The following is a 48,771-nucleotide window of genomic DNA, read 5'->3' as shown; positions in this document are numbered from 1 at the left end:
GTCATCCCAGTGGAATTGGGCTTTGCGGGGCGAATCGGAACGGCTCATGCACGGGGCTCCTGTCTCGAAGGATCTTGTTGGGCGTGGACGGTCTGGGCCGTCCGAGTTTAGGCATTATAGAAATGCTGTTCCTTGGCGGCTTTTCAAATGGCGACAGTTATTTTCACTTTCGTCACTGGGATTTCCCTGTAGAGCCGAACTGGCCGCCGTGGAAGATCAGCGCCGGCTGCGGGTGTACCGCGCATTCTTCGACTTCGCCGACGAAGATCACGTGGTCGCCTTCCGGGTAGCGGCTGCGGTTGTGGCATTCGAACCAGGCGGTCACGCCTTTCAGGATGGGCTGGCCGGTGCGCGAGAGTTCGTAGTCGGTGCTGGCGAAGGGATCGAGGCCGCGGCGGGAGAACAGGCGCGCCAGTTCTTCCTGGCCGGCGGACAGCACGTTGATCACGTAATGCGAGTTGCCGCTGAAGATGGGCAGGCTGTTGGCCTTGTCGGACAGGCTCCACAGCACCAGCGGCGGTTCCAGCGAAACGGAATTGAAGGAGCTGGCGGTCAACCCGCGGAAAGTGCCGTCGGCCAGGCGGGTGGTGATGACGGTAACGCCCGTCGCAAACTGAGACAGGGCCTGGCGGAAATGCGCGGAATCGAAACCGCGCTCGGAGGAGCGGGGAGAGCTGGTGTTCATCGTCGCCATTATGCCACCAACAGCCCGGCTCCCCCGGCCTCGCTTCAGTGGGGAAATGCACGGGCGTATGCTTTCGGTTAGAGTGAAGCCATGGACAACTTATCTGCCAAGGACAAGGTATGAGTCAGCAACCGGCAACCGAAGTGGCAATCCTGGGCGGCGGCTGTTTCTGGTGCACCGAGGCTGTGTATCTGGAAGTGCGCGGCGTGACCCGCGTCGAATCCGGCTACATGGGCGGCACCGCTGCCAACCCGACCTACGAACAAGTGTGCGCGGGCACGACCGGACACGCGGAAGTGGTGCGTCTCGAGTTCGATCCGACTGTGATCAGCTACCGCGACATCCTGGAAATCTTCTTCACCATCCACGACCCGACCACCCTGAACCGCCAGGGCAACGACGTCGGTACGCAATACCGCTCGGTCATCTTCACCACCTCGCCCGAGCAGGAAGCGACGGCGCGCAAGGTGATGGCGGAGATGGCGGCGGTGTGGGACGGTCCCATCGTCACCCAGATCGTGCCGGAAGAAACCTGGTACAAGGCCGAGGATTACCACCAGAATTACTTCGCGCAGCACCCGCTGCAGGGTTACTGCGCTTTCGTGGTGGCGCCCAAGGTGGCGAAGTTCCGCAAGACGTTTGCAGACCGCATGAAATAACCTGGGGCGGGCGCGGCCGGCGTAGGTACCCCGTGCCCGCGAACCTTAATGCCTCACTAAGGTATCTGCAGCAACACCCGGCTCGTACATGTAACGCCGCGACCACGGCATCTGCGCCGGATCCTGCCCCGCCTTCCCGCACACGATCTGGTACAGGCTGATCCAGTCATGCGCGAAGGCATAGGCGCAGCCGGCCAGGTAGACGTGCCAGATGCGGAAGGTCTTGGGATCGGCCAGGGCGCGAATGCGCGCGGCGTTGCGCTCGAAATTCTCGGTCCAGAGTGCGCAGGTGCGCGCGTAGTGGCGGCGCAGGTTTTCCACGTCGCGCACTTCGAGCCCGCCTTCCTGCATGGTGCGGATCACGGTCGAGAGGTGGCCCAGCTCGCCATGCGGGAACACGTAGCGGTCGATGAACTCGCCGGTGCCGTAGGGGCTGGCGCGATGTTCGACGTCGGTGGTCGTGATGCCGTGGTTCATGACCACGCCGCCCGGCGCCAGCAGCCGGTCGATGCGGCCGAAGTACTCGGCCAGGTGCTGGACGCCGACGTGCTCGAACATGCCGACGCTGGTGATCCGGTCGAATTCGCCGCGCACGTCGCGGTAATCCTGCAGGCGGATCTCGATGCGGTCCTGCAGCCCGGCCTGCGCGACCCGTTCGCGCGCCAGGTCGAACTGGTTCTGCGACAGCGTGACGCCGACGCAGCGGGCGCCGAACTTCTGCGCCGCGCGCAGCACCAGCGCACCCCAGCCGCAGCCGATGTCGAGCAGGGTGTGGCCCGGCTGCACGCCGATCTTGGTCAGGATGTGGTCGATCTTCTTGGTCTGCGCGGTGGCCAGGTCTTCGTCGCCGTTCTCGAAGTAGGCGCAGGAATACACCATGGCCGGATCGAGGAATTCGCTGTAGAACTCGTTCGAGACGTCGTAGTGGTAGCGGATCGCCTCGGCGTCCTTTTCGCGGGTGTGCGGCGACACCAGGCGCAGCGCGCTGGCCACCCGGCTGCTGCGCGGCGGCTTGCCGGTCGATTCGGCCAGGGAGTTACCGATCTGGATCATGTCGGCCGCGCTGCCCTCGATCTCGAGCGCGCCTTCGACATAGGCTTCGCCCAGGTTGCCGAGGGTCGGCGACAGCAGGTAGCGCAGGCTGCCGGGGCCCGGCACGCGGATCTTCACGCGCGGCTGTTCGGAGGAGAGATCGACCTGCTCGCCGTTCCACAGCTCGACGCGCAGCGGCAGGTTGTACTTGTTGCGGATGCCTGTGGTCCAGGCGGATAACTTCATCTGGTCGAACAACACGCGAATACCTCCGATTGACTAGGCTTCGCCAAACCAGCACGGCTATCGAAGCCCTACGGTTGCAAACGTTGCCGCGTCCAGCTGCCGTCCTCCTGCCGCGTGTAGACGATGCGGTCGTGGAAGCGTGAACGCCGCCCCTGCCAGAACTCGATCCGTTCCGGCACCAGACGAAAACCGCCCCAGTTTTGTGGCCGCTGTGGCGTTTCGCCAACCTGTCGCGCGACGTCCTCGTAGTTGTGTTCGAGTTCCGCGCGGCTGGCGATCGGCGCGCTCTGGTGGGACGCGATCGCCGACAGCCGGCTTTTCAGTGGCCGGCTGTTGAAGTATTTATCGCTTTCCTCGGCAGTTGTGCGCTCAACTCTGCCTTCGATCCGCACCTGCCGTTCAAGTTCACTCCAAAAGAATAGCAGAGACGCAAATGGGTTGCCGTTCAGTTGTTTTCCCTTCTGGCTGTCGTAGTTCGTGTACCAGGTGAAGCCGCGTTCGTCGAACTGCTTGATCAGCACGATGCGCGAGCTCGGCCGGCCGCGCTCGTCCACGGTCGACACGCCCATCGCGTTCGGTTCGTTGACTTCGGCTTTCAAGGCTTCCTCGAACCAGCGGGTGAATTGCTGGACCGGGTTATCAAGAACGTCGTTCTCGTCGAGGCTGGCCTGGCCGTAATCCTTGCGCAGGTCGGCCACGCGCTCGCCGATGGCGGCCGGGCTTGCCGGCGCCGCCACGCTGCCGCCCGGCATCGCCACATCCGGCATGCTGGCTGCCGGGGCCGGTTCGATACCGCGGCGGCGCTGCATCGCCTGGCCCAGCTGGGCCATCTGCTGCGGGCTGAACAGGCGCACGGCCATCGGCGCCATCGTGCTTTCCTCGCGCTCCATGTGGTTCAGGTAACGCTGGCTGAAGCGCTGCACGGTCGAGCTCGAAAGCTGGGTGCCGCTGCCATCGGCGATCGCGGTGAGCTGCTCGTGCAAGTCCTGCCACATGGCATCCATGTCCTTGTGGTCCTGCAGGATCACCGGCGCCAGCGCCTGCAGGGTGGCGGCGTCTTCGCCCTGGGCCACGGCGCGCAGCATCGGGATCAGGTCCTGCTCCTCGTCGTCGTGGTGCAGGTGGGCAGCCTTTTCGAAATACTTCAGTACTGCGGCAGCGGCCTGGCGCGCCTGCTGGTCGGCGCCATGCTCGGGCAGGTGGGCCAGCAGTTTTTCCAGGGTCGCCAGCTGCTTGCGGATGCGTCCATGGCAATGCTTGAGCACGGCGACCGGCTGGTCGAAATCGGGGGCGGTGTCTGGAAGAAGCTCGTTCATGGTGGCTGTTGCGGACGCGTAAATGGAGAAGAAAATTTGATTGACTGAAAGTTATTTTAGAGCAAGGAGGGCAGTTCCGTCCGGTAAAATGACGGGATCATGACGACACTTTCCTCCTCCTTGCTTGCGCCGGCCGGCGCGGACTTCGACGACGAAGTCGACTTCGAGCGCCGCTTCGGCGGCATCGCCCGTCTCTACGGCGAGCGTGCACTGGAACGCTTCCGCAAGGCGCACGTTTGCGTCATCGGCGTGGGCGGCGTCGGCTCCTGGATCGTCGAGGCCCTGGCCCGCAGCGCCATCGGCAAACTCACCCTGATCGACCTCGACAACGTGGCCGAATCGAACATCAACCGCCAGATCCAGGCGTTGTCGACGACCATCGGCATGCCGAAGATCGAAGCCTTGAAACAGCGTATCGCCCTGATCAACCCCTACTGCGAGGTGGAACTGATCGAGGACTTCATCGATCCGGACAACATCCCGCAAATGGTCGCGCCGGGCAAATACGATTACGTGTTCGACGCCATCGACAGCGTCAAGGCCAAGGCGGCCCTGATCGCGCATTGCCGCGACCATGCGATCCCCTTGACGGTGATCGGCGGCGCCGGCGGCCAGACCGACCCGACCAAGATCGAGGTACGCGACCTCGCCCGTACCGAGCAGGAGCCGCTGCTGAAGAAGGTGCGCAAGATCCTGCGCGCCCAGTACGGTTTCGCCAAGGGCGAAAAGAACAAGTACCACATCGACGCCGTGTTCTCGATGGAGCCGCTGCGCTACCCGGAAGCGGGCGATGCCTGCGCCATCGATGCCAACAGCATCACCGGCCTGAACTGCGCGGGCTTCGGTTCGAGCATGGTCGTGACGGCGACCTTCGGCATGGTCGCGGCAGGGCACATGCTGCGCAAGATGGCCGAGGCGGCGAATGCCGTCGCCGTGCCGGCAGCGGTGCCGGTGCAGGTGGTGGCGCCTGCGCCCGCCGCCAACGACGCTGTGCAAGCCGAGGAGGCCTTGTTATCATAGGTTCAGTTTTTTCATGAATTGAACGATGAAAGAGGCTCCATGATCCGTCACCTTGTTGTAAAAAGTGCCATCCTGAGCCTGCTGCTGGCGGCCACCACCGCCGGCGCGCAGGACGCGACCCAGACCCAGGCCCAGACCGCGGCCGCCAACCCGGGCAGCACCCAGCAGACGACCGACCAGCCGGCCCAGCCGACTGCCCAGTCCACCGCACCGCAGATCCAGATCATCGACACCGTCGTCGGCAAAGGCAAGGAAGCCACGGTCGGCAGCACGGTCTATGTCAACTACACGGGCTGGCTGTACAAGCCGATGGCTGCCAAGCAGCGCGGCCGCAAGTTCGACTCCTCGCTGAACCCCGGCCGCACGCCGCTCGACTTCCCTCTGGGCGCCGGCCGCGTCATCAAGGGCTGGGACCAGGGCGTGGCAGGCATGAAGGTGGGCGGCAAGCGCACCCTGATCATTCCGAGCGATCTGGCCTACGGCAAGCGCGGCTCGCCGGGCGGCATTCCGCCGGATGCGGACCTGATCTTCGACGTGGAACTGCTCGACGTAAAGTAAGTCAAATGACAACCTGACGCGGAGGCTTCGGATATGCGCATCGCGAACGACGTTACTGAACTGATCGGTAATACCCCACTGGTGCGCATCCGGCGCCTGTCGCAAGGCGCGGGCGCGGACATCGTCGCCAAGCTCGAGTTCTACAATCCGGCCCACAGCGTCAAGGACCGGATCGGCTGGGCCATGATCGAGGCGGCGGAACAGGCCGGCAAGATCGGCCCGGACACCATCATCGTCGAACCCACCAGCGGCAACACCGGCATCGCGCTGGCGATGGTCTGCGCGGCGCGCGGCTACCGCTGCCGCCTGGTCATGCCCGAAACCATGAGCAACGAGCGCCGCATGCTGCTGCGTGCCTATGGTGCTGAGTTAGTCCTTACTCCGGGGCCGGAAGGCATGCTGGGCGCGATCCGCCGCGCCGAGGAGATCGTCGCTGCCGACCCCAACTGCTTCATGCCGCAGCAGTTCAACAATCCCGCCAACCCGGAAGTCCACCGCCGCACCACGGCCGAGGAAATCTGGCGCGACACCGACGGCAAGGTCGACATCCTGGTGGCCGGCGTCGGCACCGGCGGCACCATTACCGGCGTGGCCGAGGTCATCAAGGCGCGCAAGCCGGGCTTCCAGGCGATCGCCGTGGAGCCGGAAGCCTCGCCTATCCTGTCGAAGGGCACCAAGGGCCCGCACCCGATCCAGGGCATCGGCGCCGGTTTCATTCCCAATGTGCTGAATACGCAAGCCTACGACGAGGTCGTCACCGTCAGGAACGAGGATGCCTTCGAGACCGCGCGCGCGGCCGCCCGCGAGGAGGGCCTGCTGGTCGGGATCTCGTCGGGGGCGGCGCTGTGGGTGGCGATGCAGGTGGCGAAGCGGCCGGAGAATGCGGGCAAGCTGATCGTGACCATCATTCCGTCGTTTGGGGAGCGGTATTTGAGTACGGCTCTTTACGCAAACCTGGCTGGTTGATTGATACGCGGGCACGGGGTGCCCGCCCTACGGTAGGGTGGGCACCCTGTGCCCACGCATCCATATTCAATGCGCATGCCGGCCTTCGACATGGCCATGGCCATGATCGTGGCCATGATGGTCGTCGTGGCTGTGCTCATGCACCCCATGCAGCGCGCAGCTGCTGTGCTTCGTCGTCCCTTCTTCCACCTGCAGCGTGCAATGGTGGATCGAAAAATCTTCGCGCAGGCGCTGGACGATGCGGTCGATGACTTCGTCGCCCGGATACCCGCCCGGCATCACCAGGTGCGCCGTCAGCGCCGTCTCGGTGGTGCTCATCGCCCAGATGTGCACGTCGTGCACTTCGGTGACGCCGGTCTGCGCCGCCAGGTAGGCCGTGACCTGGGTCGCATCGACGTTGGCCGGCACGCCCGCCAGCACCAGCTGGATCGATTCCTTCATCAGCGACCAGGTGCCGGCCACGATGATCACCACGATCACCAGGCTGACCGCCGGGTCGAGCCAGGTCCAGCCGGTATACATGACGACCAGGCCGGCGATCACCACGCCCAGCGACAGCGCCGCGTCGGCCGCCATGTGCAGATAGGCGCCGCGGACGTTGATGTCGTCCTTGCTGCCGGCCATGAACAGCCAGGCCGAGAAACCGTTGATCAGCACGCCGACCGCCGCCACGATCGACACCGTGGTGCCGGCCACCGGCTCCGGATGGGCGAAGCGGTGCACCGCTTCCCAGGCGATGGCGCCGCAAGCCACCATCAGCAGCAGGGCGTTGAACAGCGCCGCCAGGATCGAGGTGCCGCGCAGGCCGTAGGTGAAGCTGCGCGTCGGCGCCCGCTTGGCCAGCAGGGCCGCGCCCCAGGCCAGTACCAGACCCAGCACATCGGACAGGTTGTGGCCGGCGTCGGCCATCAGCGCCGTCGAATTGGCGATGAAGCCGTAGAAGAATTCGATCGCGACGAAGGCGACGTTCAGGCCGATCGCCAGCACGAAGGCGCGGCCGGCGTCGGTCGGGGCAGGGTGGTGATGACCGTGGCCGGCGCCGTGGTCGTGATGGTGGTGGAGGCTCATGCGTCTAATCCGTTGGCATGTTGGGAATCGGGTTCGGCGAGGTGTTCGAACATGTTGGCGAGCAGCCCGCTGATGTGGGCGTCGGCAGCGGTGTAGAACACCTGCTTGCCCTGGCGCTCGGCCTTGACGATGCGCGCCGCGCGCAGCAGGCGCAGGTGGTGGCTGACCAGGGAGCTGGACAGCTCCAGGCTGGCGGCGATGTCGCCCACCGCGATCGGCTGCGCCAGGCAGGCCAGCACGATGCGCAGCCGGGTCGGGTCGCCCAGCAGGTGGAAGAGGTCGGCGAGTTCGTCGACCAGGTAGTCGAAGTCGTGTGGGGTACTCATCTTTAACATGTGAAGAAGTGTTCACATGTTAAGCGCAAATGGCTTGGCAGGGCAAGTGCGACTCACGTTGGGGTGCTGGGGAGAATACCGCTAACGGGATCAAGTTAGAGGAGGTTATGGCAAGCTGCTTCCAAGCCCAGAGCGGACCTTCGAGTATCTGTTTCGAAAGGAGAAAAACTCTGCCATGCGTTGCAGCTCCGCTGGCGTGGCACATCAAGGCTGTCTGGTTATTACGTGCTTTTCTTGAGCACTGTGATCGCGCCCTCACCCTCGATGGTCGCCCTCTTGACCTGGTCTACGGAATCAAGGCCCTGCTGGCGCAGCGCACTCATGAGTTCCTCCTCCGTCACAAATTCGCGCCGCATATTCCTTCTCAGCATTTCACCATTGCGCACGATTTCGATCGGCCGCGATGACACCAGCTTCTCGACGAAACGGAAGCGATAGCTAGCCGCATTCACGACGAAATTCCAGCCGATTAGCACGATGACCAAGACTAGTCCCTCCGACCCGTGTGTCAAGCGACCTGCCAAAATAATGACCACGCAAATTCAGATGACTGAAACCGGCAAGAGCAGCCATCGCAGTGGAAATTACGGCAGCTGCCCATCCGTATCCCGCATCTCCGGCTGCCCCAGCCCCAGCGATTTCAACTGCGGCAGCACCTTCGCGCGGTCGCCGACGGCGATGACCTTCATCCGCTCCGGCACCAGATACTTCCCGGCCGCGGCCTGCACCTGCTGCGCCGTCACGCGCCGGAACTGGTCCGGCAAACCGCGCCAGTAATCGGGCGGCAGGTCGAACACATAGGTCTCGGCCAGGCTGCCGACGATGGTGCTGTTGGTCTCGAACTGCCCGGGCAGCGAATACACCTGCGAGTCGCGCGCGCCCGCCAGTTCGGCGGCCGGCAGCGGCGTCGCGCGGATCCCGCGCACTTCCTTGAAGATCTCGGCGATCGAGGGGCCGGTGACGTCGGTGCGCACGCTGCCGGCGATGACGAAGGGGCCCGGCGTGCGGTCGTAGCGGAAGCCTGAGAACACGCCGTAGCTGTAGCCCTTTTCTTCGCGCAGGTTGAGGTTGATGCGGCTCGAGAACAGGCCGCCGAGCGCGGCGTTCATCACCTGCATGGCCGGGTAATCCGGGGTCTTGCGGCTGGCCGCCAGCTGGGTCACGCGCAGCGCGGTCTGCGGGGCGCCTGGCTTGTCGACCATGACCAGGCGCGCCTTCGTGCCTTCCGGGTCGCCCATGACCAGCGGCGCCGGTACGGCGCGCGGCCAGCCGCCGAAGCGGCTTGTCGCCAGCGCGCGCAGCTCGTCCAGGGTGATGTCGCCCGAGACGATCAGCGCGGCGTTGGTCGGCAGGTAGTGGCGGCGCCAGAACTGGTACAGGTCGTCGCGGGTGACGGCGCGGATCGCCTGCTCGGTGCCGAGCTGGCCGTAGCCGTAGGGGTGCTTGGCGCCGTACAGCGCGCCGGCGCTGGCCACTGCCGCCACCAGTTCCGGGTTGTCGCGCTGCTGGGTCAGGGCGCCGATGCGGGCGGCGCGCTGGCGCTCGACTTCGGCGGTGGGGAAGGCCGGGTGCTGGGCCACGTCGGCCAGCACATCCAGCGCCTGCGCGAAGGTGGATTTCAGCGACAGCAGCGAAACCGTCGATGCGTCCGTGCTGCTGCCGCTGCCGAGGAAGGCGCCGAGCTGCGCGATCTCGTCGGCGATGCGCGGTGCGCTGCGCGTGGCCGTCCCTTCCTGCAGCATCTGGGCGGTGAAGCCGGCCATGCCGGGCGCATCGTCGGGGTTGGCGTCGGAGCCGCTTTTGACCACCAGTTCTGCCGCCACCAGCGGCAGCGCCGGGTTGTAGTGGTGGATCACGCGCAAGCCGTTCGGCAGCTGGAAACTCTCGCCCTGCGGCAGCGTGAACTTCGGCGCCGGGCCGGGTTTCGGCGGCTGGCGGCGCCAGGCTTCATCGCGGTTGATGCCGGCGACAGTGGTGGTCCTGGCGCCGGCCTGCACAGGCCGTGCGGCTGGATCGGGGCCCAGGGCCGGCTTGCCCGGCACGCCTGCCACCACCACGCGCGCATTCGGCTGCAGCCAGCTGCGCACTGCGCGCTGCACGTCGGCGGCGCTCACGCGGCGCAGCCGGGCGATGTCCTTCGGCAGGTAGCCCGGGTCGCCGGTGTACTGGTTGTACTGGTTGACCTGGTTGGCCAGGCCGGCGCCGCCCAGCTTCTCGATCGCGGTCAGCATCGCCGTTTCGATGGTGTTGCGGGCGCGTTCGACTTCTGCATCCGAGGGGCCGTTGTCGCGCAGTGCCTTGAGCTCGGCATCGACGGCCGCTTCCAGCTCATCCGCGTCATGGCCGGGGCGGGCCGTGACGTCGATCACGAAGGTGGACGTCAAGGCATTCGAATTCTGCGCCGCCGCCGTGTCCTGGGCGATCTGGCGTTCGTAGACCAGCGATTTGTACAGGCGTCCGGCCTTGCCGCCGGCCAGGATCTGGCTCGCCACGGCCAGTTCGGCGTCGCCCGGCTGGTAGGCGGACGGCGTCAGCCAGGCCATGTAGACGCGCGGCAGTTCGACCCGGTCGGGCACCGTCAGGCGCCGCTCGCGCGTGATCGGCGGTGTCTCGACCCTGGGTTTCGCCACCGGTGCGCTGCGCTTGAAGGTGCCGAAGTACTTTGCCACCAGCGCACGCGTCCTGGCCTTGTCGATGTCGCCGGCGATCACGATGCTGGCGTTGTTCGGGCCGTAGTAGCGGGTGAAGAAGTCGCGCACATCACGCAACTTCGCGTTCTGGATGTCGGCGTGCGAGCCGATCACGGAGGCGTAATACGGGTGGTTCTTCGGGAACAGCGCGTGGTTCATCGCTTCTTCGACGATGCCGTAGGGGCGGTTCTCGACGCTCTGGCGGCGCTCGTTGCGCACCACGTCCTGCTGGTTCGACAGCGCGGTCTGGTCGAGCACGTCGAGCAGGTAGCCCATGCGGTCGGCATGCACCCACAGCGCCAGCGCCAGCTGGTTCGAGGGCACGGTGTCGTAGTAATTGGTGCGGTCGTAGTCGGTGCTGCCGTTGCTGTCGGTGGCGCCGGCGCCTTCCAGCAGACGATCGGCCATCCCGCGCGGCAGGTGCCGGGTGGCGGCGAACATCATGTGCTCGAACAGGTGGGCGAAGCCGGTCAGGCCGGGCGCCTCGTTGGCCGGGCCCACGTGGTACCAGATGTTCACGGCGACGATGGGCAGGCGGTGGTCCTCGATCAGGATCAGTTCCAGGCCGTTGGGCAGCGTGGTCTTTTCATACGCGACCTGGGGCAGGGGGCCGCCGATGCCGGGAGCGGTGTCGCGCGCGGGCTGGGCGGACGTGGGCTGGACGGCCACGGCCAGCAGGAGGATCAGCGACGACAGCAGCTTGGGGCGGACGTTCATGTGCACTCCGTAGGCGACAGCTCAGTAACAATTCTCAGTGGCAGACATCGCCGCCGCGGTCCGGCTCGGGCAGGCCCAGCGGCGTGATGCGGGCGGATTCCAGGAATTCCCATTCGTAGCGCCCGTCCAGCAGGCGCAGTTTCAGCACGCCGGTACGACCGCTGTCGCGCATCTCGCTGTTCTTCACCGTGAGCAGGAACGGCGTCGGGTAGGCGCCGCCGGTGCCGACCACGAACTGGCGCATGCCGTGCGCGCGGTCCAGGCGGTTGTCGGCGTCCTGCGGCGCGAAGCGTTCGTAGTCGTGGTCGTGGCCGGACAGCACCAGCTCGGCGCCGGCCTGCTGCAGCAGGCGCCATGCATCGCGCATCTTCGGGATGCTGCCATGGCCGCCGGAGCTGTACAGCGGGTGGTGCCAGAAGGCCAGCGTGCAGCGCGCCGGATGGCTGGCGAGATCCGCGCGCAGCCATTCGAGCTGGGCCGCGTGCTCGGCGGGCGCCAGGTTGCTGTCGAGCGAAACGACGTGCCAGCTGCCGAGTTCCAGGCTGTAGTAACCGCGCCCGGCGCGCTCGCCGAAGTAGGCGAAATAGGGCGCGGCCTTCGGCGTGTAGTACTCGTGGTTGCCGGGCGCCGGCCAGGTACGGTCCTTGAACTTGCCCCAGGTCGGGTCGTAGCAGTCCGTGAACTCTTTCGTTTTGCCGTGCGGGTAGGTGTGGTCGCCCAGCGTCAGCACCACGGCTTGCGGGTCGGCGGCCAGGCCGGCGGCGACGGTGCGCGCGGTCTCGGCCGCGCCGGAATAGGCCGGGTCGGGGTAGGCACAGCGGGCGATGTCGCCGGCCGTGTAGACGGTAATGCCCGCATCGGTCGATGCGGCCGGGTTGGCAGGTGCGGCGGCGAATGCGGCGGCGCCCAGCAGCAGGCTGCCGGCCGCCGCGGCCAGGCGTCGTGCAAGAGCCGGCATCCTCCTTACTCGAGGAAGCGCAGCAGGCCGTTCAGCGCGTGCCTGACCGTTTGTTCGCGCACGGCGTGGCGGTCGCCCTGGAATACCAGGCGTTCGGTATAGGTGGTGCCGCCTTTCGACCAGCCGAAGCAGACCGTGCCGACCGGTTTGCCCGGCACCGCGCCGGTCGGGCCGGCGATGCCGGTGGTGGACACGGCCACGTCGGCATTGCTGTTGGCGACCGCACCCTCGGCCATGGCGCCGGCCACCTCGACGCTGACGGAGCCGAACTGCGCGATCAGCGCGGCCGGCACGTCCAGCATCTCGGTCTTGGACGCGTTCGAATAGGTGACGAAGCCGCACTCGAACCAGCCGGTCGAGCCGGGGATCTCGGTGATGGCCTGCGACACGCCGCCGCCGGTACAGGACTCGGCGGTGGCCAGCAGCAGGCTTTTCGTCTCGAGCAGCTTGCCGACCCTGGCTGCCAGTTCAAGAATGTCGTTTTCCATATCGCTCGTCTCCCTCTGTTATAGGCTGCGCCGGACCATTCTAGCGCGCCTCGGTCCGGTGCGCGCTAAAAACCTTAACCAAAAACCACGGGTGGGGCGATGCTTGTAAATACGACGTCGTTCCGTGCGACATCATCGAAAAGCCTGCTGCTATCCTGCTCGCTTGCCGGGCCCGTCCCGGCGTGTTTACCTCATTGATTCAGGAATGCCATGCCGTTCGAATGTTTGCGCAGGGCCGGGGCGGCATGATCGGCCAGCGCTCGATCCGCACCAAGCTGGTCACGATCGTGATGTCGACCACGCTGGCAGCCCTCGCGGTGTCGGTTGGCACCGTGGTCGCGTACGACCTGCGCGGTTACCAGCGCGCGCTGCTGAACGATGTCACGACCCAGGCCGAACTGGTCGGCCACATGACCTCTGCCGCGCTGTCGTTCGACGACCCGCGCCTGGCGCGCGAAAACCTGGCGATGCTGCGCTCGCGGCCCAACGTGCGCGCGGCCGCCATCTACGACCAGAACGGCGCGCTATTCGCGACCTACCTGGCGCCGGGCGAAACCAGCAGCTTCCCGTCGCATCCGCAAGACGTCGGGCACGGCAGCAAAAGTTATGTGCGGGACGGCGACGAACTGGTGCTCTACAAGTCCATCGTCGAGAACGAGGACCGGTTGGGCACCGTCTACCTGCGCTCCACTAGCCAGCTCATGGGGCGGGTGCGCGATTATCTGCTGATCTGTATCGGCACCACGCTACTGGCATTGCTGGTCGCCTGGCTGCTGGTGCGCCGGCTCGGCCATACGATCACCACGCCGATCGACGCCATCACCAACATCGCCCGCGAAGTGGTGGCCAAGCGCGACTATTCACGACGCGCGCCGCGCATCAGCCAGGACGAGGCGGCGGCGCTGGTCGATTCCTTCAATGCGATGCTGACCGAGATCGAGCAGCGCACCCTGGCGTTGGAAAGTTCGAACCGCGAGATCGCGCGCGAGGCGCTGGAGCGCGCCCTGGCCCAGCAAGAGGTGATGCGCCTGAATAGCGAGCTCGAAGAGCGCGTGCACGAACGCACCATGCAGCTGGAGCTGGCCAATTCCGAGCTCGAACTGGCGATCGAGGAAGCGCGCAATGCCAACCAGGCCAAATCGGCCTTCCTGTCGTCGATGAGCCACGAGCTGCGCACGCCGCTCAACGCCATTCTCGGCTTTGCCCAGATCCTGGCGGCCGACAACCTGCCCACCACGCCCGAGCAGAAGAAGGAATTCGCCGGCCATATCCTGAAGTCGGGACGCCACCTGCTCACGCTCATCAACGAGATCCTCGACCTGGCCAAGGTGGAGGCGGGCGCGCTGACGCTGTCGATGGAGCCGGTGGGCCTGGCCGAGGTGCTGGCCGAATGCCGCACCATGATCGCGCCGCAGGCGGCCGCGCGCGGCATCCGCGTTCAATTCCCTGACAACGCCGCGGCCCTGGTCCAGGCCGACCGCACGCGCCTGAAGCAGGTGCTCTTGAATCTGCTGTCGAACGCGGTCAAGTACAACCGCGAGGGCGGCGAAGTCATTGTCGAGTGTGTTGCCTGCGGCGCGGACCGCCTGCGCCTGTCGGTACGCGATACCGGCATGGGCCTGCGCCCGGACCAGGTGGCCGCGCTGTTCCAACCCTTCAACCGCCTGGGGCAGGAGAACGGTACTCAAGAGGGCACCGGCATCGGCCTGGTGTTCACGCGGCGCCTGGTCACGATGATGAAGGGCGAGATCGGTGTCACCAGCACCCCGGGCGTGGGCTCGACTTTCTGGATCGAGCTGACGACTGCAGGCGGAACGAATGGCGCCCTGGCGCAGCTGGCGGTGCCGGCCCAGACCGAGGCCGGCCAGCCCGCGGCAGCCCCGGGCGCCGCTGCGCCGCGTTCCATCCTCTACATCGAGGACAATCCAGCCAACCTGCGCCTGGTGCAGGAGATCCTGTCCTTCCGCACCGACCTGACGCTGCTGGCCGCGTCCGACGGCCATGCCGGGCTGGCGCTGGCGCACACGCACCGTCCGGCGGCGATCCTGATGGACCTGAACCTGCCAGGCATGAGCGGCTTCGAGGTCCTGGCACAGCTGCGGCGCGATCCCGACACCGCGCACATCCCGGTGGTCGCCCTGACCGCCAACGCCATGCCGCGCGATATCGAGCGCGGCCTGTCGGCGGGGTTTGCCCGCTACCTCACCAAACCCATCGACATCGAACAATTCAATGAGGCCATTGACGGCGTGCTGGCCCAGCGCGCCGCAGAAGAAAGGACAGCCCCATGAGGACAGCCCCATGATTTCGCCTACGGATATCCGGCGTGCACGCATCCTGGTCGTCGACGACGAACCGGTCAACGTGCAACTGCTCGAATTCCTGCTCAAGACCAGCGGCTACGAACAGGTTTCGAGCACCACCGACCCGCGCCAGGTCGCCTCGCTGCACCTGCAGCACCGCTACGACCTGATCATCCTCGACCTGCAGATGCCGCACATGGACGGCTTCCAGGTGATGGAAGCCCTGAAGCCGATGGAACTCGAATCCTGGCTGCCGGTGCTGGTGGTGACGGCCGAACCGGACAAGAAGCTGGCTGCCCTCGAGGCCGGGGCGCGCGACTTCATCGGCAAGCCTTTCGATACGGTCGAGGTGCTGACGCGCATCCGGAATCTGTTGGAGGTACGCTTGTTCCACAAGGAGTCGCGTGAGTATGGCGCGCGCATGGAACGCAAGGTGCGCGAGCGTACCGCCGAGCTGCAGCGCTTCCGCGGTGCGATGGACGCCACCGCCGACGCCATCTTCCTGGTCGACGCACGCAGTATGGCGATGCTGGATGTGAGCGACGGCGCTTGCCGCATGCTGGGTTTTTCGCGCGAGGCGCTGCTGCGCATCGATCCGGTGGCGCTGGGCCTGGCCGAACGGGCGCAATTGGAGCGCTATGCCGATCCGGAGTCGAGCAAGCGCGAACACGACATCGTCGAGACCGAACTGCTGCGCGCCGACGGGCAGGGCGCGGTACCGGTCGAGATCAGCTGGCAGCTGCAGCAACTGGACCAGATGCGCATGCTGATCGCGGTGGCGCGCGATATCTCCGAGCGCATCCACGCGGCCCAGCGCCTGAAGCACATCTCGAATTACGACAGCCTGACCGGCCTGCCGAACCGCACCCTGTTCTTTCAGACCCTGCGCGACAACATCGAACTGGCGCAGGACAAGAATTGGCGCATCGCGGTGCTGTTCATCACGCTCGACCGCTTCAAGGTCATCAACGATTCGCTCGGCCCGGCGCTGGGCGACGAGCTGCTGCGCCAGTTCAGCACGCGTCTGGTGCGCTCCCTGCACCATCGCGACAGCCTTGGACGGCTGGGCGGCGACGAGTTCGCGCTGATTCTCACCACCACGCCGGAGCAGAAGGAAGAAGAAGCGGTCAGCGTCGCCAACGAAGTGAGGGAAGCGTTGCGCGCGCCGTTCGACCTGAACGGCCAGCAGGCCGCGCTGACGGCCAGCATCGGCATCGCCATGTATCCGGACGACGCCCGCGACCCCGGCACCCTGGTCAAGTATGCCGACGTGGCGATGGTCCGCGCGCGCGAGGCGGGCCGTGACGGCTACCGCTTCTTCACGGCCGGCATGAACGACCAGGTGCTGGCGCGCCTGGACCTCGAACTGGCGCTGCGCGGCGCCATCGACGGCAACCAGTTCGAGCTGCACTACCAGCCCAAGCTCGATCTCAACACGGGCCGCGTCAGCGGCGTCGAGGCGCTGCTGCGCTGGCGCCGTCCCGGCTTCGGCCTGGTCTACCCGGCCGAGTTCGTGCCCGTCATGGAGGAGACCGGGATGGTGGTGCGGGTCGGTTCCTGGATCATCGACGAAGCCTGCCGCCAGATCGCCGCCTGGAACAAGCAGAACGTGCGCGACGTGCGAATCGCGGTGAACGTCTCCAGCCGCCAGTTCGTCGAGGGCGACCTGGAGGGCGACATCCGCGCCGCGCTGGACAAGCACAAGGTCGACCCCGGCCTGCTCGAGCTCGAGCTGACCGAGAGCGCGCTGATGTCGAACTTCGAACACACGGTCCAGGTGCTGGAAAGCCTGAAGGCGCTCGGCATCCGCATCGCGATCGACGACTTCGGCACCGGCTATTCGAGCCTGGCCTACCTGAAGCGCTTCCCGATCGACAAGCTGAAGATCGACATCGCTTTTGTCCGCGACATCACGACCAATCCGGACGATGCCGCGATCGCGCTGGCCATCATCAGCATGGCGCACAGCCTGCACATGCAGGTGATTGCCGAGGGCGTGGAATCGCGCGCCCAGATGGCACTGCTGCGGCGCCACTTCTGCGACGAGATCCAGGGCTTCCACTTCTCGCGTGCGCTGCCGCCCGAGGAGCTGGGCAAGTTCGTGCTGGAGAACCGCGCGCAGCCGAGCCGCCCGGCGGCGGACGACCGGAACATGCAGACCATGCTGGTGGTGGACGACGACGTCAACGTGCTGGCCAGCCTGCACCGCCTGTTCCGGCGCGACAGCTACCGGGTGCTGACGGCGGCCACGCCGGCCGAGGCCTTCGAGCTGCTGGCGCTGTACCACGTGCAGGTGATCCTGTGCGACCAGCGCATGCCGGTGATGAGCGGGATCGAGTTCCTGAGCAAGGTGAAGGAGATGTACCCGGACACCATCCGCATCATCCTGTCCGGCTATACCGGCGTCGATACGGTGCTCGATTCGATCAACCGCGGCGCGATCTACCGCTTCTACACCAAGCCGTGGAACGATACCGAGCTGCGCGACAACGTGCGCCTGGCCTTCCGCCAGTACTGGCTGACGCATGGGCCGTATGACGACCGCAAGACGCCGCGCAAGGAGCAGGCGGCGTGAAAAGCGACGTCATTCCCGCGCAGGCGGGAATCCAAGTTTCGCGGGCACGGGGTGCCCACCCTACGTAGGGTGGGCACCCCGTGCCCACGGGTCAGGCGAAATGGTCCCAGCCGCGCAGCTTCAGTTCCAGCGGCGCGCCGTCCGCATCCACCAGCCGCAACCCCGGCGTGGCCTCGATCCGCCCTACGCGCGTGACCGGCGTACCCGACTGCGTCCCCGCCGCCAGGATCGCCGCGCGGTTCTCCGCTGGCGCCGTAAAGCACAACTCGTAATCATCGCCGCCCGCCGCCGTGAAGCGCCTGCGCAGTTCCGGGGACTGCCGCAGCAGCGCCGGCCCGGCCGGCAGCGCATCCACGTCCAGCACCGCACCCACCTTCGACGCTGTCAGGATGTGCCCGAGGTCGCCGACCAGCCCGTCCGAGATGTCCAGCGCCGCGTGCGCCAGCCGTCCCTCGGCCAGCAGCCGGCCCAGGGCCACGCGCGGCGTCGGCGCGTGCAGGCGCGGCGCGGCTACCTGCCGGTCCGCATCGCCCAGCGCGAGCTCGCCCAGCGCATCGGCCAGCGCCAGCCTGGCATCGCCCAGGGTGCCCGAAATCCAGAGGTCGTCGCCGGCCCGGGCCGCGTCGCGCCGCAGCGCCGTGCCGGGCGCCAGTTCGCCGAAGACCGTGATGCAGATATTCAGCGGCCCCTTCGTGGTGTCGCCGCCGACCAGCTCGCAGGCGTGCAGGTCGGCCAGCGCGAACAGGCCGCGCGAAAAGCCGTCCAGCCAGGCCGGCTCGGCGCCGGGCAGGGCCAGCGCCAGCGTGAAGCCGAGCGGCGCCGCGCCCATCGCCGCCAGGTCCGACAGGTTCACGGCCAGCGACTTGTGCCCGAGCGCGAACGGATCGGCGCCGGCCAGGAAATGCCGGCCCTCGACCAGCATGTCGGAGGAGACGGCCAACTGCATGCCGGGCGTGGGCGCCAGCAGGGCGCAGTCGTCGCCGACGCCGAGCACGGTGCGGCCGGAGGCGTCGATACGATCGCGGCGCGTGAAGTATTGTTTGATGAGGTCGAATTCGGAAAGCATCTTCAAATTCTAACTTGCTCGATCAGGCAGTAGTGCGAACGCCCGATCCTCAGGAAACCGATCCGGCGGCACCTTTAGCGATTAACTCATAATGACGCTATCAATTTTGCGCCGCATTCTGTCGTGTCCCCATCATAGGCATATGGCTTGCCTTCATGTCGTGCGCCCGCGCCATCAGGCTTGATCGCAAAGTTACCCTTGCACTTCGGGCACTGCGTCATGTCATCTTGAAGTGCTGCGACCACGCCGATTACGGTTGTGCCTGAGGATGCACTGATGACCTGGCCACCATGGTCGGTCTTGTCGTTGAGGCGAATTACGCCGCGTCCTTGATGTTTCATTGTTGGTCCTGTTCATTCATCGGTAGGCATCGTGATTTGAGCGTCACCGGCTTGAAGCTGCAATATCGGCTTTAGGGGGGATGTAGTACGAGCCTTCAGGTGCGCCAGGCACTTTGACTCTGAATTTCAGTCCAGATAGCAGCTTGTCCCACAACGCCACTGCTTCGTCATCACTAAGCGATGCGGCTTTCGCGGCCCCAACCGTGTTGTGCTCGACTTTGGTGTACATGTTGACGAGGAATTCGGACGGGTTGGCGACATCCTTTGGTGTGCCGACGAATCCCCATTCGAAATCGTGCACCCCATCCGTGCGCCGGATGAGGGATTCTTCGCCGTGCCAGTGCTGCACATTCCGCTTTCCTTCGCGCAGGAGGGTACGCAACGGGTATGAGATCCCCTGTTCCTTCTGCGCCCCGTGGATGCGCGCCAGCAGGGACAGTTCTTCTACTTTCATGCGTGCGAATTCTTCCTTGGAATAGTCAGCATATGCATCCTTGTTCGAGCTTATCGAAAAGGTTACGTCAGGGAGACTGGGAAGATGGATGCCGACGTTGACCATTTCCTGGTCACCATAAAAAGAACTGGCCATGAAGCCGTGCTCGATGCAGTAACCCTCGTCGGAGGGGACTTCATCTTTGGTCCGCAAGCGCAGACTTTTCGCCCGGTTGGCTTCCATCGCCACAATTTGCTCCTCGGACTTTTTCGAATCGCCCCCACCCAAAAGAAAAATCAGGTCGCTCTTATTGACATAGGTATTAAAAAAATGAAGGTTAAATCGCTTGGATGCCTTGTCTTCGTAATAGCGAATCTGCCAACTGCCTTCAATCGGCCCGCGGTCGTTGTAGGTGATGTCGGCGTCGTCATCGGCGAATTTCAGTTTCGCGATGTCTTTATCGACGAGGGTCTTGATTGCGTTCTGGTCGCCCTTGAAGAGATAAATTTTGGATGGAAAGGAAGCACTTCCCCACACCACTTGCGCTTCTTTGGGAACGGTAAGCGCATAGCGGCCAAAGCAGACCAGCTTGGTTTCCTTGAACAAGTTTTTCAAGCGAAGGCTCAAGGCGACAGGTTCGGGCACGGCATTCTCCTTGTAGGCATAGGTCTTCGAGCAAGTCATCAGCGATGCCGCCACCAGCAGGGCGGCGCCTCCAATCAACGCAGTCCGCTTGTTTGCACGCATGGTCACTCCCATTTCGCCGTTGTGGCGATCTTGGCGATGGCATGCAGCATCGACGCCAGCACATGCGGATGCGCATAGCTGTCCTGGTGTTCGTAGCCGCTGCCCTTGGCTTGCCCATGCGCGAACAGAGTGCCGGCGATCTTGCGAGCCGAGCGTTCGGCCGGTACCGTTTCGTCGCCGGCCGCGTCCCCCGGCTGCAATTTGAGCGTCAACACCTTCGCTCCGGCCTGTACCGTCAACGTTCCCTTCTTATCGTCCGTTAAGAGTTTCCAGGTATCGGCTGGCGGCAGCGAAATATGGCGGGTGTCCCAGACTTCAGGGTTCATGACCTTGAACACTAAGCTGCCATAGCTCTTGTGCTCATCTGATGCGCAATAGCTGGCATAACACTGCGACGGGTGAAACGTCGTTCCGATGGTGTCGAGAAATTTATTAGCAGAAGCCAAGCGCTTCCACACCTTAGCCAACCCTCCGCCATCTTTCTCAAGAACGTTGCCGGGATTGACCCAGTCTGGATGGATGAGGCGCCACCAGTTTTGCCGCGACTGCAGGTAAATGCTGTCGAGTGCGTTTTCGTTCCCCTGCGGCCAGCTGCGGATCGTCCTGCCGCACCCATCCACGACCTTCAGCCAGTCCTTGCCATACCCAGTAGCTGGCAATAATTCCAGCGGCGCTGGCGCATTGGCGAGGATGGCCGTGGCGTGCTGGCCGTCGATCCCGATGATCTCGGCGAAAATTTCCGCCTTGATCCCTTCCTTTTCCTGGAAGCCGAAGCGCATGCGCCGGTAAGCGGCGGCGGCACCCAGGGTCGGCATGGCGCTGTGGTACATGCCCAGCACTTTCACTGCTGGATCGTTCAACAGCTTTCCGTACTTGGGATGGAGCAGCGCACGGCCGACCAAGCCGCCCATGCTGTGCGTGACGACGATCACCTCGCTGCACTTGAAGTCGCGCTGCTGGTAGCCGCGCACCAGTCCCCTGATCCGCTCGGCGATGACCTTCGCCGACTCGCCATTGCTCTTCAGGTAGTTGTAGCCCATTGCGTGCACTGGATACCAGCAGGCGGCGATTTTTTTCAAGTCATCCCTGTCGACCTCCAGGCCGGACGATGGCCCGAATAATGAGGTATAGGAACCGGATTTCCAGCATCCATAGGGATCGAGCAGGCCGTTGCGTGAGATGTTGTTGAGATAGCGCTCTGCCGTTTTCAGCATTTCCCCGTACGCGCCGGCGAACAGCACTTCGCTCCATCCGCGCCAGCGCGCCACTTGGGCCGCACTTTCCAGCTTGCCGAAGTCGCGTCGGCCCGGTGGCGGCATCTGCGTCCTGATTAGTGGCAGAATCGGGGACAGGCTGTCGGGTACGTTCCGATGGCGGGCGTCGGCAGCCAAGGTTTCCTTGCCTTCTGGGTCGAATCGCCCTTTGTCTTCCGTGTAGTGGTAATACTCGACCTCAGTCTCGTTCGGGTCGAACACGAGTTGCCGCTGCGCCGGGGAGGCTTTCCGGAACCAGCCGCCCAGCCCTACCTTGGCGCCGACCGACAAGGGACTGGACACGAGATCGTCAGGACGCCAGGCCCGATTGTCGGCGCGTTTCAACTCATCCTGGCGCTTCTTGCTCATGCGCAGGTTGCTGCCCATTACCCCCGGCAGGAAGATGACGGGAATGACTTTGCCGGGTGGGACTGTCACGTCGTGCCGGATCGTATCGCTGGTTTCGGTCATGTGCACCGTGTATTCGGCCCAGCCGCCGACGCCTTGGCTGAATTCTCCTTGATAATTGCCGCGCTCGTTCAGAACCTTGTCTTCGTTCATGGGAGTTCGCCTTTCCATCGGATTTTATAGCTCTCCATTCCTTCTCCTTTTTGCCTTCCCGTTGTTCCGTTTGCCGCTGTCGTTCCGGTCCCTGTGCCGTCTTGTCTTACCAATTCAAAGGGAACTTTGGGCGCTGGCTTGCCATTCACTTGCAGGAAGTTCACTTCTTGGTCGAAGCGATAGCCGGTGGGCTTCTCGTTGAAAGCTTGCGAAACGCTCTTGGGAGGCAAGGTTTCTAAATTGCCGTGAAAGAGCACAGGCGACGAAGTGAAGAACTGCGTTTGATCGCTGATCTCAACCATGTGGTTGGCGCCCTGCAGCCTTACTCCTTTCTTGCCCCTGATCGTCACCCAGTCGGACTCGCTCAAGAGCGCAAGCACCTTGTTGGCGATGATCTCTACGTCATCCTCTTGCGCCTGCACGGCCACCTTGCCGCCGGCAGCGATCAGCTTTATGCCTGCCCTGTGCACGAATAGCCTGAACGTCTTACCGATACTGGCGAACACGCCGTCGACGCTGGCGATCGACAGGCTTTTGCCGCTGGTGATGGCGGTATGGCGGCTGCTAGCGATGTGAGTGGACTGTGCTGAGCTAAACTCAATACCAGCCGGGCTCGCGACGACCAGGTGTGGCTCGGCCAATTCCGGAAACTCGCCCTTGCCGCCGCCCCGGATGCTTTGGTTCTGGGATTTGAGGTCCTCGACGGCATCCGCTTGCTGGGGTTCCTGTTTCTCCTGAGCGCCATAGTGCTGCGCCATCCCGGTCAACTGCTCCTGCACGTCTGCGGCAGCCGACAACCGCTGGATCGTCTCGCCTATGTCCTTGATATGGGAAGATGCGTTCGGCCGCGCTTCTGTGGTGATGAGCATGCCTTGGCTCGCGCGCGCCACGCCTACGGCGTTGGTGGCCAATTCCCATCCTTCGCCACGCGGGTCTTTTCTTCCGGACGTGTCCTCGACGCGGGTAATATGCCCAAGCGACAGCTGACTGCACTGATGATCGCTCTTCAGCTGCGCCTGGATCTTCCCTGGCGTATCGTCCAGCACCAAATGATTGCCACGCTCGCTCGCTGCACCCGACTCCAACTCACGACTGCGCAAACCCATCAAAGCCTGCTGCTCCGGCAACTTCCACGGCGGCATGTGCGTAAAGTTGTACAGCACACCCAGAATCAGCGGATGGTCGATATTGCCGTTGACAAAGACCACGCCCACTTCCTCGCCCACCCGCGGCAGGCGGATGTTCCCGAACTCGACCCCAGCCCCAGGCGACATCACGCGTACCCAAGCGGAGCTATTCTCGTCGCGATTGCCCAGCCGGTCCCAGTGGAACTGGATTTTGACCCGCCCGTAGCCGTCGGTATGAATCTCGGCGCCTGCCGGCCCGACCACGATGGCGGTCTGGATGCCGTGATAGACGCAGGGTTGGCTGTTGTAGTGGCGGCCCGGCCGCCACGAGATATCCCTGCGCATGCAGCGGAAGGTGTTCTCGTAGTTCGACGGCGCGCCCGGCCCGGCCTGGTAATTGTTGCTGGCTTCGTGCTCGACCGAGAGAATCAGGTAGTCGCGGTCGCGGATGCTGGGCTTGGCCGGCTCGTCGCGCTTGGGTACGCGAAGCTCGGCGCTGAAATGGTCTGCAAGCTTGAAGCACCGGCCTGGCTGGGCGGTGCGGTCGTTGCCGCGGGCTTCGAAGGTTTGCGTGTTCGCGTCGCGCTCGCCCATACGCTGCTGTGCGAGGCGTTCGCCCTCGTCGTGGGTGCGGAAACCGTAGGCGCCCGTGTCTTCGTAGATTTCGTAGGGATAGACGTCGCCCTGGTTGTTCAGAGACTCGGCGGTCGAGCGCTGCGCGACCGGGTTCTTGTAGTCGAAGCTGACCAGCGTCGTCTGGCCGGAGCCGAGGCGGCGCATGGGAATCCATTCACGGATGCCGTCGTCTTCGAGCGAACCGGCCTTGTCGCGGAACGGTATCTCTCCGGAATCGTCGATGCCGGTCGGATCGATGGGCTGGGCGAGCGTACTCCTGTCCCTGAGAAAGAGCGTGTGCCCGTCCGCCCGGTGCTCGTAGTAATAGTGCAGCCCGAGTTCTTCCCAGCGCCGGTGCAAGTGGTTGTAGTCCGTCTCGTCGTACTGGTTGGCGCAGGTCAGCCGGGGATACTCCTCGACGATGACCGGATGCCAGTCGGCCTGGCGGTACTGGGCAAAGGTGAGTTCGGTAATTTCGATGACGCTCTTGCCAAGGAACGAACGGTTGTCCTTGCGCAGCTTGGTGAAGGCCAGCCAGGGTTCCAGGACCATGTGGTAGAACGCGAAGCCGCCGTCGGCGCGCAGGAAGCGGAATTCCGTGACATAGCCGTTGAAGTAGCGCAGCGAGCCGTCTTCGCGCACGAGCGAGATCGTGACCATCCTGGCCATCATCGCCTTCAGGGGAATCTCTACGTCGTCCGACAGGAGTTCGACCTCTATGCGAAAGCAGCGTGAGACTTCCTCGTGCGCCTTGAGCCGGTTCGGCAGGAGTATGCGATCCGGCCCGTCGTTGTAGGGGAATTCCAGGCGCATCAGGCGGTCGTGCTGCGCATCGAGACTAAACGCCGATAGCGCAGCTCCCGCCGGGATTGCTTGCTTACTCTCCACAATTCACTCCCATGGTCATGTAAATTGCACTAGCGCAAAAAGAAAATTGCACAGCGGTGAAGTTAATCGCGGGGTCCTGAGTTGAACTTGAGCAAGGTCAATTTATTAAAAAGTTGTTTTTTCGGCAGCTTCGTCCATCGGTCTTACTGATTGCCAGCCATGCCGTTGGTAAAAATACGTACACGATTAGAGGATTCACTCTGATAAAATCACAAGCCCCCAGTCAGTCAGTCGGAAGGCCTGCAAAGCATGAATTCGTCAATCGACAAAAAAGAAGAATTACGCCAACAACTGCGTGCTGCAGCGCTCGAATACCACCAGATTCCCCGCCCAGGCAAGATCGCCGTCACGCCCACCAAGTCCGTGCTGAACCAGCGCGACCTGGCGCTGGCCTACTCGCCGGGCGTGGCTGCGCCCTGCGAAGAGATCGTCAAGGACCCGGCCAACTCCTATAAATACACCGCGCGCGGCAACCTGGTCGCGGTCATTTCGAACGGTACCGCCGTCCTCGGCCTGGGCAATATCGGCCCGCTGGCATCGAAGCCGGTCATGGAAGGCAAGGGCGTGCTGTTCAAGAAGTTTGCCGGCATCGACGTCTTCGACATCGAGATCGCCGAGAACGACCCGGACAAGCTGATCGAGGTGATCGCCGCGCTCGAACCTACGTTTGGCGGCGTCAACCTCGAAGACATCAAGGCGCCGGAGTGCTTCTACATCGAGCGCAAACTGCGCGAGCGGATGAAGATTCCGGTCTTCCACGACGACCAGCACGGCACCGCGATCATCGTCGGTGCTGCCATCCTGAACGGCCTGAAGGTCGTCAACAAGGACATCAAGAACTGCAAGCTGGTGGTGTCTGGCGCGGGCGCGGCGGCACTGGCCTGCCTGGAGCTGATCGTCGACCTCGGCTTCCCGATCGAGAACATCTGGGTCACCGATCTGGCCGGCGTGGTCTATAAAGGCCGCACCGAGCTGATGGACCCGGACAAGGAACGCTTCGCCCAGGAGACCGAACTGCGCTCGCTGAGCGAGGTGGTTCCGGGTGCCGACATCTTCCTGGGCCTGTCCGCCGGCGGCGTGCTCAAGCCAGAGATGGTGGCGAAGATGGCGCCGAACCCGCTAATCCTGGCGCTGGCCAACCCGAATCCGGAAATCCTGCCGGAAGACGCGAAGGCCGTGCGCAGCGACGTGATCATCGCCACCGGCCGTTCGGACTACCCGAACCAGGTCAACAACGTCCTGTGCTTCCCCTACATGTTCCGTGGCGCGCTGGACTGCGGCGCGACCACCATCACGCGCGAAATGGAAATCGCGGTGGTGCATGCGATCGCCGAACTGGCCCACGCCGAACAGTCGGACATCGTGGCCTCGGCCTACGGTATCTCGAACCTGTCCTTCGGGCCGGAATACCTGATCCCGATGCCCTTCGATCCGCGCCTGCTGACCCACATCGCCCCGGCAGTGGCGAAGGCGGCGATGGATGGCGGCGTCGCCACCCGTCCGATCCAGGACCTGGCCGCCTACGCCGAGAGCCTGCAGCAGTTCGTGTACCGCAGCGGCTCCTTCATGAAGCCGCTGTTCCAGGTCGCCAAGAGCGCACCAAGCGAGCTCAAGCGCATCGTCTACGCCGAGGGCGAGGACGAGCGCGTGCTGCGCGCGGTGCAGGTGGTGGCCGACGAGAACCTGGCCCGTCCGATCCTGGTCGGCCGTCCAAAGGTGCTGGAGCAGCGCATCGAGAAGTTCGGCCTGCGCCTGAAGCAGGGTGTGCACTACGACGTCATCAACCCCGACTTCGATGAGCGCTACCGCGACTACTGGCAGACCTACCACCAGATGGTGATGCGCAAGGGCGTGACCGCGGACATGGCCAAGCTGGCGATGCGCCGCCGCCACACCCTGATCGGCGCGATGATGATCCACAAGGGCGATGCCGACGGCATGATCTGCGGCACCTACGGCACCACCCACGCCCACCTGGAATTCATCGACAAGGTGCTGGGCATGCGCCCGGGCGCCAACGTGTACGCGGCGATGAACTTCGTCATCACCGAAGAGCGCCAGCTGGCAATGGTCGACACCCACGTCAACGAGAACCCGAGCGCGGAGGAGCTGGCCGAGATCACGATCATGGCGGCCGAGGAGCTGGAGCGTTTCGGCATCACGCCGCGCGCGGCGCTGCTGTCGCATTCGAACTTCGGCACCTCGAACAGCGAATCGGCGCAGAAGATGCGCGCCGCGCTGGCCCTGGTGCAGCAGAAGGCGCCGAACCTGGAAATCGACGGCGAAATGCACGGCGACGCCGCCCTGGATTCGAAGCTGCGCGCGAAGATCATGCCGCAGTCGACGCTGAAGGGCGACGCCAACCTGGTGGTGATGCCGAACATCGAATCGGCCAACATCGCCTACAACCTGCTCAAGACCGCGGCCGGCAACGGCATCGCCGTCGGTCCGGTGCTGCTGGGCTGCGCCCGTCCGGTGCATATCCTGACGCCGTCGGCCACCGTGCGCCGGATCGTCAATATGACCGCGCTGTGCGTGGTGGATGCCGTCTCGGCGCGCTGAGATTTAACATTCTCTGTTTTAAAAAGGCCGTTCGCGGCCTTTTTCATGCCCGCTGCCGCTCTGGTTGTCTGAAAAATGTAGAAGTTCCCTACATCTGAAGAACTTGTAATGATCCTTGAGGCAGACGTAACAATGCGTAATCACGCGCCGTCCTTCAGCGGTTTCAGGTGATAATAGTCAAGCATCACTTGTATCTTTTGCACGATTTCTCCCGTGCAAGGCTTCTGGCATTAGCTCTGTTACAATGCGGGGTTTGTCGGAATGTTATCTGGTCCGGAATCCCTAGCGCCTGCCGCTTGCTGCGGTGGCATCCTCGACCAGCACCTGGAAATACCTAGAACATGCAAACACTGAAACGAGCCCTGATTACCGGTATTACGGGCCAGGACGGCGCTTATCTGGCGCAACTGCTTCTGGAAAAAGGGTATCACGTGACCGGTACCTTCCGCCGGTCCAGCTCGGTCAACTTCTGGCGCATCGCGGAACTGGGCATCGAAAACCACCCGAACCTGTCGCTGGTGGAATACGACCTGACCGACCTGTCGTCCAGCATCCGCCTGATGGAAACCTCGCGCCCGGACGAAGTCTACAACCTGGCGGCGCAGAGCTTTGTCGGCGTCTCCTTCGAGCAGCCGGTCACCACCGCATCGATCACCGGCCTGGGCGCCGTCAACCTGCTCGAAGCGATCCGCATCGTGCATCCGACGGCGCGCTTCTACCAGGCCTCGACTTCCGAGATGTTCGGCAAGGTCCAGGCCGTGCCGCAGGTCGAAAGCACGCCCTTCTATCCGCGCAGCCCGTATGGCGTGGCCAAGCTGTATGCGCACTGGATGACCGTCAACTACCGCGAGTCCTATGGCATCTTCGGCAGCTCGGGCATCCTGTTCAACCACGAGTCGCCGCTGCGCGGCCGCGAATTCGTGACCCGCAAGATCACCGATTCGGTGGCCAAGATCGTGCTCAACAAGCTCGACGTGCTCGAGCTGGGCAACCTGGACGCCAAGCGCGACTGGGGCTATGCCCGCGAATACGTGGAAGGCATGTGGCGCATGCTGCAGGCGGACCAGCCGGACACCTTCGTGCTGGCCACCAACCGCACCGAAACTGTGCGCGACTTCGTCACCATGGCGTTTCGCGGTGCCGGTGTCGACGTCGAATGGAAGGGCCAGGGCGAGGAAGAGACCGGCCACTGCGGCCGCACCGGCAAGCTGCTGGTGCGCGTGTCGCCCAAGTTCTACCGTCCGGCCGAAGTCGACCTGCTGATCGGCGATTCCAGCAAGGCCAGGCGCGAACTGGGTTGGCAGGCCACCACCACGCTGGAACAGCTGTGCCAAATGATGGTCGACGCCGACCTGCGTCGCAACGAACTGGGGTTCTCGTTCTGACATGAACCGTATGGTCACGCAAGAGATCGTTGGCCTGAGCGAGCCGCGCGAAGGTGAGGGCAAGCGCGCCCTGATCACCGGCTTGCGTGGCTTTACCGGCTACTACATGGCGCGCGAGCTGACTGCCGCCGGCTACCAGGTCCACGGCACCGTCCTGCCGGGCGAGCCCACCGGCCCGGACATCTTTGCCGTCGACCTGCTCGACCGTGCCTCGGTGGCAGCGGCGGTCGAAAAGGTACAGCCGGACGTGGTTGTGCACCTGGCCGCGATCGCCTTCGTGGCCCACAACGATGCCGACCAGATGTACCGCGTCAACGTGGTCGGCACCCGCAATCTGCTGGAAGCGCTGGCGGCCGGCTCGCACAAGCCGTCCAGCGTGCTGCTGGCTTCGTCCGCCAACATCTACGGCAACGCCCGCGTGCCGGTCATCGACGAAAGCGTGGCCCCGAATCCGGCCAACGACTACGCGGTCAGCAAGCTGGCGATGGAATACATGGCGCGCCTGTGGATGGACAAGCTGCCGATCGTGATCGCGCGCCCCTTCAACTACACCGGGGTAGGCCAAACCGAAAACTTCCTGCTGCCGAAGATCGTCTCCCACTTTCGCAAGGAGGCGCGCCGCATCGAACTGGGCAACCTGGCGATCGCACGCGACTTTTCCGACGTGCGCATGGTAGCCAAGAGCTACCGCCGCCTGCTGGCGGCAGCCCCGAGCGGCGAAGCCTTCAATGTTTGCTCGGGCCAGCCGCATACGCTGGAAAGCCTGATCGACATGATGAGCGAGATCGCCGGCTACCGTATCGAAGTGCACGTCAACCCGGCCTTCGTACGCGCCAACGAGGTGCTCACGCTCACCGGCAGCAACGCCAAGCTGACCGGGGTCATCGGCAAGATCGAGCCGACCCCGCTGCTGGAAACGCTGCGCTGGATGTACACGGCGTGAGTGGACTGCGAGTCGGCCTGGGAACGACCATGATCGAACCTGGTTTCACTGGCGGACGGCTGGACGGGATCGGGGTCTACACCGACGCCCTGTTGCGCCACCTGCCGGCGGCCGATTGCGAGGTGCAGCCCTTCTCCTGGCCCGAAGGGCAGACGCCGCCGAGCGAAGGCCGGGCGCTGCCGCAATCCTTCGGCCGCGCCACGATGGTCGACCTCCTGAGCCCGGGGGCGCACCGGATCCACATGCCGCTCGACGTGTTCCACGTGCCCGACTACCGGGTGGTGCGGATGGATTGTCCGGTGGTGGCGACCCTGCACGACGCGCTGCCGATCAAGCATCCCGAGTGGTGCAACCCGCGCCTGCGCGGACTGAAGAACTGGTTGCAGCGCAAGGCGGCGCAGAAGGCCGATCACGTGATCGCCGTGTCGCAATACGCGGTCGAGGAACTGGTCGAGTGCTTCGGCGTCGACGAGCGCCGCATCTCGGTGGTGCCGAATGGCGTCGACGAGGCCTGGCTGGAAGCGCCGGCGCCGGAGGCGGTGGCGGCAACATTGGCGGCTTACGGTCTGCGCCCGGGATATTTTCTGTTCGTCGGCACGCTGCAGCCGCGCAAGAATGTCGAGCGCCTGCTGGACGCGTACCTGGCGCTGCCGCAGCCAGTGCGCGACGAGCGCCAGCTGGTCATCGTCGGCAATGCCGGCGCGCGCTCGGAAGCGCTGCAGCGACGCATTGCCGCTGCAGCCCAGGACGGGGCCGGGGTGATCTGGCTGAACCGCCTGACCGACAGCGCGCAGCTGCGTCACGTGTATGCCGGCGCCGGCGTGTTCGTGTTCGCCTCGCTGTACGAGGGCTTTGGTATTCCGCTGCTCGAGGCCTTCGCGTCCGGGGTGCCGGTGGTGACCTCCAACGTGACCTCGCTGCCGGAAGTCGCGGACGGTGCGGCGCTGGAAGTCGATCCGCTCGACGCCGGCGCCATCCGCGATGCGATGCTGGCCCTGGTGCGCGAGCCCGCGTTGCGCAGCCGCTGCATCGCCGCCGGACGGGCGCGCGCGGCCCAGCTGACCTGGAGTGCGACGGCGCGCAAAACCGCCGCCGTCTACCGCTCACTCATCTGAAGATTTCGAGATCTAGCGATTTAGCCATGCGTATCCTTCACTTCTACAAGACCTATTACCCCGATTCGGTGGGCGGGATCGAACAGGTCATCCGCCAGATGTGCGTCGGGACCGGGCGGCTGGGGGTGAGCAACCAGGTGCTGTCGCTGTCGCGCGAACCCAATCTCCAGCCTTTCGAATTCGAAGGCCACATGGTGCACCGGGTGCCGCACAACTTCGAACTGGCCTCGAACGCGGTGTCGGTGCAGGCGATTTCCGAGCTGGCGCGCATGGCGCGCGACGCCGACGTGGTGCACTACCATTTCCCGTGGCCCTTCATGGACCTGGCCCACTTCCTGGCGCGCGTGAACAAGCCCAGCGTGGTGACCTACCATTCCGACATCGTGCGCCAGAAGGCCCTGCTGCGCTTGTACCAGCCGCTGCAGCACCGCTTCCTGCAGAGCGTGGATGCGATCGTGGCGACGTCGCCGAATTATCTCGGCTCGTCGACGGTGCTGGACCGTTACCGCGACAAGACCCGCGTGATCACCTTCGGCCTGGACAAGACCAGCTATCCGGCGCCGGAACAGGCGCGCCTGGACCACTGGCGGGCCAAGGTCGGGCCGAAGTTCTTCCTGTTCGTGGGCGTGCTGCGCTACTACAAGGGGCTGCATATCCTGCTGGACGCGGTGGCGGGGACCGATTACCCGGTGGTGATCGTCGGCGCCGGTCCGATCGAGCAGGAATTGAAGGCCCACGCCGCGCGCCTGGGCCTGAAGAACGTGATGTTCGTCGGGAAGCTGGACGATCCCGACAAGGTGGCACTGCTCAAGCTGTGCTATGCGGTGGCCTTCCCCTCGCACCTGCGCTCGGAAGCCTTCGGCATCTCGCTGCTGGAAGGCGCGATGTTCGGCAAACCCATGATCTCGAGCGAGATCGGCACCGGTACCACCTATATCAACATCGATCGCCAGACCGGCCTGGTGGTGCCGCCCTCGGACCACGAAGCCCTGCGCGAGGCAATGCGCACGCTGTGGGACGATCCGGCGCTGGCCCAGGAAATGGGCCGCCGCGCCGAGGCGAGGTACTGGCAGCTGTTCACTGCCGAGCAGATGGCCGATGGCTATGCGAGCCTGTACCAGGAACTGGTGGCGCGCCGTGAGGAAGTGGGATTGACGCCTGCGGCCAGGCTGGGCTAGGAACGTCGTTCCCGCGAAGGCGGGAACCCAAGGGAGTTGCGTTGTCGAGACGCGGACAGAACTTGGCTCCCCGCCTGCGCGGGGATGACGGCGGTCAGGCCGCCTTCAGCTCCTGCGGCTCTTCCGCCCAGCGCTGCCGGATCGCCCGGATCGCCGGCATCTGGCCGATGAACAAATCGACCAGCGCCGGGTCGAAATGCTTGCCCTTCTGCTGGACCAGGAAGTCGAGCGCTTCCTCTTCGGTCCAGGCCTTCTTGTACGGCCGCACCGAGGTCAGGGCGTCGAACACGTCGGCGATCGCGGTAATGCGGCCTTCCAGCGGAATCTCTTCGCCCTTCAAACCCTTCGGATAGCCGCTGCCGTCCCATTTCTCGTGGTGGGTGAGGGCGATGTTGCGCGCCAGCGCCAGCATGCCGTTCGGGTGCTCGCCGATGATCTCGGCGCCGATGGTGGCGTGGCTCTGCATGATCTTCCATTCGTCCGGATCGAGCGGACCCGGTTTCTGCAGGATGCGGTCGGGGATGCCGATCTTGCCGACGTCGTGCATCGGCGCCGCGTGCAGCAGGTCGTCGGCGTCCAGTTCGGTCATGCCGGCGGCCAGGCCGAGGATGCGCGAAAAATGGCTCATGCGGATCACGTGCAGGCCGGTCTCGTTGTCCTTGTATTCGGCGGCGAGGCCGAGGCGCTGGACGATTTCCAGGCGCGATTCGCGCAGCGCTTCCATGCGCACCAGCGACAGGTGGGTGCGTACGCGCGCACGCACGATCGGCGGGCTGACCGGCTTGGTGATGTAGTCGACCGCACCGGCCTCGAAGCCCTCGACCTCGTCGTCGGTGTCGGTCAGGGCGGTCACGAAGATCACCGGGATCTCGGCAGTGCGCGGATCGGCCTTGAGCGCGGCGCAGACTTCGTAGCCGCTCATGCCCGGCATCATCACGTCCAGCAGGATCAGGTCGGGGGCTTCTTCGCGCACCAGCTCGAGCGCGCGCGGGCCGTCCTTGGCAAAACGCAGGCGGTAGTGGTCCTGCAGGATCTGGCGCAGCAGTTGCAGGTTGCTTGCTTCGTCGTCGACCGCGAGGATCAGCGGAAGGTTGACGGTACTCATTCGGTTATCTCCTGTGCCATGTCGTCAATGGCGCCCAGCACAGCGTCGAGCTGCTGCAGGGCCAAGTCAAAATCAAAATCGGCAATCGCCGCGTGCACCTGGGCCGCGCGTGCCGCCAGCGGATGGCCGCTCAGGGCCGCCGCCAGGCCGGCCGAGGCCGCATCGTCCAGGCCGCCGCGGCGCAGGGCGTCGCGCAGGACGTTGCCGGCGCGCCTGGCGCGGTCCAGGTCGACCCCCGGACGCACCGCCTGCACGGCCTTGGCGGCTGGTAGAGGCTGGGCCGCGCGGATCTCGCCCAGCGCGCCTTCCAGCAGCACGCCGAGCTGGGCCAGCGTGTCCTGCAGCGCTTCTTCTGCGCCCGGATACAGCTTGCCGCTGTCGCCGTCGACCAGGGCTTCCAGCTTGCCGAGGGCGTCGGCCAGCAGTTCCAGGCCGAGGTTGGCGGCCACGCCGCGTACCTTGTGCGCCAGCATGCGCAGGCTGCGGTAGTCGGCGTGCGAAGCCTGCATATTCAGGGCCTCGACCACGCCGGCATGCTGGGCTTCGAAATGCGCCAGCGCTTCCAGCCAGGCGTCTTCCTTGCTGCTCCAGCGGCGCAGGCCGGCCTGGCGGTTGAGGGTCATGCGTTCCTGGGCCGGCAGCTCCGGATCCGGCTGGGCACTGCCCAGGCCGAGCACGCGCGCGATCTCGTGCGAGAGCGCGAACCAGTCGACCGGCTTGCCGGCAAAGCCGTCCATGCCGGCATCGATGCTGGCGCGGCGGTGCTCGGGCAGTACGCTGGCGGTGGTGGCGATCACCGGCACGCGCTTGCGGCCGGCGGCTTGCTCCTGCTGGCGGATCAGGCGCGTGGCGCTCAGGCCGTCGATCTCCGGCATGTGGAAGTCCATCAGGATCACGTCGAAGTCTTCGCGTGCGGCCAGCGCGACCACCTGGGCGCCGTCGCCGGCGGCGGTCATGGTGTGGCCGCGGCGTGCCAGCAGCAGCTGCAGCAGTTCCAGGTTCTGCGGCACGTCGTCGGCCACCAGCACGCGCAGCGGCGGCAGGGCGGCCGGGGTGCGCACGCGCGGCTGCTGCGGCGCGAAGCGCGCCAGTACCAGCGGCAGCATCACGTGGAAGGTCGTACCCTGGCCCGGTTCGCTCTCGGCCCAGATCCTGCCGCCCATCAGCTCGACCAGCTGCTTGCTGATCGTGGTGCCCAGACCGGTGCCGCCGAAGCGGCGCGTCATCGAGGCGTCGGCCTGGGTGAACGGGTCGAAGATCGCCTGCAGGCGTTCCGGCGCGATGCCGATGCCGGTGTCCTTCACCTGGAAGTGCAGCTGCTCGTCCTGCAGCTCGGCGCGCAGGGTGACGCTGCCCTTTTCGGTGAACTTGATGGCGTTGTCGAGCAGGTTGGTCAGCACCTGGCGCACGCGCAGCTCGTCGCCGCGCAGGCAGGTCGGCAGCAGCGGGTCGTAGTGGATGTCGACCTGCAGGCCCTTGGCGCGCGCATTCGCCGCCAGCGTCGACGACAGCTCGTCGATCAGCGACAGCAGGTTGTAGTCGTTCTGCTCGAGTTCGACCGCGCCTTTTTCCAGCTTGGCGGTGTCGAGGATTTCGTTGAGCAGGCGCAGCAGCGCGCGGCCGGAACTGCGAATGGTGTCCAGGTGACGCCGCTGGTCCGACGCCAGCTCGCCGTCGAGCAGCACGTCGGTGAAGCCGAGGATGGCGTTCATCGGGGTGCGGATCTCGTGGCTCATGTTGGCCACGAAGCTGGCGCGCGCGGCGGCGGCCTGCTCGGCGGTTTCCTTCGCTTCGCGCAGCGCGTCTTCCATCTCGCGGCGTTCGGTGATGTCGAGGATCACGCCGTCCAGCCAGAACAGCTCGCCGGCCTCATTGCGCACGCCGGTGCCGTTTTCCCATAGCCAGCGCACGCTGCCGTCGGCGTTCAGCAGGCGGTACTCGACCAGATAGGGCCGGTCTTCGCGCAGCGCCGTGGCGATCGCCTCCATCACGCGCACGCGGTCGGCGGCATGGATCAGGGCGTCGAAGCTGCGGCGCGCCTTGATGCCATCGCGCTGGGCGATGAAGTCGCTGCCGGGGTAGCCGGTGATGCGCTCGACCGCGTCGCTGATGAAGATCAGCGGCCGGTCGCCTTCCAGCAGGCTGCGATAGGAGATGCCGGGGATGTTGCCGATCAGGGAGCGGAACTGCTGCTCGCTGGCGCGCAGCGCCTGTTCCATCGCGCGGCGCTCGCTGATGTCGGTGATGAAGCAGACGAACAAGTCCTTGTGGTCCATGCGCGCATGGCCGACTGCGCGGCGGATCGGGACGATGCTGCCGTCCTTGCGGCGGCCGGTCACGTCCGCGCTCTGGGCGGCTGCCGTGATCTCGCCGGTCTCCAGCGCGCGCAACAGGCCGGCCTGCGCCGAACCTTCCTCATTGCCGATCAGGACGCGGATGTGCTGGCCGACGATCTCGTCGCGTTTCCAGCCGTAGATGCGCTCGGCCGAGGCATTGAATTCGAGGATGGTGCCGTGGGCATCGACGGTGACCACTCCGTCCACGGTGGTGGTCAGCAGGGCGCGCATCCAGGCTTCGCTGCGCGACAGTTCGCGGAACAGCTGGCGGTAGCGCAGCAGGCCGTTGGCGCCCAGCACGAAGATGGTGAAGGCGACCGTGATCAGGGTGATCGCCAGCGCCAGGAAGGTCTCGGAAGCCGCCTTGTGCGAGGTCTGCACGGCGCGGCCGACGAAGCGCGCCGCTTCCATGCCGGTATAGTGCATGCCGGCGATGGCGAAGCCCATCACGATGGCGGCCAGGAAGATGCGGCGGCCTTCGCTCAGGCGGTGCGACAGGCTGGACAGGCCGAAGCGCACCCACAGCGCCAGCGTCGCCAGCACCACCGCGACCACGATCGACAGCAGGAACATGCGCAGGTCGTAGTGCAGTTCGAGCCCCATCTGCATGCCGGCCATGCCCGCATAATGCATCGCGCCGATGCCTGCACCCACCACCACGCCACCCGCCAGCAGGCCCCAGCCGCCCAGGCGCTCGCGCGCAATCAGCCACAGCGCCACGAAGGAGGCGCCGATGCTCGGCACACCCGAGATCAGGGTCGCGACCGGATCGTAGTCGACGTCGGTGCACAGGTCGAAGGCCAGCATGCCGATGAAGTGCATCGCCCACACGCCGGTGCCCAGCGCCAGGCTGCCGCTGCCCAGCACGATCCAGCGCTGGCTGCGGTTGACCACGGCCTGGCCGGCGATCAACAGCGCCATCCAGGACGCGAAGATCGCCACCAGCACCGACAGGATCACCAGCCCGGGCGTGTACATCCCATAGCTCAGCAGGGACGGGTCCTGAGGCACGTTAAATAATGAATCCAGCATAAATTGATGAAAGTGACGACGAGTGGCGGGGTTTGGCACGCAAGTATGTCACTTTCTCGCAGGAAAATGTTGCTGTGCAAGTAGATAGGATGGGACAAATGCAATTCCCTGTCGCGTCAGCGCCACCAAATTGACGAAACTTGTCGAGTTGCTATGGATTGCCGCCCGTTATATCTTGCTGGTATGCTCGACACATAGGTCAGCTGCCGGCCGGCAGCACTGGCAATGGGTGTGCCATGCGAACGAAAAACTTCATTGTTGCTGCCATGCTTGTGCTCGGCTGCGCCGTAGCGCAGGCCCGGCCGGAACCGCGTCTGTACCTCACCACCGAGGCCGCGGCGCCGCACAGCATGCTGGAAGGGAAGCGCGTGATCGGCATCGGCGCCGACACCGTGCGCGAGATCATGGGCCGCGCCCATATCGACCACACCATCGAACTGCTGCCGTGGAAGCGCGCCTATACCCTGGCGCTTGAACGCCACGACACCTGCGTGTTTTCCACCACCCGCACGCCCGAGCGCGAAGCCCTGTTCAAATGGGTCGGTCCGATCGGCGAGGCCGACTGGGTCCTGATGGGCCGCGCCGACCGCAAGCTCAAGCTGAACACCCTCGATGACGCGCGCCGCTATCGCATCGGCACCTACAACGGCGATGCGCGCGACCTCTACCTGCGCGCACGCGGCTTCGACGTCGATCCGGCGCCGAACGACCTGATCAACCCACGCAAGCTGATGGCCAACCGCATCGACCTCTGGGCCGCCAGCATCCGCCGCGGCAGCGCCACGCTGTCGCGCATGGGCTATGCCGACAAGATCGTGCCGGTGCTGGTCTTCAACCACATCCGCGTCTACCTTGCCTGCAACCGCGCCGTGCCCGACGACCTGACGGCGCGCATGGGCACCGCACTCGAATCGATGGCGCGCGACGGCACGATGGCGCGCATCGTGCACCGCTACGACGACTGGGACACCGCGCGGAATCGCTGAGGTGCCGCGTATGGCAGCCCAAGTCTGTTGACTATCCATTAACACAGGATTATCTTGAGGGGTTGCCGGCCTGCGTCCGGCTTTCCTTGAGCATCCCATGACAAGTCCCATCCGGTTTCTGGGCGTTTCCCCACTGATTCCCGCGCGCGACGTCGAGGAGGGCATCGCTTTCTACCAGCGTGCGCTGGGTTTCGAATTGTTCTACCGCGACGCCGAGCCGGCCCAGTTCGCGATCGTCGGCAGCGGCGACGCCCACCTGCACCTGTTCGCCAGCCAGGACAAGCACCTGGCCGACTGGACCAGCCTGCGGATCGGGGTCGACGGCATCGATGCCTTGTACGCGCGCTGCGGCGATGCCGGCTGTGTGCATCCGAACGGCACGCTCGGGTCGCGGCCTTGGGGGACGCGCGAGTTTTCGATCGTCGATCCGAGTGGGGTGTGTATTGCATTCGTGGAGGAGCAGGGCCAGGTTCAAGGGCATTCCCAGAACCAGCACTCGACCGCGTGCCAGTAGACGTGGCCGCCTTCGCAGGCGAGGCGGTGATGCTCGTCGTGGCATACCGGGTCGATGTGGCCCTGCGGGTCGTAAGACACCGGCGAGCGTGAGGCTCATGCGGGTAGCGCAGGTGTTGGCCATTGCGGGTTCTTCGCCTTCTCCGGATGGCCGACCCACTGCCAGGCTCGCCGGCGAAGACGTGTTCACGCCCGAGAAACAGCGGGGGGTCGCCGCCATGCTGCGCACGCAGTGCGCAGTAGGCCTACATCAAGAAGAGCGACATCGACGTCGAAGCGCGGTGGCGATTTGTGCGAAACACAATGGCCGAAATAGGCATGAACTGATGTTGGAATGCAACATCAGTTCATGCCTATTTTGCAAAATTTTAAAGGGTGACTAATCAATGAAACCCAAATTAAATGATAGCCAAAGCAGCCTCGTGCACCCCTACGATATGGGCAGAGAGCGAATCTAACGGAGTGGCCGGCATACTTTCAGGGTTATACGTGTATGGCGGTTCAGCCACTCTGACTCCATTTTGCTTCTGAATGAATGCGATAGTTTCGGGCCCTAAAATGATATCGCCATGGCCCGGCGCCCAGCCCCCTAGGTCTACCTCTTGGACGTTCATGCACATCCCTACAGTAGAAAACGCTGCATCGCTATTGTGTCCGCCAAAACTGTCAAACGCATTATAGTCATAATTTTGGGCATTAATTGCTGCGCCACAGTCTTTTCCAGCCTGCCATTGTTTCATTATTTCTGCGTCGGTTCCCTTTGCTACTACCTGTTTTGGAGTACTTGCGTCCCGCACCATACCTTGATCTGTTTCTAACCTGCAGCTTGCCGCCGAGAGTCGATACATTTACTTCGCCATTCGCGTCAATGGGTCATCCATTTATTTGTGCAATCTCTCCCATTTCCATTCATTAAGATACGGAAGTTAAGAGAGCCAAAGTAGAGTGCCGAAGCTTTTGCCTGAACAATTGTAGCAACTTACTCTCCTAAAATTTATTTTGTTTTATTTTGCTTTCGACTTTTATTTCATTGCTAAATATTATTGCCTTAACGTATATATCCGTTTGGATTTTAATGGTTTGTAACTTATCCGGACTGCTAAGTACGGATTTTGTACTGCCAACGTATTCGCAATAATTTTTGTCCTCGTCCAAGCATTTGAAACCTAAGCTCGTAAGTCCATTTTTTGCTCTGTCGTCTTTAGGAATATTTTGTTCTTTTATTAGTCTGTCGACAGAGTGATTTACGGCTGACTCCCCCAGGAAAATAGAATTTCTCAGCGTTATTGCTAGTGGGCTTTTGCCAAGACCTGAATAGTCGTTAACCGCACTTGGATCTATGGCACACGCTGAAAGCATTAAGGGGAGGACGTATTTAGCCAAACGCATAGAGTTACCTCAAATTTTCAGTACGAACGATCTCGTGCAAACGATGAAAGTATTTACGTCAAGCCGTAAGTTTGGAAACAACACTTGGTAAAGTCTAACCTGATCATTTCGGAGGAACTCTTCAATTGTTTCAAAAGTAGATTTATTTAACGCTGTGAGGACTAAATTTAACCTTCGGCCTTGAGCCTCATTTCTCGCTAGAAATGTGACAATGCAGCAGGCAGTGTTGGCCGCTCAAGGAGCGTCCAATGATCCCAGCAGCAACAATGCTTCAGCTTACCTCGACGCCGAAAAGGCTGTCCTCGCTGGCAAGACCGTCACCTTTCCAGGGCGGTCGATGGGCATGGAGATATGGCAGAAATTCGCAAGGGCCGCCATCAAGGGAGCGCTCGAGGACTTTGGTCAGGGCGCTGGCAATACTGGCGCGCCCCGACAGCCGCGGGAGCTGCCTTCTCGCCCGGCATGATCATCGACAACGTCGCTGTCGGTGAAGAGATTGGCATGATCGATTCCAACCGGCCCAATCCCAACCTGCTGACTTTCCGCCAGGGCAGTTGCGCGCGGTTGCCGCAGGTCTGGGCGGCAGCCAGCATCGCACGCGACTACAGCGGTACCTACTCTTTGCAGCGACAGGAGCTGGTCGAGCAGTGGATTTACTATGCGATGCTCTGCAACAAGTTCGTCGGCCAGTCGATGCATTGGATCGATCTTCTCAAGGGAGCCCTGGCCTGGCATTCCTTGGTCGAGGACGGGTTCGCCAGCGAGGGCCGGCTCATGCGCAGGCGCGGCGTCTCCCTAGGAATGAGACTGCATCAGAAACAAACTGTTGACTTCGAACACGGCCAGCAATCCATAAGGACGCCAAGCCCCGGCACGCTTCAAAGATGTGGACATTTCTTTTCCACCCGAAAATTCGACGTGGTGTAAATGGTGGCGAGATTTATGCGGTAATCCTTGGTGCTTTCGGGATTACCTAATCTCGGCAGAGGGGGGAAGTGCTCGAAAATGCAGGAAAAGCGGGATATTTCGAGGTGCTGCGCTGCAAGCTGTTGGTGCCTCCGGCCGGAATCGAACCGGCACGCCTTTCGGCGCTTGATTTTGAGTCAAGTGCGTCTACCAATTCCGCCACAGAGGCTGCAAGCGCAGGCGCGCATCTTAGCACATGGGATGCCAAAAAGACCAGTGCGCGCAAACTCTTCCGTCGTATCGCCCTGGGATTCCTGTCTCGCAGGGCGGGCTCGACCCGGTGCTCGCGCACCGGGCCTGCCAATGAAGCAGGAAGGTCAGCAATCCATCTGCCGGCGTAGAGCACGCAGCGCCGGCACCGGGCCCATGACTTCGAGCGCATGGGCGCGCACCGTCACGGCGATTTCCTTGCCGCTGCGCGCGCGATAGCGCACCGCGCCGGGCACGCGTTCGGCCGGCGCGTAGCCGAGACGGCCCAGCGCGTCGTCCAGCGTGACGACCAGGTGACAGGCATCGAAGCGGGTCGTGACCTCGAAGCGGCCGGGCATCATGCTCATCATTGGCAGCAGGCCGCCGGCCAGCACCGGCACCACGATATAGGCCAGCGGCGCGCCCGGATCGATCTGCTGGAAAATGAACATCAGCGCCGGCAGACCCAGCACCAGCGTCAGGACCAGCAAGGTCACGCGTTGCGGCGAACGCAGGGGGGAAGGACGGCGCGCCTGTTCCGGGACGCGCTCGATATCGGAAAACGTCACGCTTTTCATGATGGGCTCCTTGGCTGGCGATGCCGCGGGATAGCGGGCACATCCATCATTTTGATAATCTAGGCCACTGGGGAATTGATCTTCCTCAAGCGACCCTTTGCCGAGGATGAAGTGTTTGCGCCGAGGAAATTCAAGGGCCAAAAATGCCACGCTTTGTCGAAAGACGGCTGAGATTTGTGCGCAATCTAACAGTTGAGAGGTAGGTAGGAACCTATGCTGATATCCCGGATCGGTGTCAATACACCGGCTCCCCGGAGTGTAAGTCCCGATAACTTTCTCAGGAACTATCATGAAACTGAAATCTCTCGTTCTGAGCGCCCTCATCGCGGGCGCGGCGGCCGTCTCTCAAGGCGCCGCTGCCCAGGCGATCGACCGCACCGTTCCGCTAGTGACAGCGGGCGACGGCGTGGGCGGCTTCAACGCGCATTTCGGCGATACCTTCACTGCCTCGACCGTCGGCAGTACCTTTACCGATATCTTCACCTTCAACATCGGCACGCCCTTCGACGCCTCTGCCTCGGTGACTTCGTCCTTCCTCAACACCCCGCAGACCAAGGATCTCCTGATCACCAGCTTCAGCCTGTACCGTTACAATCCGGGGACGATGGCGGTCCTCGGCACGGCCATCGCCGGCATCAACGAAACCGGCTTCGGCTCGCATCCGACCGATTCGTGGTCGCTGTCGTCCTATGGCCTGACCAGCGGCTACTACGCGTTGAGAGTCGACGGACAGGTGCTGGGCACGGGCGGCGGCGCATTCGGCGGCGACCTGACGGTATCGCCGGTGCCGGAACCGGCAACCTACGGCATGCTGCTGGCGGGCCTCGGCCTGCTCGGCGTGGCGGCAACCCGCCGCAAGCTGGTGCCGCGCAGGATCTGAACACGGTCCGCCATAAAAGAAAAGCCACCTGGTCGGGTGGCTTTTTCGTTTCAGGGCTGCGTCGACTCAGCGCCGCTGGTACAGGCGGAAGCGTTCGTCGCGGTCGGACGGGCGGCGTCCTTCCCAAAGCATGGTCCAGTCGCGCGGGCGGAATTCTTCCAGCACCACTTCGCCGCCGCGCGGGCCGTCGCCGGTCTGGATCACGCTCTGGCGGGTGGCATCGGCGTGCGCGTTGTCGGCAGCTTTCTTGAGGCTGTCCTGCAGCAGCAGGTAGCTGCACTTGCCGCCCTCGACGCCGGCGAAGGGCAGGTGGCCGAAGTAGGCGAAGGAAGCGCGCTGGGCCGGGCCGACATTGGTGTCGATGCAGTCGGCGTTGGCCGGCAGGCGCGCCGCGATCTGCTGGGCCACCGAGGCATAGCTGCGGGCATAGTTCAGGTCCGGCAGGAACAGGGTCATCAACAGCACCCACAGCAGGATCAGGCCGCCCGAGGACAGCACCACGGCGCGCCACAGCACCGAAGGCTGGCGCGACAGGCGCCAGTGCACCAGCAGGAACCAGCCGGTCGTGGCGGCGGCGGCAACGACGAAGGCGACGATGCCGAATTCCGGCTTGAAGCCGGGCACCAGCTTGAGCGCATTCTTGGCGAATTGCGCCGGCCAGCCGGTCAGCTTGGCCACCCAGAACAGCCAGATCACGCCGCCCAGCAGGGTCAGCACCATCACCGAGAACCAGTCGATCGCATTGATGGTGCCGCGTTTCATGGTCGGCAGGCCGAAGGCCGCCATCAGCGCCATCGGCGGCAGCAGCTTGAGCAGGTCGCCGTTTTCCGGCACCGGATCGCACAGCACCAGCAGCACCAGCAGGCCGACGAAGCAGGTTGGCAGGATGATGTGCAGCATGCCGTGCTGGCGGCGCCAGGCCCAGGCGGCCCAGGCGGCAAACGGCCAGGCCGGCCAGCAGAACCAGACGCCGACGCGGAAGAAGGCCTTGATCGAGTGCCAGCTCGGCACGCTCAGCTGGCCGGCGTTCCAGATCAGCCATTCGCCCACCGGCGACATGTTGTAGGGACGCACCAGCAGCGCGGGCAGGATCCAGACCAGCATCACCAGCACGGCGGTGCCGGCGGACAGGCCGAGGTTGCGCAGCACCGGGCGCGCCGGCAGCTTCAGCAGGTGGGTGCACAGTACCAGCGCGCCCAGCAGGACGATCGGCGAAGCGATGCCGCGGGTCAGCGCCAGCGCGCCCAGCACCATGCCGGTCAGCGCCGCATTGCGCCGGGTAGGCTCTTCGATATAGCGCACCGAGCGGTACATGAACCAGGCCAGCAGCGAACCCTGCAGGGTGACGGCCAGGGTCTCATGGCTCTGCAGCAGCAGGCCGAGGCAGCCCAGGTAGATCAGGACGGCGGTATCGGCCAGGGTGCGGCCGTAATCGTCGGGTTCGGGCTGGCCGCCGAAAGCCAGGCGCAGCGGCTGGGCTTCCGCACGCCGTCCGAGCCGGAACGCGGTCTGCCACAGCGACACGGTGCCGAGCACGAACAGGCCGATGGTCGACATGCGCGCTGCCAGCACGTCGCCCAGCAGCCAGCCGAATAATTTGATGCACAGTGCGCCCAGCCAGAAGGCCAGCGGGCCTTCCTCGGGCGAGGGCAGGCCGGCGATATTCGGCAGCAGCCAGTCGCTGACACTGCCGTGCGCCATGGTCCACATGATGCCGAAGCTGGCAGCGTCATCCTTCCACGGGTCGCGGCCGATCAGGCCCGGCAGGATGTACAACAGGCCAAGTGCATACAGGGCCCATCGTGGCAGCGCGAGGGTGGCGGCGGCAGGGAGGCGGACTGGTTTCATCGATAGTGTTGCGTGATGCGTCTAAATAATGTCGCGCTAGTATAGCGGCAAAAAAAAAAGGAAGCCCCAAGGCTTCCTTCATGGAAACCCGTAGGTCTCCGTGGTGTTCGCTCGTCGGGAAATTAACCGTTGGCGACGCTGGTCTTCGAGCCGACCGAACCGAACTTCTGGCGGAATTTCTCAACGCGGCCAGCGGTGTCGACGATCTTGTGCTTACCGGTGAAGAACGGGTGCGATTCAGCGGACACCTCGATCTTGACCAGCGGGTATTGCTTGCCTTCGAAATCGATGGTTTCGCGGGTAGCGATGGTCGAACGGGTGATGAACTTGAAGTCGCACGACAGATCGTGGAAGACGACTTCGCGGTAATCCGGATGGGTATCGGTTTTCATGGTTTTGCCTCGGTTAAGTTGGTAGCCAAAAGGCACTTCGTCGGTCCTGCTGCTTCTTGACCCGATTGCCGATCACTTGCCAGTGGTTGATACGGAACCGGAGATTATATGCCACCTGGTCCCGCGAGGCAACTCGCATGGCTGACAAACGCCCGGTTCAGGCGTGGGGCAGGCGCGCCATCATCGTCAGAATCATGCCGCCGAAGCCGAGCACCATGGTAATGGCGGTTGCCGCCATCCATTTGCTCAGGTGTGCAGATTCGCTATGGATGTTGGTTTTGAGTTCGGCCTTCAGTTCCGACAGGTCAGCTTTGGTAGGCAGCATGGTCATTCTCGTATCGAAGCGGGTTTCGAGGACGGTCAAGCGCCGATCCACCTGGGCATCTTTATGGCGCTGGGCGGGTACATCGTGCAATTCATCGGAAGTCATCGTGGCTCCTTGGTTGTATGGGAGCGATGTTCCGGGCTCAGGGCATGCAGGGGTTTGATCTGAACGAATCGTAGCGCATAAAACAGAAAAGGCGAGCACTGCTCGCCTTTTCCATGGATCCCGTCATTATCAGGAGCGTCTAACAGAGCCTCCAGGGCAAGGCGCATCGTCGAAGACAGTACGCTAGTACGGCGAGACGATGCAACGCCGCCATGGAGGTTCTGTTAGGGGCGACCGGGATCAGCCGCCGCGGCGCATCAGATCGAAGAACTCGACGTTGTTCTTCGTTGCGCGCATCTTGTCGAGGATGAACTCCATCGCCTCGATCTCGTCCATCGAGTACAGCAGCTTGCGCAGAATCCAGATTTTTTGCAGCTGGTCCGGCTTGATCAGCAGTTCTTCGCGGCGGGTGCCCGACTTGTTCAGGTTGATTGCCGGGTAGACGCGCTTCTCGGCCAGGCGGCGCTCCAGGTGCACCTCCATGTTGCCGGTACCCTTGAATTCTTCGTAGATCACGTCGTCCATGCGCGAGCCGGTTTCGATCAGCGCGGTGGCGACGATGGTCAGCGAACCGCCTTCTTCGACGTTACGGGCGGCGCCGAAGAAACGCTTAGGACGCTGCAGCGCGTTGGCGTCGACACCGCCGGTCAGGACCTTGCCCGAGGCCGGGATCACGGTGTTGTAGGCACGCGCCAGACGGGTGATCGAGTCCAGCAGGATCACGACATCCTTCTTCATTTCGACCAGGCGCTTGGCCTTTTCCAGCACCATCTCGGCAACCTGCACGTGGCGGGTGGCCGGTTCGTCGAAGGTCGAGGCGACCACTTCGCCGCGCACCGAGCGCTGCATCTCGGTCACTTCTTCAGGACGTTCGTCGATCAGCAGGACGATCAGGGTGACGTCCGGATGGTTCGCGGTGATCGCGTGGGCGATGTGCTGCAGCATGACCGACTTGCCGGACTTCGGCGAGGCCACCAGCAGGCCGCGCTGGCCCTTGCCGATCGGCGAGATCAGGTCGACGATGCGGCCGGTGATGTTCTCGGCGCCGTTCATGTCGCGTTCGAGGCGCAGCGGCACTTGCGGGTGCAGCGGCGTCAGGTTCTCGAACAGGATGCGGTGCTTCGAGGCTTCCGGCGATTCGCCGTTGACCTTGTCCACCTTCACCAATGCAAAATAGCGCTCGCCATCCTTCGGCGTACGCACTTCCCCTTCGATCGAGTCACCCGTATGCAGGTTGAAGCGGCGGATCTGCGACGGCGAGATATAGATGTCGTCGGTCGAGGCCATGTAGCTCGCATCCGGCGAACGCAGGAAACCGAAGCCGTCAGGCAGCACTTCGAGCGCGCCGTCGCCGAAAATCTGTTCGCCTTGTTTCGCGCGCTTCTTGAGGATCGCGAACATCAGTTCTTGTTTGCGCAGGCGGGCTGCGTTGTCGATATCGAGGCTGATCGCCATCTCCAGAAGGGCGGAGACGTGCATTGCCTTCAGTTCAGATAAGTGCATGTGTCGGGTGTCCCGTGACGGGAAAGTAAAGGTAGGGGAGGGAACTACGTGGGTTGATTAAATGAGAAGCATCGGGGTCGATGGCCTTCCCGGAATGGCGGCAGTGCGGGCGCGCTGCCGCCGGCTATGGTATCAGATGTTGCTATCGATGAAAGCAGTCAGTTGGCCTTTTGCCATTGCGCCGACCTTCTGCGCGGCTGCGACGCCGTTCTTGAACAGGATCAGGGTCGGGATGCCACGGATGCCGAATTTGGCCGGCACGGCCTGGTTTGCATCGACGTCCATCTTCGCGATCTGGATTTTGCCGTCGTATTCTTTGGCGACTTCTTCCAGGATCGGGGCGATCATCTTGCAAGGACCGCACCACTCGGCCCAGAAGTCGACCAGGACCGGGCGCTCGGATTTGAGCACGTCGGTTTCGAAAGATGCATCGCTGATGTGTTTGATGTTTTCGCTCATGTTTTCCTCAGTGAGAGGTAGGTCAATTAACGCCTGCACGCACAATGGTGGAGACACTGTGTGCAATATTCAATAGTGGAAGAGCTGCAAGGGGGTGTCAGGCGGGGGTTAGCGGGAATAATAACCGATTTTCCTGAAACGTGTTCGCAAGCTTTGTACAAAATCTTAACACGTTAGCACGCCCTGCATCCACGCCTTGTAATGCGCTGCTTCACAGCGCGCCGGTGAACTTGTACAGATGGCCCGGATGCCACATCGTCGCCACCGTCGCCACCCGGCCCTGGGAGGTGGTGCGGCGCCGCAGCACCAGGCTGGCGCTGCCCGGCGCGATGGCCAGCATCTCGGCCACTTCGCGCGGTGCCGGCAGAGCTTCGATGCTGTACGTGGCATCCTGCAGCGGCGCGGCCACCATCAGGTGTTCGTTCGGGGTGAGGCGGGTATAGTCCTGTTGCAGATAAGCCGGTGCGCAGGCCGGGTTGACCCAGCGGTCCTCGACCTGGATCGCCTGGCCGTTCTCGTGGTGCACGATCACCGAGTGGAACAGCGGCGCGCCCGGCGCCAGCCCGAACTGCAGGGCCAGCGCCTCGGCGGCAGGCGCTTCCTCCAGCAGCAGCGGGCGGCTGGTGTGGGCATGGCCGCGCGCGCGGACTTCATCGGCGATGTTGCGGATCTCGACCAGCGTCGCCTGGTACTTTTGCGGCGCGACGAAGGTGCCCGCACCCTGGCGCCGCGTCAGCACCTGTTCGGCGGTCAGCTCGCGCACGGCGCGGTTGACGGTCATGCGCGAGACGCCGAACTGGCGCACCAGCGCCTGTTCGGACGGCACCAGGTCGCCTTCCTTCCAGCGCCCGGAGGCGATCTCGCCGACCAGGTAATCCTTGATGCGCTGAAAAATCGGGGTGGCGTCCTGTGCGCTGTGCTGTTCCAAGCTGGTTCTCCTGCTTTACGATGGCGGACCGCGGCGGGTGGCGGTCCGGAGCGATTGTCCGGCACAGCCAATTTGAAAGCAAGAGCCGGGATGACGCGCGCTTTGGTGGCCGCTAGCATGGCCGTATTCGACATGTGGAATAGGGAGACTACCATGGACAAGCCGGCTTTCAGGACCGACGACGAGCGCTGGGCCGCCGTACAGGCGCGCCTGCGCGAGGCCGATGGCCTCTTCTATTACTCGGTGCGCACGACCGGCGTGTATTGCCAGCCATCATGCCCATCGCGCGGGGCCCGGCGCGCCAACGTCGCTTTTCACGCGACCCGTCTCGATGCGGAAAACGCCGGCTTCCGGCCCTGCCTGCGCTGCAAGCCGGACCAGCCGCCGCTGGCCGAGCGCCAGGCGGCGGCCGTCGCCCAGGCTTGCCGCCTGATCGACACGGCTGTCGAGGCGCCCGACCTGGCCAGCCTGGCCGAGGCCTGCGGCATGAGCCGCTTTCACTTTCACCGCGTGTTCAAGGCGCATACCGGGATCACGCCCAAGGCCTATGCGGCTGCGCGCCGCGCCGAGCGTCTGAAACAGGGACTGGCGCAGGCGCCCAGCGTCACGGCGGCCGCCTACGACGCCGGCTTCAATTCCAGCGGCCGCTTTTATGCGGCGTCGCCGGGCGTGCTGGGCATGACGCCGGGGCGTTACCGCTCGGGCGGCGGCGGCGAAGTCATTCGCTTTGCGGTGGCGGCCTGTTCGCTGGGGGCCCTGCTGGTCGCTTCGACGGATAAAGGCATCTGCTCGATCCTGCTCGGCGACGATCCCGATGCGCTGGTGCGCGACCTGCAGGACCGCTTCCCGAAGGCCGAACTGGTCGGCGCCGAGCCAGGCTTCGAAGCGACGGTGGCGCAGGTGGTGGCCTTCGTCGAGGCGCCGCGCATCGGCCTGGACCTGCCGCTCGACCTGCGCGGCACTGCCTTCCAGCAGCGCGTGTGGCAGGCGCTGCGCAGCATCCCGGCCGGCCGCACGGTGGGCTATGCGGAACTCGCCGCGCAGCTCGGCATGCCGCAGGGCGCGCGCGCGGTGGCCGGCGCCTGCGCCGCCAACCCGGTGGCGATCGCCGTGCCCTGCCACCGCGTGGTGCGCAACGATGGGTCGATCTCGGGCTACCGCTGGGGTGTCGAGCGCAAGCGGGCGCTGCTCGAACGAGAGCTTGATAAAAGCTAAACCGGGGTCAGAGCCCGGTTTTTGGAAATGTCTCTACGGCCAGAACCTGTTAGTTCAGGTTTGCTGAAGGTCCAGCGGACGGTTGCTGTTACCAGCTCTCCTGACTGCGTCGAGCAATTCTTCCGATAAAACTTCGCTGAACAAATGGCGGTATGCCGCACGGCGTATCTCTAGTGTCCTGCCCAAGCTCGC

At 63.9% G+C, this 48,771-nt stretch carries 42 protein-coding genes and 1 tRNA gene (1 of these 43 cut by a window edge); 16 read left to right on the top strand and 27 right to left on the bottom strand.

The features are described from left to right. Positions 1-172 precede the first annotated feature (172 nt). Positions 173-685, bottom strand: a complete 513-nt coding sequence (locus tag NX782_RS05815) for a flavin reductase family protein (RefSeq protein ID WP_258844482.1) — start codon at positions 683-685, stop codon at positions 173-175. Positions 686-804: 119 nt separating this feature from the next. Between NX782_RS05815 and msrA the strand changes: the two genes are divergently transcribed. Beyond that, on the top strand, positions 805-1,344 hold the full coding sequence (msrA, locus tag NX782_RS05810) for a peptide-methionine (S)-S-oxide reductase MsrA (RefSeq protein ID WP_258844465.1): 540 nt from the start codon (positions 805-807) through the stop codon (positions 1,342-1,344). Between the two features lie 45 nt (positions 1,345-1,389). Here the strand turns inward: msrA and NX782_RS05805 are convergent, their stop codons facing one another. Together NX782_RS05805 and pdxH are read right to left on the bottom strand one after the other, a co-directional pair. Next, positions 1,390-2,634 carry a class I SAM-dependent methyltransferase gene (locus tag NX782_RS05805; protein ID WP_441295301.1) on the bottom strand — a complete coding sequence of 415 codons (1,245 nt, stop codon included), beginning with the start codon at positions 2,632-2,634 and terminating at the stop codon, positions 1,390-1,392. A gap of 56 nt (positions 2,635-2,690) precedes the next feature. Continuing rightward, positions 2,691-3,938, bottom strand: coding sequence for a pyridoxamine 5'-phosphate oxidase (gene pdxH, locus NX782_RS05800; RefSeq protein WP_258844463.1), 1,248 nt, complete (start codon positions 3,936-3,938; stop codon positions 2,691-2,693). Positions 3,939-4,037: 99 nt separating this feature from the next. Between pdxH and tcdA the strand changes: the two genes are divergently transcribed. From tcdA to cysK, 3 genes are read left to right on the top strand one after another with little or no spacing between them, the layout of a single operon-like run. After that, a complete protein-coding gene (tcdA, locus tag NX782_RS05795; protein ID WP_258844462.1) occupies positions 4,038-4,958 on the top strand; it encodes a tRNA cyclic N6-threonylcarbamoyladenosine(37) synthase TcdA in 921 nt (306 codons plus the stop codon). Between the two features lie 39 nt (positions 4,959-4,997). Next, positions 4,998-5,516: an FKBP-type peptidyl-prolyl cis-trans isomerase gene (locus NX782_RS05790; protein WP_258844461.1), complete on the top strand. Its 519-nt coding sequence runs from the start codon at positions 4,998-5,000 to the stop codon at positions 5,514-5,516. Positions 5,517-5,549: 33 nt separating this feature from the next. Beyond that, on the top strand, positions 5,550-6,482 hold the full coding sequence (gene cysK, locus NX782_RS05785; RefSeq protein ID WP_258844460.1) for a cysteine synthase A: 933 nt from the start codon (positions 5,550-5,552) through the stop codon (positions 6,480-6,482). Between the two features lie 66 nt (positions 6,483-6,548). On the opposite strand, the gene NX782_RS05780 is transcribed toward cysK, so the two are convergent. From NX782_RS05780 to NX782_RS05755, 6 genes are all read right to left on the bottom strand, one after another. Further along, positions 6,549-7,550 carry a cation diffusion facilitator family transporter gene (locus NX782_RS05780; protein WP_258844459.1) on the bottom strand — a complete coding sequence of 334 codons (1,002 nt, stop codon included), beginning with the start codon at positions 7,548-7,550 and terminating at the stop codon, positions 6,549-6,551. After that, positions 7,547-7,876, bottom strand: coding sequence for an ArsR/SmtB family transcription factor (locus NX782_RS05775; protein WP_258844458.1), 330 nt, complete (start codon positions 7,874-7,876; stop codon positions 7,547-7,549). Before NX782_RS05775 ends, NX782_RS05780 begins: the two co-directional genes overlap by 4 nt. Positions 7,877-8,106: 230 nt before the next feature. Continuing rightward, positions 8,107-8,361, bottom strand: a complete 255-nt coding sequence (locus NX782_RS05770) for a DUF421 domain-containing protein (RefSeq protein ID WP_258844481.1) — start codon at positions 8,359-8,361, stop codon at positions 8,107-8,109. Between the two features lie 108 nt (positions 8,362-8,469). Then, positions 8,470-11,292 carry a M16 family metallopeptidase gene (locus tag NX782_RS05765; protein WP_258844457.1) on the bottom strand — a complete coding sequence of 941 codons (2,823 nt, stop codon included), beginning with the start codon at positions 11,290-11,292 and terminating at the stop codon, positions 8,470-8,472. A 34-nt stretch (positions 11,293-11,326) separates the two neighbouring features. Continuing rightward, complete coding sequence (locus NX782_RS05760) at positions 11,327-12,250, bottom strand: metallophosphoesterase family protein (protein WP_258844456.1); 924 nt, start codon at positions 12,248-12,250, stop codon at positions 11,327-11,329. A gap of 5 nt (positions 12,251-12,255) precedes the next feature. Beyond that, entirely contained in the window at positions 12,256-12,738 is a 483-nt protein-coding gene (locus tag NX782_RS05755) for a CinA family protein (protein WP_258844455.1), read from the bottom strand. Between the two features lie 221 nt (positions 12,739-12,959). On the opposite strand from NX782_RS05755, the gene NX782_RS05750 reads away from it, so the two are divergent. Further along, complete coding sequence (locus tag NX782_RS05750) at positions 12,960-15,029, top strand: sensor histidine kinase, YfiR-like protein-associated (protein ID WP_258844454.1); 2,070 nt, start codon at positions 12,960-12,962, stop codon at positions 15,027-15,029. Positions 15,030-15,039: 10 nt separating this feature from the next. After that, positions 15,040-17,616 carry an EAL domain-containing protein gene (locus tag NX782_RS05745; protein ID WP_258844453.1) on the top strand — a complete coding sequence of 859 codons (2,577 nt, stop codon included), beginning with the start codon at positions 15,040-15,042 and terminating at the stop codon, positions 17,614-17,616. A gap of 91 nt (positions 17,617-17,707) precedes the next feature. Here the strand turns inward: NX782_RS05745 and thiL are convergent, their stop codons facing one another. The 5 genes from thiL to NX782_RS05720 form a co-directional block, all read right to left on the bottom strand. Beyond that, positions 17,708-18,682, bottom strand: coding sequence for a thiamine-phosphate kinase (gene thiL, locus NX782_RS05740; RefSeq protein ID WP_258844452.1), 975 nt, complete (start codon positions 18,680-18,682; stop codon positions 17,708-17,710). An 86-nt stretch (positions 18,683-18,768) separates the two neighbouring features. Further along, positions 18,769-19,023 carry a PAAR domain-containing protein gene (locus NX782_RS05735; protein ID WP_258844451.1) on the bottom strand — a complete coding sequence of 85 codons (255 nt, stop codon included), beginning with the start codon at positions 19,021-19,023 and terminating at the stop codon, positions 18,769-18,771. Positions 19,024-19,066: 43 nt separating this feature from the next. Next, positions 19,067-20,203: a T6SS immunity protein Tli4 family protein gene (locus tag NX782_RS05730; RefSeq protein WP_258844450.1), complete on the bottom strand. Its 1,137-nt coding sequence runs from the start codon at positions 20,201-20,203 to the stop codon at positions 19,067-19,069. Between the two features lie 2 nt (positions 20,204-20,205). Continuing rightward, positions 20,206-22,017, bottom strand: coding sequence for an esterase/lipase family protein (locus NX782_RS05725; RefSeq protein ID WP_258844449.1), 1,812 nt, complete (start codon positions 22,015-22,017; stop codon positions 20,206-20,208). Then, complete coding sequence (locus tag NX782_RS05720; protein ID WP_258844448.1) at positions 22,014-24,572, bottom strand: type VI secretion system Vgr family protein; 2,559 nt, start codon at positions 24,570-24,572, stop codon at positions 22,014-22,016. The genes NX782_RS05725 and NX782_RS05720 overlap by 4 nt, the downstream gene beginning before the upstream one ends. Positions 24,573-24,896: 324 nt before the next feature. Between NX782_RS05720 and NX782_RS05715 the strand changes: the two genes are divergently transcribed. The 5 genes from NX782_RS05715 to NX782_RS05695 all read left to right on the top strand — a co-directional run bounded on the left by NX782_RS05715 (position 24,897) and on the right by NX782_RS05695 (position 31,830). Beyond that, positions 24,897-27,209 (top strand): NADP-dependent malic enzyme, encoded by a 2,313-nt coding sequence (locus tag NX782_RS05715; RefSeq protein WP_258844447.1) that lies wholly within the window; start codon positions 24,897-24,899, stop codon positions 27,207-27,209. A 341-nt stretch (positions 27,210-27,550) separates the two neighbouring features. After that, entirely contained in the window at positions 27,551-28,594 is a 1,044-nt protein-coding gene (gmd, locus tag NX782_RS05710; RefSeq protein WP_258844446.1) for a GDP-mannose 4,6-dehydratase, read from the top strand. 1 nt (position 28,595) lies between these two features. Continuing rightward, positions 28,596-29,537: a GDP-mannose 4,6-dehydratase gene (locus NX782_RS05705; RefSeq protein WP_370661766.1), complete on the top strand. Its 942-nt coding sequence runs from the start codon at positions 28,596-28,598 to the stop codon at positions 29,535-29,537. Positions 29,538-29,566: 29 nt separating this feature from the next. Continuing rightward, positions 29,567-30,652 (top strand): glycosyltransferase family 4 protein, encoded by a 1,086-nt coding sequence (locus NX782_RS05700; RefSeq protein WP_258844445.1) that lies wholly within the window; start codon positions 29,567-29,569, stop codon positions 30,650-30,652. A gap of 26 nt (positions 30,653-30,678) precedes the next feature. Further along, on the top strand, positions 30,679-31,830 hold the full coding sequence (locus NX782_RS05695) for a glycosyltransferase family 4 protein (RefSeq protein ID WP_258844444.1): 1,152 nt from the start codon (positions 30,679-30,681) through the stop codon (positions 31,828-31,830). 94 nt (positions 31,831-31,924) lie between these two features. Here the strand turns inward: NX782_RS05695 and NX782_RS05690 are convergent, their stop codons facing one another. Continuing rightward, complete coding sequence (locus NX782_RS05690) at positions 31,925-32,935, bottom strand: response regulator (RefSeq protein ID WP_258844443.1); 1,011 nt, start codon at positions 32,933-32,935, stop codon at positions 31,925-31,927. Next, positions 32,932-36,303, bottom strand: coding sequence for an MHYT domain-containing protein (locus NX782_RS05685; protein WP_258844442.1), 3,372 nt, complete (start codon positions 36,301-36,303; stop codon positions 32,932-32,934). Before NX782_RS05685 ends, NX782_RS05690 begins: the two co-directional genes overlap by 4 nt. Positions 36,304-36,539: 236 nt before the next feature. Between NX782_RS05685 and NX782_RS05680 the strand changes: the two genes are divergently transcribed. Then, a complete protein-coding gene (locus NX782_RS05680; protein WP_258844441.1) occupies positions 36,540-37,289 on the top strand; it encodes a substrate-binding periplasmic protein in 750 nt (249 codons plus the stop codon). A gap of 97 nt (positions 37,290-37,386) precedes the next feature. Further along, entirely contained in the window at positions 37,387-37,803 is a 417-nt protein-coding gene (locus NX782_RS05675) for a bleomycin resistance protein (protein ID WP_258844440.1), read from the top strand. 397 nt (positions 37,804-38,200) lie between these two features. On the opposite strand, the gene NX782_RS05670 is transcribed toward NX782_RS05675, so the two are convergent. Further along, a complete protein-coding gene (locus NX782_RS05670; RefSeq protein WP_258844439.1) occupies positions 38,201-38,650 on the bottom strand; it encodes a hypothetical protein in 450 nt (149 codons plus the stop codon). A gap of 139 nt (positions 38,651-38,789) precedes the next feature. Continuing rightward, positions 38,790-39,191 carry a hypothetical protein gene (locus tag NX782_RS05665; protein WP_258844438.1) on the bottom strand — a complete coding sequence of 134 codons (402 nt, stop codon included), beginning with the start codon at positions 39,189-39,191 and terminating at the stop codon, positions 38,790-38,792. 351 nt (positions 39,192-39,542) lie between these two features. Between NX782_RS05665 and NX782_RS05660 the strand changes: the two genes are divergently transcribed. After that, positions 39,543-40,118, top strand: coding sequence for a phage portal protein (locus tag NX782_RS05660; protein ID WP_258844437.1), 576 nt, complete (start codon positions 39,543-39,545; stop codon positions 40,116-40,118). 123 nt (positions 40,119-40,241) lie between these two features. On the opposite strand, the gene NX782_RS05655 is transcribed toward NX782_RS05660, so the two are convergent. Together NX782_RS05655 and NX782_RS05650 are read right to left on the bottom strand one after the other, a co-directional pair. Beyond that, a tRNA-Leu gene (locus NX782_RS05655) sits at positions 40,242-40,326 on the bottom strand. A gap of 148 nt (positions 40,327-40,474) precedes the next feature. Then, entirely contained in the window at positions 40,475-40,924 is a 450-nt protein-coding gene (locus NX782_RS05650) for a hypothetical protein (protein WP_258844436.1), read from the bottom strand. Positions 40,925-41,213: 289 nt separating this feature from the next. Here NX782_RS05650 and NX782_RS05645 point away from each other — a divergent pair, with 289 nt between their 5' ends. Then, a complete protein-coding gene (locus NX782_RS05645) occupies positions 41,214-41,804 on the top strand; it encodes an FxDxF family PEP-CTERM protein (protein WP_258844435.1) in 591 nt (196 codons plus the stop codon). 66 nt (positions 41,805-41,870) lie between these two features. Here NX782_RS05645 and NX782_RS05640 read toward each other — a convergent pair whose 3' ends face one another. The 6 genes from NX782_RS05640 to hutC form a co-directional block, all read right to left on the bottom strand. Then, the gene (locus NX782_RS05640) at positions 41,871-43,652 is read right to left on the bottom strand and encodes an ArnT family glycosyltransferase (protein WP_258844434.1); all 1,782 of its coding nucleotides are present in this window, start codon (positions 43,650-43,652) and stop codon (positions 41,871-41,873) included. A 122-nt stretch (positions 43,653-43,774) separates the two neighbouring features. Continuing rightward, the gene (locus NX782_RS05635) at positions 43,775-44,044 is read right to left on the bottom strand and encodes a type B 50S ribosomal protein L31 (RefSeq protein WP_258844433.1); all 270 of its coding nucleotides are present in this window, start codon (positions 44,042-44,044) and stop codon (positions 43,775-43,777) included. 157 nt (positions 44,045-44,201) lie between these two features. Beyond that, positions 44,202-44,474, bottom strand: coding sequence for a hypothetical protein (locus tag NX782_RS05630; protein WP_258844432.1), 273 nt, complete (start codon positions 44,472-44,474; stop codon positions 44,202-44,204). Positions 44,475-44,714: 240 nt separating this feature from the next. Beyond that, a complete protein-coding gene (gene rho / locus NX782_RS05625) occupies positions 44,715-45,977 on the bottom strand; it encodes a transcription termination factor Rho (protein WP_258844431.1) in 1,263 nt (420 codons plus the stop codon). A gap of 132 nt (positions 45,978-46,109) precedes the next feature. Continuing rightward, entirely contained in the window at positions 46,110-46,436 is a 327-nt protein-coding gene (trxA, locus tag NX782_RS05620; RefSeq protein ID WP_258844430.1) for a thioredoxin TrxA, read from the bottom strand. Positions 46,437-46,647: 211 nt separating this feature from the next. Further along, entirely contained in the window at positions 46,648-47,364 is a 717-nt protein-coding gene (gene hutC, locus NX782_RS05615) for a histidine utilization transcriptional repressor HutC (RefSeq protein WP_258844429.1), read from the bottom strand. Between the two features lie 153 nt (positions 47,365-47,517). On the opposite strand from hutC, the gene ada reads away from it, so the two are divergent. Next, positions 47,518-48,579, top strand: a complete 1,062-nt coding sequence (ada, locus tag NX782_RS05610) for a bifunctional DNA-binding transcriptional regulator/O6-methylguanine-DNA methyltransferase Ada (RefSeq protein ID WP_258844428.1) — start codon at positions 47,518-47,520, stop codon at positions 48,577-48,579. Between the two features lie 54 nt (positions 48,580-48,633). On the opposite strand, the gene NX782_RS05605 is transcribed toward ada, so the two are convergent. Next, positions 48,634-48,771 carry the final stretch of a transposase gene (locus tag NX782_RS05605; RefSeq protein ID WP_258844427.1) on the bottom strand. It continues 480 nt past the right edge of the window, so only the last 138 of its 618 coding nucleotides appear in the window; its start codon lies off the right edge, out of view; the stop codon is at positions 48,634-48,636.

It is taken from the genome of Massilia norwichensis, from assembly GCF_024753245.1.
GTDB lineage: Bacteria > Pseudomonadota > Gammaproteobacteria > Burkholderiales > Burkholderiaceae_D > Telluria > Telluria norwichensis.
The sequence above is the reverse complement of the archived record's forward strand: the minus strand, read 5'-3'. Positions and strand labels throughout refer to the sequence as shown.

Coding starts and splice junctions, on each gene's coding strand:
- NX782_RS05815 (WP_258844482.1), bottom strand. CDS start 685: ATGAACACCAGCTCTCCCCGCTCCTCCGAGCGCGGTTTCGATTCCGCG.
- msrA (WP_258844465.1), top strand. CDS start 805: ATGAGTCAGCAACCGGCAACCGAAGTGGCAATCCTGGGCGGCGGCTGT.
- pdxH (WP_258844463.1), bottom strand. CDS start 3,938: ATGAACGAGCTTCTTCCAGACACCGCCCCCGATTTCGACCAGCCGGTC.
- tcdA (WP_258844462.1), top strand. CDS start 4,038: ATGACGACACTTTCCTCCTCCTTGCTTGCGCCGGCCGGCGCGGACTTC.
- NX782_RS05790 (WP_258844461.1), top strand. CDS start 4,998: ATGATCCGTCACCTTGTTGTAAAAAGTGCCATCCTGAGCCTGCTGCTG.
- cysK (WP_258844460.1), top strand. CDS start 5,550: ATGCGCATCGCGAACGACGTTACTGAACTGATCGGTAATACCCCACTG.
- NX782_RS05780 (WP_258844459.1), bottom strand. CDS start 7,550: ATGAGCCTCCACCACCATCACGACCACGGCGCCGGCCACGGTCATCAC.
- NX782_RS05775 (WP_258844458.1), bottom strand. CDS start 7,876: ATGAGTACCCCACACGACTTCGACTACCTGGTCGACGAACTCGCCGAC.
- NX782_RS05765 (WP_258844457.1), bottom strand. CDS start 11,292: ATGAACGTCCGCCCCAAGCTGCTGTCGTCGCTGATCCTCCTGCTGGCC.
- NX782_RS05760 (WP_258844456.1), bottom strand. CDS start 12,250: ATGCCGGCTCTTGCACGACGCCTGGCCGCGGCGGCCGGCAGCCTGCTG.
- NX782_RS05755 (WP_258844455.1), bottom strand. CDS start 12,738: ATGGAAAACGACATTCTTGAACTGGCAGCCAGGGTCGGCAAGCTGCTC.
- NX782_RS05750 (WP_258844454.1), top strand. CDS start 12,960: ATGTTTGCGCAGGGCCGGGGCGGCATGATCGGCCAGCGCTCGATCCGC.
- NX782_RS05745 (WP_258844453.1), top strand. CDS start 15,040: ATGATTTCGCCTACGGATATCCGGCGTGCACGCATCCTGGTCGTCGAC.
- thiL (WP_258844452.1), bottom strand. CDS start 18,682: ATGCTTTCCGAATTCGACCTCATCAAACAATACTTCACGCGCCGCGAT.
- NX782_RS05735 (WP_258844451.1), bottom strand. CDS start 19,023: ATGAAACATCAAGGACGCGGCGTAATTCGCCTCAACGACAAGACCGAC.
- NX782_RS05730 (WP_258844450.1), bottom strand. CDS start 20,203: ATGCGTGCAAACAAGCGGACTGCGTTGATTGGAGGCGCCGCCCTGCTG.
- NX782_RS05725 (WP_258844449.1), bottom strand. CDS start 22,017: ATGAACGAAGACAAGGTTCTGAACGAGCGCGGCAATTATCAAGGAGAA.
- NX782_RS05720 (WP_258844448.1), bottom strand. CDS start 24,572: ATGCGCCTGGAATTCCCCTACAACGACGGGCCGGATCGCATACTCCTG.
- NX782_RS05715 (WP_258844447.1), top strand. CDS start 24,897: ATGAATTCGTCAATCGACAAAAAAGAAGAATTACGCCAACAACTGCGT.
- gmd (WP_258844446.1), top strand. CDS start 27,551: ATGCAAACACTGAAACGAGCCCTGATTACCGGTATTACGGGCCAGGAC.
- NX782_RS05705 (WP_370661766.1), top strand. CDS start 28,596: ATGAACCGTATGGTCACGCAAGAGATCGTTGGCCTGAGCGAGCCGCGC.
- NX782_RS05700 (WP_258844445.1), top strand. CDS start 29,567: ATGATCGAACCTGGTTTCACTGGCGGACGGCTGGACGGGATCGGGGTC.
- NX782_RS05695 (WP_258844444.1), top strand. CDS start 30,679: ATGCGTATCCTTCACTTCTACAAGACCTATTACCCCGATTCGGTGGGC.
- NX782_RS05690 (WP_258844443.1), bottom strand. CDS start 32,935: ATGAGTACCGTCAACCTTCCGCTGATCCTCGCGGTCGACGACGAAGCA.
- NX782_RS05685 (WP_258844442.1), bottom strand. CDS start 36,303: ATGCTGGATTCATTATTTAACGTGCCTCAGGACCCGTCCCTGCTGAGC.
- NX782_RS05680 (WP_258844441.1), top strand. CDS start 36,540: ATGCGAACGAAAAACTTCATTGTTGCTGCCATGCTTGTGCTCGGCTGC.
- NX782_RS05675 (WP_258844440.1), top strand. CDS start 37,387: ATGACAAGTCCCATCCGGTTTCTGGGCGTTTCCCCACTGATTCCCGCG.
- NX782_RS05670 (WP_258844439.1), bottom strand. CDS start 38,650: ATGTATCGACTCTCGGCGGCAAGCTGCAGGTTAGAAACAGATCAAGGT.
- NX782_RS05665 (WP_258844438.1), bottom strand. CDS start 39,191: ATGCGTTTGGCTAAATACGTCCTCCCCTTAATGCTTTCAGCGTGTGCC.
- NX782_RS05660 (WP_258844437.1), top strand. CDS start 39,543: ATGGCAGAAATTCGCAAGGGCCGCCATCAAGGGAGCGCTCGAGGACTT.
- NX782_RS05650 (WP_258844436.1), bottom strand. CDS start 40,924: ATGAAAAGCGTGACGTTTTCCGATATCGAGCGCGTCCCGGAACAGGCG.
- NX782_RS05645 (WP_258844435.1), top strand. CDS start 41,214: ATGAAACTGAAATCTCTCGTTCTGAGCGCCCTCATCGCGGGCGCGGCG.
- NX782_RS05640 (WP_258844434.1), bottom strand. CDS start 43,652: ATGAAACCAGTCCGCCTCCCTGCCGCCGCCACCCTCGCGCTGCCACGA.
- NX782_RS05635 (WP_258844433.1), bottom strand. CDS start 44,044: ATGAAAACCGATACCCATCCGGATTACCGCGAAGTCGTCTTCCACGAT.
- NX782_RS05630 (WP_258844432.1), bottom strand. CDS start 44,474: ATGACTTCCGATGAATTGCACGATGTACCCGCCCAGCGCCATAAAGAT.
- rho (WP_258844431.1), bottom strand. CDS start 45,977: ATGCACTTATCTGAACTGAAGGCAATGCACGTCTCCGCCCTTCTGGAG.
- trxA (WP_258844430.1), bottom strand. CDS start 46,436: ATGAGCGAAAACATCAAACACATCAGCGATGCATCTTTCGAAACCGAC.
- ada (WP_258844428.1), top strand. CDS start 47,518: ATGGACAAGCCGGCTTTCAGGACCGACGACGAGCGCTGGGCCGCCGTA.